The following is a 57671-nucleotide window of genomic DNA, read 5'->3' on the forward strand; positions in this document are numbered from 1 at the left end:
TACACTAGGCTAGTCTTCGGCAACGTCAGATTGGGATAAGTGAAAGATATGAAACTAACCAATGATTCTTCAGTTTCATACTTAAGTAGCAGGTATTACAAGATTATCAATGTTATTTTCAGTCGCTGATAAATTTGTTTTCTTATTATATCTTCGTGATATACCTTGCATCGACTTATGAAAATAGTGTCAACACTTGCTTATCAGTGTGATCTGAAATGATCCAATTTAAACTGGATCATCTGTTGCAATGAGTTTGTTGTTAAGTACAATGACAACCACCTAAAGCGAAGTAAGGAATGAATCGTTGTTAAAATGACTTAACAATGGTTTTTTGTACTTTCTTTGACGTAGAGGCGCGATAGGAATGAGTAACTTTTGCTGGGGTGATACCAATGAGCAGAAGTGAAAGGTTTTGTCGCCGAAGTGAGTGTGTATATTAAAACTACTCGCTGGGGTTGTATTCGAATAGGAACAACACTGCCATAGTCTATTATTTTGTTAAACTATGGAGCGCTACTGTAGGGTTGGGTGAAGTGTTCGCTTCCCTTTCGCTTAGTTCAACATTAATTGCGTTGAAATGATTTCTCGTAATTTGTCTGCAGTAGATCTCTGACCATTTACTTACTGGTTTTTGAAGATCATGAATTTAATCGATTTTGCATCATCTCCCTTATCGCTATTACCGCCATTAGTGGCGTTGAGTTTAGCCGTTATTACCCGCCGTGTTCTGGTGTCGCTTGGTGTCGGCATTTTGCTAGGCGCGTTACTACTCACCAATTACTCGGTAGTCGATGGTAGCAGCTACGTTGTAACTAAAGTAGCTAGTGTGTTTGTGGAAGATGGTGGTCTCAATACTTGGAATATGAGTATTGTCGGATTTTTACTCTTATTAGGCATGATGACAGCGTTGTTGACATTGTCTGGTGGTACCCGTGCCTTCGCTGGATGGGCGCAGGTACGAGTCAAAAGCAAACGCGGTTCAAAATTGCTTGCTGCATTTTTGGGTGTGTTTATTTTCGTTGACGACTATTTTAATAGCTTGGCAGTAGGCTCAATTTCTCGCCCTGTTACTGACCGTTTTTATGTTTCTCGTGCCAAGCTTGCTTATATTCTAGATTCAACTGCAGCACCGATGTGCGTTGTGATGCCAGCTTCGAGTTGGGGTGCTTATATCATGACTATCATTGGTGGCATTCTTGTTTCTCATGGTATCACTGAATATTCAGCGCTGGGTGCATACATTCGTCTAGTGCCAATGAATTTTTACGCTATTTTCGCTTTGCTGATGGTGTTTGCTGTGGTTTGGTTCCAGTTGGATGTTGGCCAAATGCGCAAACACGAAATGGAAGCTTCTCAAGGTCGTGGCTTTGATGATGATAATGATAGCCAACAAGCTCATGATTTAAATGAAGAGCTAGACATCAAAGAAAGCGAACACGGCAAAGTATCTGACCTTATTTTGCCAATTGTACTTCTTATTATTGCCACTATTTCAGCGATGTTATACACAGGTGGTCAATCATTGGCTGCCGATGGCAAAGCCTTTGACTTGTTTGGTGCATTTGAAAATACAGATGTAGGCACTTCGCTTATTTATGGCGGTCTAGTCGGCTTGGCAATGGCACTCTTTACGGTATTTAAGCAACAGTTACCAATGATTGATGTTGTGAAAACATTGTGGATTGGTGCTAAGTCTATGTTTGGTGCCATTCTAATTTTGGTTTTCGCTTGGACGATCGGTTCTGTCATTGGCGATATGAAGACTGGCGCTTACATGTCTTCACTTGTTCAAGGCAACATCAATCCTCACTGGTTGCCTGTTATTTTGTTTTTGCTTTCCGGTCTGATGGCATTCTCTACAGGTACCTCATGGGGTACGTTTGGGATTATGTTACCGATAGCGGGTGACATGGCGGGAGCTACAGACATTGCGCTTATGCTACCTATGCTAAGTGCTGTACTTGCGGGTTCTGTGTTTGGTGACCACTGTTCACCGATTTCTGACACCACAATTTTGTCATCCACAGGTGCTCGTTGTAATCATATTGACCATGTATCCACACAGCTTCCTTACGCTTTAGCAACTGCCTTGGTTTCTTGTGTCGGTTTTGTCGTGTTAGGTATGACGGCGTCGGTACTGATCTCCTTTAGTGCCGCTTCGGTTGCCTTTGTGATTGTATGTTTAGTGCTTGCATCTTTATCTCGTTCAAAAATTACGAATTATGAAAATGCATAGTTTTTAATATGAAAAATTAATATAGGGGAAGGTAAAACTTCCCTTTTTTAATGTGTTAACTAGTATTTTTACGAAAGATGAAAAAAAACTAAATTTTTGGTTGAAAAAACAGACTGGCTTAGTTAGTGTGGATGCAAGACAGTAAGCCAATCAAGGGCTCATAAGTATGCGTAATTTTGTAATGAACATTCATCACCATCATCACCCTAAATAATCTTTCGGGGAGGTGTACGCATACCCGGGAGGCAGGAAACTCTCGGTGGTTAAGTCAAAGCATTTAGATTAAAACCCTCGGGAGACCACAAATCTCCCGAGGGTTTTTTCATTTTCGGCTTAATTAAAATTCAAATAAATTCAATAAATTGTACATAGGGAAATCGTCATGCAAACACAACGCTTAAGAATCGCAATCCAGAAAAAAGGTCGCTTGAGTAAAGAGTGCCAAGACTTACTGAAAAAATGTGGTGTCAAATTTAACATCATGGGTGAGCGTTTAGTGGTTCACTCAATGAATATGCCAATTGATTTGTTACTTGTACGTGATGACGATATTCCAGGATTGGTAATGGACGGTGTCGTTGATCTGGGTTTTATCGGTGAAAACGAATTAGAAGAGGTTCGTTTAGAGCGTCTATCACAAAACAAGCCAAGCGAATTTGTACCACTACGTCGCCTTGATTTTGGTGGTTGTCGTTTATCTATTGCGATTAATAAAGATGAGCAATATAACGGCCCTCAAGATTTAGCCGGCAAACGCATTGCCACGACTTACCCACAACTTCTGAAAGCCTATATGGACAAACAGGGCATTGATTTCAGTACCTGTGTGCTAACAGGCTCAGTTGAAGTCGCTCCTCGCGCTGGCTTAGCTGACGCGATTGCAGACTTGGTTTCAACTGGTGCGACATTAGAAGCTAATGGTCTTAAAGAAGCCGAGGTAATTTTCCAATCCAAAGCGACACTTATTCAACGTCAAGGTGAATTTACGGAAGACAAACAAGCACTGATCGCGCGTTTACTGACGCGTATGCAAGGTGTGATTCAAGCCAAAGAATCGAAATACATCATGCTACATGCTCCTGTTGATCAATTAGAAGCAATCAAAGATCTTCTTCCTGGCGCTGAGGACCCGACGGTTCTTCCTCTGTCTGCTGAGAAAAACCGCGTGGCAGTTCATGTCGTGAGCACTGAGAATTTATTTTGGGAAACGATGGAGCGTCTTAAAGCGCTAGGTGCAAGCTCCATTCTAGTGCTACCTATCGATAAGATGATGGAGTAACCACGATGAGAACAGTTGTTTGGCAATCATTGAGTGAAACTCAACAAGATTCGATTTTGGAGCGTCCAGCCATTGCCGAAGGTGTAAACATTACCGCTGCAGTCAATGAGGTGATCGCTAAAGTGAAAGCCGACGGTGATGCGGCATTATTGGAGCTAACAGAGAAGTTTGACCGTGTAAAACCGAGCTCAATTCGAGTGTCGAGCGAAGAGATAGATGCCGCTTCAGAGCGCTTGTCTGACAAAATGAAGCAAGCATTAGAGCAAGCCTATGCCAATATTGCTAAGTTTCACAAAGCGCAGCGCCCACAGCCAATCAAAGTCGAAACGCAACCAGGTGTCGTCTGCGAGCAAGTAACGCGTCCTATCAATACTGTCGGATTATACATTCCAGGTGGCAGCGCACCACTTCCTTCTACGGTTTTGATGCTGGGCGTTCCTGCTCAAATCGCAGGTTGTCGAAAAGTCGTGCTTTGTTCACCGCCACCGATTGCAGATGAGATCCTCTATGTTGCTAAGTTATGCAATATCGATGAAGTGTATAACGTTGGTGGCGGTCAAGCGATTGCAGCAATGGCATATGGAACAGAGTCGGTCTCTAAAGTAGACAAAATATTCGGCCCCGGTAATGCCTACGTAACAGAAGCAAAGCGCCAAGTGAGTAATGATTTTCGTGGTGCAGCCATTGATATGCCAGCGGGTCCTTCAGAAGTGCTTGTAATTGCTGATGAAACGGCCGATGCCGATTTTATTGCCGCAGACTTACTTAGCCAAGCCGAGCATGGTCCCGACTCTCAAGTGGTACTGGTAACACCATCGCCAGTAATCGCAGACCAAGTCACCGATGCGGTACAAAAGCAACTAAAAGAGTTGTCACGTGCTGCTATCGCAGAAAAGGCGCTTGCTTCAAGTTTGATCATAATTGCCGAATCATTAACTCAAGCGGTTTCTATCTCTAACTATTACGGTCCTGAGCACTTAATTGTTCAAACACGTAACCCGCGTGAGTTGTTGCCATTACTTGATAATGCCGGCTCAATTTTCTTAGGTGATTGGTCGCCAGAATCGGCAGGTGATTACGCCTCAGGTACAAACCATGTGCTGCCAACCTACGGCTATACACGCACTTATTCTAGCCTTGGTCTGGCCGACTTTAGTAAGCGAATGACAGTGCAAGAACTTAGCGCTGATGGGCTTCAACTGCTTGCACCAACGGTTGTAACGATGGCTGAAGCTGAAGGTTTGGATGCCCATAAACGTGCGGTAACCATTCGAGTCGAAAAATTGCAGAAGGTGAAATGATCATGGAAAAACTGGCTCGTAAACAGATTCAGGCATTAAAACCTTACCTGTCAGCTCGCCGTATTGGTGGCACAGGAGATGTTTGGCTTAACGCTAATGAATCTCCATTCAATAATGAATACAAAACAGACTTCGCACGCTTGAATCGTTATAGCGATTGCCAACCTAAAGCAATGATTGACGCTTATGCGGCTTATGCGGGAGTAAAACCTGAACAAGTACTCACTTCACGTGGTGCTGATGAAGGTATCGAGCTGTTGATCCGCGCTTTTTGTGAACCTAACGAAGACGCGATTTTATACTGTCCACCGACTTACGGTATGTATGCGATTAGCGCAGAGACCATTGGCGTCGAGCGTAAAGTTGTCCCTTTGACAGACGAGTGGCAGCTTGACTTGGATGCGATTACTGCCAATTTGGATAATGTGAAGCTCGTTTTTGTTTGTAGTCCAAATAACCCAACTGGTAATTTGGTTGAGCGTAACGACATCATTTCGCTATTGGAGATGACAAAAGATCGCGCCATTGTGGTGATGGATGAAGCATATATTGATTTTTGTCCAGAGGCATCGACCGTTGATTTATTAGCGAAATATCCGAATTTGGCAATTTTGCGCACCTTATCTAAAGCATTTGCACTGGCTGGATTGCGTTGTGGTTTTACCTTAGCCAATAAAGAATTGATCGACGTATTACAAAAAGTGATTGCTCCTTACCCTGTGCCAGTTCCTGTCGCTGAAATAGCGATTCAGGCACTGTCTGAAGCTGGTCTTGCTCGCGCTAAATTCCAAGTATTGGATCTCAATGCGAACCGTGCATATCTACAGGCTGGTTTATATATGGTGCCTAATTTGACCGTCTATGAAGGTTGGGGCAACTATTTACTGGTGAAATTCCCAGATGGTGATGCGCTATTTAAAGCCGCCTGGGGGCACGGGATTATCTTGCGAAATTCGCCGATCCAAGACTGCGTCAGAATCAGTGTGGGTAATCGAGAAGAGTGTGAAAAAACGCTCGCGTTTATTCGTAATTATTACCAATAACCTATTGGGTATAACTAGTCGCCACTTTGTATAAAAACACGTTGCGGCAGAGAAATAATAAACAATAAGCCTATGACGATGAATAAAACGTTATAGGTCAATAGAAAAGGATATTCCCGTGAGCAAGCAGCAAAAAATTCTCTTCATTGATCGAGATGGCACCTTAATTGTTGAGCCGCCGGTCGACTTTCAAGTGGATCGCTTAGACAAACTCAAATTCGAACCTTATGTCATCCCAAGTCTACTGGCTCTGCAAGAGGCAGGGTATAGACTGGTAATGGTGACAAACCAAGACGGGTTAGGTACCGATAGCTACCCGCAGGATGATTTTGATGCACCACATAATATGATGATGGATGTGTTTGAATCACAAGGCGTTAAATTTGATGATGTGTTGATCTGTCCACATTTCGAAAAAGATAACTGCACTTGTCGTAAGCCTAAATTGGGTATGGTGAAAGAATACCTGCAAGCGGGTAAGGTAGATTTTCAACAATCAGTTGTGATTGGCGACCGCACCACGGATCTTCAACTTGCTGAAAATATGGCGATTCGTGGCATTCAATATCACCCGCAAACCATGGGCTGGCGTGAGATTCTAAAAGCGTTAACGGTCAACGCTCGCACTGCGGAAGTAGTACGTACTACCAAGGAAACTGACATTAAGGTCGCGGTGAATTTGGATGAAAGTGGTAACAACAAAATTGAAACCGGATTGGGCTTTTTTGACCATATGCTTGATCAAATAGCAACTCACGGTGGCTTCCAACTTAAGTTGAGTGTTAATGGTGATCTACACATCGATGATCACCACACGGTTGAAGATACCGCTTTGGCGCTAGGACAAGCCTTAAAAGATGCGCTAGGTGACAAACGTGGAATTGGTCGTTTTGGTTTCTCATTACCGATGGATGAATGTTTGGCACAGTGTGCGCTCGATCTGTCAGGGCGTCCTTACCTTAAATTTGATGCAACATTCAGTCGTGAACAAGTCGGGGACCTATCTACAGAAATGGTGTATCACTTTTTCCGCTCACTGACGGACACTTTAGCGTGCACGCTGCATCTCTCTTCAACTGGTGAGAATGATCACCACATTATTGAAAGCTTGTTTAAAGCCTTTGGCCGTACGTTACGCCAAGCGATTAGAGTAGAAGGCAATGAACTTCCTAGCAGTAAAGGGGTGCTTTAATGTCGTTAGCCAGTGAAAAACAAAAAGTTGTTATCATCGATACGGGATGCGCCAATGTCTCTTCGGTTAAGTTTGCTATTGAACGTTTAGGTTACCCTGTCACCACATCAAAGCAACCAAGTGTAGTGCTAGCCGCAGATAAACTCTTTTTGCCAGGGGTGGGAACAGCAAGCGAAGCGATGAAAAACTTGCAAGAGCGAGACTTGATCGCTTTGGTTAAGCAAGTTGAAAAGCCGTTACTCGGCATCTGTTTGGGGATGCAATTATTAGGCAAATTATCCGAAGAAAAAGGCCAAAAAGCCAATGAGATAGTGGAATGCTTAGGCTTGTGTGATGGTGAAGTTCGCTTAATGGATACCGGAGATTTACCGCTGCCGCATATGGGGTGGAATACGGTCAGCGCCAAAGCTGGGCACCCGCTGTTTAAAGGTATCGAAGAGGATGAGTATTTCTACTTCGTACACAGTTTTGCTATGCCAGTTGGTGAGTACACCATTGCAGCATGTGAATACGGCAAACCTTTTACCGCCGCGCTGCAAAGCGGTAACTATTATGGCGTACAATTTCATCCAGAGCGCTCATCAAAAGCAGGTTCAACGTTGATTAAGAACTTCTTGGAATTATAAAGGGAATTACACATGATTATTCCAGCATTAGATTTAATTGAAGGCCAAGTCGTTCGCTTGTTTCAAGGCGATTATGGCCAAGTCACCGAATATAAGGTCGACCCCGCAGAGCAATTTAACCTCTACCACCAAGCCGGAGCCAACTGGCTGCACCTTGTCGATTTGACTGGAGCAAAAGACACGTCAGCACGTCAGCTTGATCTGATTGCCAAACTACTTGCAAGCACTCCTGCCAATATCCAAATTGGTGGCGGAGTAAGAAATGAGCAAGATGTGGTTGATTTATTAGCCGCGGGAGCGCAACGCGTCGTGGTTGGTTCCACTGCAGTAAAACAACCTGAATTGGTCAAAGGTTGGATGGAAAAATATGGCGCAGAAAAAATTGTGCTAGCGCTTGATATCAACATTGATCAAAACGGTACACGTAAAGTGGCCATTTCAGGTTGGCAAGAAGATTCAGGTGTAACGATTGAAGCCCTGATCGATGATTATCTGACGGTGGGTTTGACACACGTATTGTGTACCGATATCTCCCGTGATGGCACGTTAACTGGCTCAAATGTTGAGTTGTATGTAGATTTGTGCAAGCAATACCCACAAGTGCAATTCCAATCATCGGGTGGTATCGGCAGTTTGGCCGATATTGAAGCGCTAAAAGGTAGCGGCGTTGCTGGTGTGATCGTCGGTAGAGCCTTACTCGATGGCAAGTTCACCGCAGAGGAGGCATTCGCATGTTGGCAAAACGCATAATCCCTTGTTTGGATGTTCGTGATGGACAAGTGGTGAAAGGGGTTCAGTTTCGCAACCACGAAATTATTGGTGATATCGTACCGCTAGCTAAACGGTATGCCGAAGAAGGCGCAGACGAGTTGGTGTTTTATGATATTACCGCCTCAAGTGATGGTCGAGTCGTTGATAAAAGTTGGGTTGCACGCGTTGCTGAAGTGATTGATATTCCATTTTGTGTGGCTGGTGGTATTAAGTCGGCTGAAGATGCCGCTCGTATTTTAGAGTTTGGTGCTGATAAGGTTTCCATCAATTCCCCAGCATTAGCTAACCCACAGCTGATCACCGATTTAGCTGATAAATTTGGCGTGCAGTGCATCGTAGTTGGCATCGATTCTTACTTCGATAAAGAAACTGGTAAATACCAAGTTTACCAATTTACTGGCGATGAAGCTCGCACCAAAGCAACAAAGTGGGAAACCCGAGATTGGGTACAAGAAGTACAAAACCGTGGTGCAGGTGAAATCGTGTTGAACATGATGAACCAAGATGGTGTGCGTAATGGCTATGATTTAGAGCAATTACAGATGGTGCGTGAAGTGTGTCGCGTACCTTTGATAGCATCGGGTGGTGCTGGTGCAATGGAGCATTTTGCGCAAGCTTATCAGCAAACCAATGTCGACGGTGCGCTCGCGGCATCAGTATTCCATAAGCAGATCATCAACATTGGTGAATTGAAGCAGTATTTGAAAGCAGAAGGTGTAGAGGTAAGACGATGAGTTTTGAAGTATCGAGTGCAGCAGCACTTTCTGAACGTATTGATTGGGACAAAGTCGAAGGCTTAGTACCGGCTATAGTGCAAGACTTTCAGTCTAGCCAAGTATTGATGATGGGTTACATGAACCAGGAGGCGCTGCAAAAAACCGCACAAACAGGGCAGGTGACCTTCTTCTCACGAACTAAACAGCGCCTTTGGACCAAAGGTGAAACTTCAGGCAATGTATTACAACTGAAGAATATGGCTCTTGATTGCGATAACGATACGCTGCTGGTGAAAGTGGATCCTATTGGGCCAACGTGCCACACCGGTACGACAACCTGCTGGGATGCGGACACACAAGAAGAGTCACAAATGGTGTGGCTTCATCAACTTGAGCAGCTATTGGCTGCCCGCAAGAGTGCCGACCCAGACTCCTCTTATACTGCCAGCCTTTACGCTCGGGGAACCAAGCGTATTTCGCAGAAAGTGGGCGAAGAAGGTGTTGAAGTTGCGCTTGCGGCGACGTCGGGCGATAAGGCGGAATTAGTGTGTGAATCAGCAGATTTGCTCTATCACTTGTTAGTACTGCTGCAAGACCAAGGATTATCGCTCAGTGATGTGATAAATAAGCTTAAAGAACGCCATAAATAACGAATTAAAGCCTCTTATGACAAGAGGCTTCATTTTTTGTTTGAAAAGATTTATAGAGTAATTTCTTTCCATTCGCCGGGCTGTAAATCGCCCAAGGTCATTTCTCCCAATGAATAGCGAATGAGCCGTAAAGTCGGAAAGCCAATATTGGCGGTCATTCGCCTTACTTGACGGTTTCTGCCTTCGATTATGGTGATAGCAAGCCATGTAGTAGGGATATTAGCGCGAAAACGAACTGGAGGATTACGCTCCCAAAGCTGCGGCTGTTCTATGATTTCCACAACGGCGGGGAGGGTCATCCCATCTTTTAGCTCTACACCATTACGCAGTTTATCTAAGTCAGCTTGCAGAGGCTCTCCTTCCACTTGTACCCAGTATGTCTTTGGCGATTTCGATTGCGGCTGGGTTAATTTAGCCTGCAAGATCCCATCATTGGTTAAAACCATTAATCCCTCGCTGTCTCTATCTAATCGCCCTGCGGCATAGACATCTTTAACCGGGATGAAATCAGCGAGTGTTTTGCGACCTTCGCCATCGGTAAACTGGCTCAAGGTATCGTAAGGTTTGTTGAAGATAATGATTTTGCGTTCGGAAATTGAAACACGTTTTTTAGTGTTATCTGAGGGTGCTTTTGCCGCCGCCGGACGCCTTTTTTGCTGGCCACGCTGTTTTAAATTAGAAGAACGAGAAGATCGAGATGAAGAGGAGAAATCACTGCGCAAGCGGGATGACATGTTAACTACCTTGCAAAAATGTAAATGAACTGTGTTTGAAAGTTTTCTGAACTTTGGATTTAGGCTATCATTTGCGCGCCAAAAAAGCGGATTGATGCACAAGATAATAGACTATTATCTCCGTTTTGTTTAATTATACTGAAGTCACTCGATTTTCATTTGGTTATTATTGTCAATGAGTGAAGCGGAGACTTTCACTCAGCGAGCAAAATCGAATCATGCTCAACGAAATTCGATGCAATATTCAAAAGAGTAACACGATCGTGATCTAGCTATGTGGATGCACTACCAGTTAGACGCAGACATTCATACAGCGTTATTTTATCCAGTAACGCTGTGAGTAAAAAATAGGGAAATTTCATGCCTACAGAAAAGCCTACAATTATCTATACCATTACTGACGAAGCACCAGCATTAGCAACGTATTCATTATTGCCGATTATTCAATCTTTTACCGCATCGTCAGGCATCAACGTTGATACTCGAGATATCTCACTGGCAGGGCGTATCATTGCTAGCTTCCCTGAGCATTTAAAAGAAGAACAGCGTATTGGCGATGCATTGGCTGAGCTAGGCGAACTGGCGACCAAGCCAGAAGCAAATATTATTAAGTTGCCAAACATTTCAGCATCAGTACCTCAACTCAAAGCGGCGATTAAAGAACTGCAGGCGAAAGGGTACGCTCTGCCAAATTATCCTGAAGAGCCAAGTACTTACGAAGAAGAAGCCATTAAAGCAACTTACGATAAAATTAAAGGCAGTGCAGTAAACCCAGTGTTGCGTGAAGGCAACTCAGACCGTCGTGCGCCACTTTCAGTAAAAAATTACGCTAAGAAAAACCCACATTCAATGGGAGCTTGGTCTGCGCAATCTAAGTCGCATGTTTCAAGCATGGAAGAAAAAGATTTCTTTGGTACAGAGAAGTCGGTCACCATCAACGGTGATACGCAAGTTAAGATCGAGTTTGTTGGTAATGATGGTACAACTAAAGTTCTAAAGAAAGACTTTGCACTGTTAGATAAAGAAATTATTGATGCTTCAGTGTTAAGCAAAACCGCCTTGGTTGAGTTTTTTGAGAAAGAAATTGCAACAGCTAAACAGCAAGATGTGTTGCTTTCTTTACATATGAAAGCAACCATGATGAAAGTGTCTGATCCGGTTATTTTTGGTCATGCGGTTAAAGTTTACTACCAAGACGTATTTGCAAAATATGGTGATCTTTTTGACAGCTTAGGTGTGGATGTAAACAATGGTTTAGGTGATGTTTACGCGAAAATCCAATCCCTTCCTCAAGCACAGAAAGAAGAAATTGAAGCGGCAATTGAGGCCGTTTACGCAACACAGCCACCGCTTGCGATGGTAGATTCTGATCGTGGTATTACCAACTTGCACGTACCAAGCGATATTATTGTCGATGCTTCTATGCCTGCTATGTTGCGTTCTTCAGGTCAAATGTGGGGACCAGACGGTAAGCAAAAAGATACTAAAGCGATGATTCCAGACCGCTGCTATGCAGGTGTTTATCAAACCGTTATTGATTTTTGTAAGCAGCATGGCGCGTTTGATCCAACGACCATGGGCAGTGTGCCAAACGTTGGTTTGATGGCTCAAAAAGCAGAAGAATACGGTTCTCATGATAAGACCTTTATTCTTGATGCCGCAGGTTCTGTACGCGTAGTGGATACTTCAGGTAAGGTTTTACTTGAACAAAGTGTAGAAGAGGGTGATATCTTCCGCATGTGTCAGGTTAAAGATGCACCGATTCAAGATTGGGTGAAATTGGCAGTGACTCGTGCCCGTGCGACGGGAGTTCCAGCTATTTTCTGGCTTGATGAGCAGCGTGCACACGATCGTGAGCTAATTAAAAAAGTAAAACTTTACCTAGCTGACCACGATACATCAGGCTTAGATATTCAAATTTTGTCACCTGTAGAAGCAACACAGTTTACGCTTGTGCGCCTTAAAGAGGGCAAGGATACCATCTCTGTAACCGGTAATGTGTTGCGCGATTACTTAACGGATCTTTTCCCGATTCTAGAGTTAGGAACATCAGCAAAAATGTTGTCTATCGTTCCTTTAATGAACGGTGGTGGCTTATTTGAAACAGGCGCTGGTGGTTCTGCTCCAAAACACGTACAGCAAGTGGAAAAAGAGAACCATTTACGCTGGGATTCTTTGGGTGAGTTTTTAGCATTAGCGGCTTCTCTAGAGCATTTGAGTATCGTAACTGGTAATGCAAAAGCAAAAGTTCTTGCTGACGCTCTAGATAAAGCGACAGGTAAATTTCTAGATATGAATAAGTCGCCTTCTCGCAGAGTGCGCGAGTTAGATAACCGCGGTAGTCACTATTATTTGGCGACTTACTGGGCGGAGGCTTTGGCTCAGCAAAGCGATGATGCTGAATTAGCAGCAGAATTTGCTCCAGTTGCGGAGAAACTGGTGGCAAACGAACAAGCGATTATTGCTGAGCTAAACGAAGCTCAGGGTATCGCGGGTGACCTTGGTGGTTATTATTTGCCAGTGTTTGAAAAAGCGTCGGCCTTAATGCGTCCAAGTAAAACGTTGAATGACATTATTGGTGCATAACGCGAATCCACAATCAACAAAACCCGCCAGTTGGCGGGTTTTTTAATCAAATACACGTATTGGCAGCGATTATTTTGCGAGTTGACCTTCAATGGGAACAACAGCGCTAGCGTGATATCCTTTAGGGCCTTCTTCAACTTCATAAGAAACTTGTTGCCCCGCTTTAAGCGTGCGATAGCCTTCCATTTGAATTGTTGAGTAATGAGCAAAAATATCGGAATCTTCACCTTCTGGGCAGATAAACCCAAATCCTTTTGCGTTGTTAAACCATTTAACTGTACCTGTAGCCATGCTTTACATCCTTAATTGCATTTTAGTTACTGATGTTATTGACGAGACACCTATCCAAAAAATGTGACTCTATCAGTGAATATCAATTCAGACGCTGCCAAATTTTTAGTCACTAATTGACCAATGTAGCCAATGATTTCGCTCAGTCAATAGGCAAAATGTATAATATTCGACATATTTGCAAACAAATCACTTTTAAGCATTACATTTCCGTAACGAACAAAAGCAGGGTAAGTCCATAAATTTTTAATATAGATGCTGTATTTCTGCTGTAATTTTAGCCAATTACATCTAGGCTCGATCTGAATAGCAATGTTTTATTTGCAGCGATACAATTGCTGCATTAGTCTTTAACTAAGGGTTGTTTTTCAACTGTGTCGAAAACATTTACTGATGTGAACGGCAAAACAGTTACTGAGAGGCACAACAGTTACACTATGCAGAGAACACTCTAAGTAGAGAAACACTCTAAATGCGGTCATCATGAGTAAAAATTTTGAATGGGTGACTCCAGACTCAGATCTTCTGGAGCGTGAGAAGACAGCCATTAAGCCACCGGCAATGTACAACGTAATCCTTAACAATGACGATTACACGCCAATGGACTTTGTGATTGAAATCCTTGAGCGATTCTTCTCACTAGATATTGAAAAAGCAACGCAAGTCATGCTCAAGGTACATTATGAAGGGAAAGCAGTTTGTGGCACATACAGTGCTGAAATTGCAGAGACCAAGGTAGCGCAAGTTACTTTGTACTCAAAGGAAAATGAGCATCCACTACTTTGTACTATGGAGCAAGCTTAATCATTTGCTTGCACGACAAAGTAGATCCTTAAGGAGGTACTTATGCTTAATAAAGAACTAGAGTCGAGTCTAAACGGCGCGTTCGCTCGAGCGCGAGACAAAAGACATGAATTCATGACCGTCGAGCACCTCCTACTCGCATTATTAGAAAATGATGCAGCCAGAGAGGCATTATTAGCCTGTCAAGCGGATTTGGATGCGTTGCGCCAAGAGCTTGATATTTTTATCGATCAAACGACTCCTCTTATTCCCGAAAGCGACGAAAGTCGAGAAACTCAACCAACACTCAGTTTTCAACGTGTTCTTCAGCGAGCTGTGTTTCATGTCCAATCATCTGGTCGCAATGAAGTCACCGGAGCGAATGTATTAGTCGCGATTTTTAGCGAGCAAGAATCTCACGCTGCTTACCTATTGAAGAAAAACGATATCAGCCGGTTAGATATTGTGAATTACATTTCACATGGCATTACAAAAACGTCTGGTGCCAATGGTGAAGATTCGGCATCTTCAGAATCATTTGGCAGTGAAGCTGCTGAAGAGGTTGGTTCTGATGAACGTTTAGAAAGTTTTGCCAGCAATTTAAACCAGCTTGCAAAACAGGGTTTGATTGACCCACTGATTGGTCGTGATAAAGAACTTGAACGTACCATTCAAGTGCTTTGTCGTCGTCGCAAAAATAACCCATTGCTAGTGGGTGAAGCCGGTGTCGGTAAAACGGCGATTGCTGAAGGTCTTGCTTGGAGAATAGTTGAAGGGCAGGTGCCTGAGATTATTCAAAATAGTATTATTTACTCTTTGGATATCGGTTCACTTTTAGCGGGAACAAAATATCGCGGTGATTTTGAAAAGCGTTTCAAAACCATATTAAAACAGCTTGAAAAAGAAGAGGATGCAATACTCTTTATCGATGAAATCCACACGATTATTGGTGCGGGGGCTGCTTCTGGTGGCCAAGTTGATGCGGCTAACTTAATTAAACCATTACTCAGTAGTGGCAAGTTGCGCTGTATTGGTTCAACGACGTATCAGGAGTACAACAATATTTTTGAGAAAGAACGTGCTTTGTCTCGTCGATTCCAAAAAATTGATGTGGTGGAACCATCACTGGACGATACCACTAAAATTTTGATGGGCTTGAAGCCCAAATACGAAGCACACCATGAAGTTCGTTATACCAATAAAGCATTACGCGCAGCGGTAGAGCTCTCGGCTAAATACATTAATGAACGTCATTTACCAGATAAGGCGATTGACGTTATTGATGAAGCGGGTGCACGTTCCAGACTGGCTCCTGCAAGTCGTCGTAAGAAAACGGTCGGTGTCGCAGACATCGAGGCCATGGTGGCGAGAATGGCGCGTATTCCAGAGAAATCCGTATCCTCTTCTGATAAAGATACTCTGCAAAACCTTGATCAAAAAATGAAAATGCTGGTTTTTGGTCAAGATCCTGCTATTGATGTTTTGAGCGAAGCGATCAAGCTATCCCGTGCAGGTCTTGGAGCCGAGAACAAACCGGTTGGTTCGTTTCTGTTTGCAGGCCCGACTGGAGTTGGTAAAACAGAAGTGACGGTTCAGTTGTCTAAATTGTTGGGTATCGAACTACTGCGTTTTGATATGTCTGAATATGGTGAACGCCATTCAGTTAGCCGATTGATTGGCGCACCTCCGGGTTACGTTGGCTATGACCAAGGCGGACTGTTAACGGATGCGGTGATTAAACATCCTCATTCAGTGGTGTTGTTGGATGAGATTGAAAAAGCGCACCCAGATATCTTTAACTTGTTATTACAAGTAATGGATAATGGCACGCTGACAGATAACAATGGACGCAAAGCAGATTTTCGTAATGTTATTTTAGTGATGACGACCAACGCTGGTGTAGCGGAAACGGTGAAAAAATCCATTGGCTTGATTCAGCAAGACAACAGTTTTGATGCCATGGCTGAAATTAAGAAAGTCTTCACCCCAGAATTCCGTAACCGTCTAGATAACATCATCTGGTTTAATAGCTTAGATGAGCGTGTGATTCACCAGGTGGTTGATAAGTTTATTGTTGAGCTGCAAAGCACAACTCGATGCGAGAGGCGTCTCCTTAGAGGTTTCAGAAGATGCTCGTCATTGGTTAGCAACCTTGGGTTACGACAAGGAGATGGGTGCTCGTCCGATGGGGCGTGTGATTCAAGATAAATTGAAAAAACCTCTAGCTAATGAGCTGTTGTTTGGCTCATTGGTTGAAGGTGGTACCGTTAAAGTCGACTTGGAGGGTGATGAACTCAAGTTTAAATACATTGGTTCACGTGAGGAAGCGGTGCACTAATGCGGCATAGTCTTTAGGAAAGTAGCAATGCTTTCCTATTGATAGACAACAAAAAACGGAGCAATTAGCTCCGTTTTTTGTTGTGTTCGAAAATCAGCGATTAACGAGCACGGAAGACGATGCGGCCTTTAGATAGGTCGTATGGAGTCATCTCAACAGTTACTTTGTCACCAGTAAGAATACGAATGTAGTTCTTACGCATTTTACCAGAGATGTGAGCTGTAACTACGTGACCGTTTTCTAGCTCAACACGGAACATTGTGTTTGGAAGAGTATCAAGGACAGTGCCTTGCATCTCAATTACGTCTTCTTTAGCCATTTAATCCTCTTTAGAAACTTGGCGATTTTTAACGGACGCATTCTGCCGTTAAAATATAAATATGTAAAGTTGGGCGGTATTCTACCCTTGCCAACGTTGATTTACTAGCTTTTGATGGCGTTGAAAGCGCACTTTGTAGTTCATCGCCGGACATTCATCAATTTGATAACCCAGATATAACCACTGCTTACCGGTTGATTGACAATATTGAAGTTGAAATAGAACGCCTAGTGTACCTAAGGATATATCCGCGTCTGGGTCGTAAAAGGTATAAAAAGCGCTGGCACTGTGCCTGAGAATATCAGTCACTGCAATAGCTACTAATTTATTTTCTTGGTAGATATGCAGATATTGAGTATTGAGCCACTCACAACTCGAAAACTGTTGAAATTCGGCGTCTTTAGGTGGAAACATGCTGCCATCACGATGCCTTGCTTCAATATAACGAGCATAAAGGTTGAACCAGCCTTCATCCATTTCTGTTTTGAGTTGCCATCGATAAGAGTACGCTTTTTTCAACAGGCGTTTTTGGCTATTTGAAACACTAAATTCGTTAACCGATACACGCAATGCCTGACATGAATTGCAGCTTTCACAATGAGGCTTATAAATGGTATCACCACTGCGACGAAAGCCATTAGCCAATAAAACTTCATAATTATCTGGAGATTGCATACTTGGGTCGAGTGCCACGGCCACTCGTTCTTGTCGATCTTTTAAATAACTACAAGGGTGGTTGTTGGTTAAACCAATACGTATTTGGTGTAGTTCCGAACTCATGGTTATCCCTCACTTGATAAGGTAAGCCATTGGGGAATAAAGCAGCATTTGTCCAAAGACTCATCTCTAAAAGATAGCAAGGATTTAAGAAAGTCGTCGCGTTGTAATTCGACAGCCCCCAAAGAAAGTAAGTGGGGATTCATGACTTGGCAATCTATCAATTGACCACCATGTAACTGAAAATGTTGGCAAAAATACCAAAGTGCAATTTTCGATGCGTTTGTTTTGATACTAAACATCGACTCGCCACAAAATAGTCGCCCCACTTGTATTCCATACAAACCGCCGATTAATTCTGAGTCATCCCATACCTCAACCGAATGACAGAGTCCTAATTTCGACAGCTCAAGATACGATTTTCTCATGTCTGAATTTAACCATGTTTGATCTGCGGGTCTCAGCTTGGCACATTGGGTGATGACGTCTTGCGTTGCGTGATTGATGCTGATTTTATAGTTATGTTTTTTCTGGAATTTTTTTACGCTTCTTGCTGGCGTAAAGGATTTTGGGTCAAACACTGCACGGGGTGAAGGGCTCCACCAAAGAATGGGTTCTCCCGGTCCATACCAAGGGAAAATACCTTGTCGATATGCACTGTATATACGTTGTGGTTGTAAGTCACCACCAAATGCGAGTAGGCCGTTTGGTTCTTGCAAGGCTTCATAAGGTGAGGGAAACGAGAAGTCATCAAGTTCCAGTTGAGGAAGATAAATGGTCATGCTAAATCCGACACCTGTTAAGGGAAGTAAAATGGGGATGTTTAGTCAGAATAGTATTGATTTTTTGATAGTTTGCCAATGGTTGCCGGTGGGGGGAGATTTTGTGATGGTTTTAGCCTCAACGTCAAATTGCCGTTTGGCCAATTAATCATTGGCAGTTAGCTTTAACTGCTGAGCTTATTCATGAGTTTGATTGGTCCACTTATCGTGAGTGATCAGAAGGTCGAAAAGAGCATATTTATGCTGGAGTTCACTTTTATTTTTAGATAGGCTGCAAGTACGAAGAATTTTCATCGTCTCAAAGTGCGCAGGAAGACTTTGGGGGATGCAAGGAAACACAACATTAATGGAAAGCCTTACCTTAAAACCAATTAAAAAAATGAATGGGGAAGTCAACTTACCCGGTTCTAAAAGTGTATCAAACCGAGCGCTCTTGCTAGCCGCTCTTGCCAAAGGCACCACCACGCTAACGAATTTGCTCGATAGTGATGATATTCGACATATGCTAAACGCTTTGACCAAATTAGGGGTGGTTTATCGATTATCTGAGGATAAAACCGTCTGTGAAGTGGAAGGCCTAGGTAAGCCATTTAGCGTTTCTCAGTTAACCGAACTATTTTTAGGCAATGCGGGAACGGCAATGCGTCCTTTAGCGGCCGCACTATGCTTAGGACAAGGTGAGTTTGTTTTAACGGGCGAGCCGCGTATGAAAGAGCGTCCAATTGGTCATTTAGTCGATGCCTTACGGGAAGCCGGCGCACAAATAGAGTATTTAGAGAACGAGCACTTTCCTCCACTTAAAATCACCGCTACTGGTCTAAAGGCGGGTAGCGTGGCTATCGATGGCTCTATTTCTAGCCAGTTTTTGACCGCGTTTTTGATGTCAGCACCACTTGCCGAAGGTGACGTCACCATTAATATCGTAGGTGAGCTAGTATCAAAACCATATATCGATATCACACTGCATATCATGGCGCAATTTGGTGTTAAAGTTGTCAATAATAACTACCAACAGTTTGTCATTCCTGCCGGACAAACGTATCAATCTCCAGGGCAATTTTTGGTGGAAGGTGATGCTTCTTCGGCTTCTTATTTTCTTGCCGCAGCTGCGATTCGAGGCGGTGAAATCAAGGTGACGGGTATTGGTAAAAACAGTATTCAAGGCGATATTCAATTCGCTGATGCCTTAGAAAAAATGGGAGCGGAGATCGAGTGGGGAGACGATTATGTAATTGCGCGTCGCGGCCAATTAAACGCCGTTGATTTGGATTTTAACCATATTCCTGACGCAGCAATGACTATTGCGACAACGGCACTCTTTGCTCAAGGTACAACCGCTATTCGTAATGTGTACAACTGGCGTGTTAAAGAGACGGATCGCCTTGCTGCTATGGCCACTGAATTACGTAAGGTTGGTGCAGAAGTTGAAGAGGGTGAGGACTACATCATTATCACACCACCAACGTTGTTAACGCATGCTGCGATTGATACTTATGATGACCACCGCATGGCAATGTGTTTTTCGTTGGTCGCTCTGAGCGATACGCCAGTGACGATTAACGATCCTAAGTGTACGTCTAAAACCTTCCCTGATTACTTTGATAAATTTTCGGGTTTAAGTCACTAAATGTATTTTCCACAAAGCCTCTTTTGAGGCTTTGTATTTATTTTTTATGGTCTAGCTTATTTAGCCAGTGTAAATTCTTTCGATAGATTCAGCGCTAGGTACTTAAACATATTAAACACCGCCGTTGTATTGGCAGTAGGCAGCCCGTTGTTATCTAAAAAATAATTACCTTTAAATACCAGTACCCCATCTTTCTCTTCTACACTTTCAGCTCTCATTCCCTCAATGTAACTATCATGTTGTTGAATGATCTGATTGGCGATAAGTAGTAAATCAAATTCGGTGATAGATTGTTTGTCGCTCATGTTGAATGCCTTATGAGTGGATTTGCAACGGGATAGTGCCGCAAAAAGCGAGTTAATTTCAATGATCTTAAATAGAAAATCGTGGAAAAATATCAGTATTACTACTTGCTTAAAGCGCTCGCGTAGTAATCGTTTTTTCTCAAAACATGAGAATTTGTGATTTATTGCATATTTCGTCAGTTTAATTTCGCGAACCCGCAGCACTCACTTTAGTATGTGCGCGCAATCTGTAGCATGAAATCTTGAACTAGCTATACCCTTCCTATTTGAAGTTGCAGCGGTGTTGGCTACATTCGCTCACCCCAATCACATAGTTTATCTATGCTCATGGGGATGAACTCACTTGCCGCCTACCTGCAACTTCAAGTTGTTTGGGTATAAACAATGCAATAGCCATGGTAAGTAAGCCTGAATTATTTAGGTTTGTTTCACAGCTTTGCATTTGGATGAGTAGGCGGTAATAGCTCAACGCCAGCACACAAATGGTGAACGCGTTTTGGTGAATTGTCGAACAGTTGAGTTTTATTTTTTCAAAAACATGTTGATCTTCTTGTTAACTGGCTCGATAGTAAAAAAAGAAGCAATATTTTAGAACGTCATGCGATTTACTGGTCGCATAGTGATTAAGGACATTTGAGTCAATTATGGGTAAATCACTCGTTATAGTGGAGTCGCCAGCTAAGGCTAAGACGATCAACAAATATCTTGGTAAAGATTTTGTTGTTAAATCGAGCGTTGGACATGTCCGTGATCTTCCTACTGCCGGTCAAAGTACCGCAAAGAAAGCAGCACCTACCTCTACTAAGAATTTGAGTGCTGAAGAAAAAGCACGTTTAAAAAGCGAAAAAGATCGTAATTCTCTGATTAAGAAGATGGGTATCGATCCCTACAATGGTTGGGAAGCTAATTATCAAATTTTGCCAGGGAAAGAAAAAGTTGTCTCTGAGCTGCAAAAATTAGCCAAAGATGCTGATTACGTTTATCTCGCAACCGATTTGGACCGCGAAGGAGAAGCCATCGCTTGGCACCTTCGTGAGATCATCGGTGGCGATGAACAGCGATATAAACGAGTGGTGTTTAACGAAATCACGAAAAATGCTATCCAGCAAGCATTTGAGACTCCAGGTGAGTTGAATATGGATGGTGTCAACGCACAACAAGCTCGACGATTTTTGGACCGCGTTGTGGGTTTTATGGTGTCTCCGTTGTTGTGGAAAAAGGTCGCTCGTGGTTTGTCGGCAGGTCGAGTTCAGTCCGTTGCAGTAAAACTACTGGTTGAACGTGAACGCGAAATTAATGCTTTTATCCCTGAAGAATTTTGGGATATTCACGCTGACACAAAGACACAAGACAAAACAGATTTTCGCTTAATTGTTGCCCAGAAAGATGGTGTTGCTTTCAAACCTGTTAACGAAGCGGAAACCAAAGCGGCTGTCGCTATCTTAGAAAAAGCGGCTTACGAGGTTTGTAAGCGTGAAGATCGTCCAACAAGCAGTAAACCTTCAGCTCCCTTTATCACTTCGACACTCCAGCAGGCGGCGAGCACGCGCTTAGGTTATGGTGTTAAGAAAACCATGATGCTAGCGCAGCGACTGTATGAAGGGGGTTATATTACCTACATGCGTACCGATTCGACGAATTTGAGTGGTGAAGCGGTAGAGGCTGTGCGTAGTTATATTGGCAATGAATTTGGACAAGCTTATCTGCCAGAAAATCCACTGGTTTACGGAAGCAAACAAGGCGCTCAAGAGGCGCACGAAGCGATTCGCCCGTCCAGTGTGGATGTCAAAACTGATGATCTACAAGGCATGGAAGCGGATGCTCATAAATTATACGCCTTGATTTGGAATCAGTTTGTGGCTTGTCAGATGACGCCAGCACAATATGATTCAACCACGGTCAGTGTTAAGGCTGCTGATTTTACGCTTAAAGCGAAAGGACGCATTCTTAAGTTTGATGGTTGGACGCGTGTTCAACGTCCAATGGGTAAGAATGAAGACCAGATCTTACCACCAGTGAAGGTCGGGGATACACTAGCATTGCAAGTGCTCGATCCAAAACAACATTTCACTAAACCACCGGCACGTTACACGGAAGCTGCGTTGGTTAAAGAACTTGAGAAACGTGGTATTGGTCGACCATCGACTTATGCATCGATCATTTCAACAATTCAAGATCGTGGCTATGTGAAAGTAGAACAGCGCCGTTTCTATGCAGAGAAGATGGGAGAGATTGTCACCGACCGTCTTGATGCCAGCTTTAATGATTTGATGAACTATGATTTTACCGCCCGCATGGAAGAAAAACTTGACCAAGTAGCGGTAGGTTCAGCAAATTGGAAAGATGTACTTGATAACTTCTTTAATGATTTCACCACTGACTTAGAAGCTGCAGAGTTAGATGAAGAGCAAGGTGGTATGCGACCTAACCATATCGTGATGACGGATATTCAGTGTCCAACATGTTCACGACCAATGGGGATTCGTACCGCTTCGACAGGTGTATTCTTGGGTTGCTCAGGTTATGCATTACCACCAAAAGAGCGCTGTAAGACAACCATTAACCTTGGTGACGAAGATGGTGTTATCAACGTTCTGGAAGAAGACGTTGAAACAGCAGCGCTACGTGCTAAGAAACGTTGCCCAATCTGTGAAACGGCGATGGACGCCTACTTAATTGACGATAAGCGGAAAATGCACGTTTGTGGTAATAACCCGAATTGTGAAGGCTATATCGTTGAGTATGGTGAATTCAAAGTAAAAGGTTATGATGGCCCCGTAGTTGAGTGTGACAAGTGTGGCTCTGACATGGTGCTCAAAAATGGTCGTTTCGGTAAGTATATGGATTGTACTAGCGAAGACTGTAAGAATACGCGCAAGATCTTAAAAAGCGGTGAAGTGGCACCACCGAAAGAAGACCCAGTTCATTTCCCTGAGCTTGCTTGTGAAAATTCAGATGCTTATTTTGTATTGCGTGATGGTGCTGCGGGTTTGTTCTTTGCTGCCAGTAATTTCCCTAAATCTCGCGAAACTCGTGCGCCATTAGTTGAAGAGTTAGTTCGATTTAAAGATCGCATAACAGATAAGTATCAATATCTGACCACAGCTCCAACCCATGACCCGGATGGTCTTCCAGCCGTTGTGCGCTTTAGTCGTAAGTCTAAAGAGCACTATGTACGTACTGAGACTGATGGTAAGCCATCGGGTTGGACTGCATTGTATGAAAATGGGCAGTGGGAAGTGACAGATAAGAGAAAAAACTCAAAGAAATAGAGTGATGGTGTCAACCGTTACCAAAATAAGGCAGCTTTCGAGCTGCCTTATTTATTTGCCTTGATTATTTGATCTGTTTCAATTATTAAAAATATTAATTAAAAAATGTAGTCATTTTTTTGACATTCTGATGCCAAATGGTTATTGATAGGTTGAAAATTAATCAGATTGGCCAGAAATGATTATTAGAAGAAAGTTCTTAGTGGTTTTTTCTTTGATTGCATTACTACTTATTGTGGTAGGGTGGAGTTTGGTTAAAACACATTTGCAAGCGTTTTCAATTGGCCTACTGCATCAATACTCCCAAGTCGTTAATCATTACCGTTCAAACAACACGCTAGACCCTATCATTAGAGAGGTCGAACTGGTTCGTCAGGTTTCTTTGCATCCCAATATCATTACATGGGCGGAAAATGCCGAAGATTCAGTCTATATTGACGTAGCTACAGATACATTAGAACAGTTTCGCTGGCAGTTGCTCAGCAAAAATTTTTTCGTTGCTCTGGATTCAAATTTAGCTTACTACTTTAATTCAACGGAGAATATACGCGAGTCAGCGAGTTTGCTGCGTTATCATTTGAATCCAGAGCAAGCTGAAGATCAGTGGTATTTTAAGCATAAACAGCGAGCAGCACCATTTGGTGTCAACATCAATCACGATCATCATTTAGGCATAACTAAATTATGGATCAACCAGTCAATCATTAAAAATGGTCAGTTTCTCGGCATTGTGGGTACCGGTTTGTCATTAGAACCATTTATGGACGGGCTCTTCCGTGAGAATGCGATTGGGGTTGATACATTGTTTGTGGATGAGTTACTAAATGTACAGCTCATCAGAGATGCAAATATTCAATTTTCTGACGATTTCAAAAGCAAAGTTCAAGGTAAACCACTGTCGGCTTTTATCCAAGATCCTAATGATTATGTTCACGTTGTGCAGGCTATCAAAGCCCAAAAAAATGGAGCAGAGCCAAACGCACTACTGGTTGACTACAATGACAGTAATTCCTTGGTTTCAATCAACTACATTAAGCCACTGAATTGGTTTGAGGTTACCTTTATTAATATGGATAGCTTGTTGGCATCGACGAATGTCACGTTACTTTGTTGTGTTTTACTCTTAACGCTTGTTGGATTTTTGCTCACTATTTGGCTGGTCATTGAGCTAACCTTTCTACGTCCTTTCGCTCGCCTTGTTAAGGCAGCACAGCAGTACCGCACTCAAGACTACCCCATTCAATTTACTTATAAACCACATTCTGAAATCGGGGAGGTGATGCGCTTTATCGAAAAACTAACCAAGGGAATCCTTCATGGACAAGCTAATATTGACCGATTAGTGGCAATAAGAACCTCTGCTCTCGATCACCTCTCTACCATTGATCCTTTGACTCAACTACTCAATAAAAAAGGGATGGAAGCTGAGATTAAAAGTGAATTAGCCAGAGTAAAACGAGAAAATAGTCATTTTGGATTACTTTGGATAGATATTGGAAAATATGGCACGACTGCTCAGAATGATAAGTGTGTCATCACTGACTCACAACTCATACAGGTTACCGACAACATAAATTTGGCAATAAGAGAATATGATTCTGCTGGCCGCTGGGCCGATAATGAATTTCTTATCGTAGTCAGAAGTGATAGCTATAACAGTCTGTTAGCACTATCGAAACGTTTAACTGAGCTTTCATCAAATAGCGTGGGCGCAGAAAATTCAACATCAATTGACTTATCGATTGGTGGGGCACTGATAAACGGAGGGTGTTCTATCACAGAGGCTCTGGCTAAAGCTGACACCGCACTTTATATGGCAAAGCAGTCTAAAGAATGCCAAGTCTATATCTGGCAAGAAGGAAGTCATGTGGCTTAGCCAGACATATTGGGATTTGTATCGAACGAAATTTAACCTAAAAAACCTTAAACTGACGCTGTTGTATCAGGTGTCTAGAGGTTTTAACTGGATGTCATAAATGTGTTTTATTATTGATTTTCATAGCGTGTATATGAGATGAAAAAACGATACAAAAAACGGATATTAACGTTTGGTTAATGCATTGTTGTATTTATATTTTATGGGGCATTGAAATGTGAGCTAGGTTAGGAGTTGGCAATCTAACGGATTAATAGTCGACAGAACAGCGTATTTAAAATTGAATTCTTCTAGCAATTCGATAACGTATAGGCATCCGTTTTTGAGTGAAAGGTATTTTACAAAATCTCGGATTTTACAAGAGCGTTATATAAAGGAAAAGCATCCATACTCCCCCTCAATACTAATAAGTATGGAATGCGAATATAAAAATGAAAAAATATGGAGAATTATTATGGCTGGTGTTTTAGGTATGATCCTTGCTGGTGGTGAAGGCTCTCGCTTGATGCCCTTGACTGCATCTCGTAGTAAACCTGCGGTTCCATTTGGTGGTAGCTATCGCTTAATCGACTTTGCACTTAACAACTTTGTTAACGCAGATCTTATGCGTATTTATGTATTGACACAGTTCAAATCACAGTCCCTTTATCTACATATGAAGAAAGGATGGAATTTGACGAGTATCACGGACCGCTTTATTGACTCGATTCCAGCACAGATGCGTGATGGTAAGCGTTGGTACGAGGGGACGGCAGATGCTATCTACCAAAATATTAGTTTTATCGAGCTATCAGCACCTGATCAAGTGTGTATCTTCGGTTCTGACCATATTTATAAAATGGATATACGTCAGATGCTTGACTTCCACAAGCGCGTTGATGCGAAATTGACTGTATCGGCTTTAAGAATGCCACTCTCTGAGGCTTCTCAATTTGGTGTTATTGAAGTTGATGAGCATGGCAAAATGATCGGCTTTGAAGAAAAGCCTAGTAATCCTAAGTCTATCCCTGGACACCCTGATCTTGCTCTTGTTTCTATGGGTAACTATATTTTTGACGCAAACACATTATGCGAAGAGTTACGCTTAGACGCTGAGAATAAAGAATCTAGTCATGATTTCGGTAAAGATATCATTCCTAAACTCTTCCCTGAAGGTGGGGTTTATGTCTATGATTTTTCTACGAATGTTATCAAGGGTGAAAAAGAAGCCACTTATTGGCGCGATGTGGGTACGATTGATGCCTACTGGTCTGCTCATATGGACTTACTTGAGCACGATGCCGATTTCTCACTCTATAACCGTAGTTGGCCATTGCACACTTATTATCCGCCATTACCGCCAGCAACCTTTGTAGATTCACATGATCGTAAAGTACAAATTACAGATAGCTTGATCTCTGGTGGTAGCTATATTCAAGGTGCAAAGATATACAAATCAGTGCTAGGCTATCGCAGTAATATTGCCGCAAATACTTTAATTAGTGAGTCAGTGATTTTAGGTGATGTCAAAATCGGTGAAGGCTGTAGTATTAAACGCACAATTATTGATAAAAATGTTGAGATTGCACCAGGTACCATCATTGGTGAAGATCTAGAGCTTGATAGACAACGCTTCCACGTGTCAGATGAGGGGATCGTTGTTATTGCAAAAGGAACGAAAGTTGGATTCTAAAAGGGAAAAAATCGAGGTTTGGTTTACCGTTTCAGAAGCACAGGGATTGATTAAAAGTGGTGGTTTGGCGGATGTCGCCAAGGCGCTACCGAAAGCACTTCAAGAGTTAGATCATCAGGTAGCCATTGTGCTACCTGCTTATCGCTCTATACCGGGGCTAAATGAAGCTCCAGTTGTGTTAGAGACTGAGCTTACTCATTGGCCTCACACCCAATATCGAGTGCGTGAAATGCAGCTTGATGGTGTACCAGTCTATTTGATCGACTGCCCACATTATTTTGACCGTCCAGAAATGTATGGTGAGAATAACCAAGCCTATTCAGATAACGGTGAACGTTTTGGCTTTTTTTCAGCAGCGAGTCTGGATGTGTTGCCGAAATTAGGCAAAAAACCGCAAGTTATTCACGCTAATGATTGGCATACAGGATTAGTTCCTTTCTTGCTTAGAACTCGTTATCAGCACGACCCATACTTTTCTGAGATGAAGAGTGTCTTGACGGTGCATAATGCTATCTTCAAGGGGATCTTCTCTTATCATCAATTAGAAATTATTCCTGAATTAAATTTATCTGGTATGGAGTTTCTGCAATATGGGCATGATCACGTTAGCATGCTGCGTGCAGGTATTGCCTTTGCCGATAAAATTAATGCAGTCAGTCCTAATTATGCATCTGAATTGCTGACGCCTTTGGGCTCTCATGGACTGGTTGATGATTTTGTACACAGAGCAAGGGATCTTCACGGTATTGTCAATGGCTGTGATTACAGTGAATGGAATCCACAACAGGATGAATATCTTCCTCTTGGCTATTCAGATGAGGCGGAATCGCTGCATGCGGGTAAATTAGCAAGCAAACAGATACTGCAAGAAGAGCTGCAATTACCTAAACGTTCATTACCACTGTTTGGTATGGTTTGTCGTTTAACTCACCAAAAAGGGTTTCATTACATTCTACCCATCCTCGAGCAGTTTTTACGTAATGATGTTCAAGTGATTATTGTTGGGACGGGTGAACCTGAAGTTGCCACTCGTTTGCAGAAAATCGCTTCGTTGTATCCACATAAATTTGCCTTTGTTGAAGCTTATAGCAATCGTTTCGCGCACTTGGTTGAAGCCGGTTCAGATTTCTTTCTTATGCCGTCAGAATTTGAGGCGTGTGGCTTGAACCAGATCTATAGCATGGCTTACGGCACATTGCCTATTGTGCGTGAAGTCGGTGGCCTGAAAGATACGGTTCGTGATTACGATAAGTACCCTGATGAAGCAACGGGTTTTGGTTTCCATGAACCGTCTGCTGAGGCTTTGCTGATTACTATGCAACGGGCGATGCTATTTTATCTTCAGCATCCAGATAAAATGTTAGAAGTACAGCAACGCGCTATGCGCCAAGATTTTAGTTGGCAAGATTCAGCGAAAGAATACATCAAAATGTATCAAGACGCGGTATTTAGTTAATAACAAATGAAAAGGCGCTTCGGCGCCTTTGTCTCATGCTATAGAGCCGATAAACCAAACATAATTTTACATCCTGCTACCAATAGTATTGGTATTTTGTGGTAGTCTTAATACTCATTGATTGCGAACAAATATCTCAATATGTCTCAGAGTTTACTTTTCCATAAAACTTACCATCATCCGACCAGTGATGAATGGGTTGTCTTTGTCCATGGGGCAGGGGGAAGCTCATCTATCTGGTTTAAGCAGATAAAAGCATACAGAGAACATTTTAATTTATTGTTAATTGACCTCCGTGGTCACGGCAAATCCAATCAGTTACTTAAAGAATTAATGGCCAATCGCTATACTTTTAAATCAGTTACACAAGATATTCTCAAAGTGTTGGATCATCTGAAAATCCAATCTGCCCATTTTGTTGGTATGTCACTAGGAACAATTATTGTCAGAAACCTTGCTGAATTAGCGTCTAGTCGTGTTAGAACGATGGTGTTAGGTGGTGCGGTGACGCGTTTTGACGTTCGTTCGCAGGTGCTAGTTAAGGTAGGCAATTTAAGTAAGCATATCATTCCTTATATGTGGCTATATCGATTGTTCGCTTATATTGTTATGCCACAACGTACTCAAAAAGAGTCTCGACATCTGTTCATACGAGAAGCAAGAAAACTGTGCCAAAAAGAGTTTAAACGCTGGTTTATGCTGACTTCGGAAGTTAACCCTTTAATGAAGTACTTTAAAGAGAAAGAACTACCAATCCCGACTCTTTATCTGATGGGCGAGAGAGACTATATGTTCATTAAACCCGTCAAGGACATGGTGGCACACCACAAAAAGAGTATTCTGTTAGAAATACCCAATTGTGGACATGTTTGTAATGTTGAACAGCCGGAGATGTTTAATCGACACTCTATTGAATTCATTCAACAGAATATGTCTCGCTAATTTCGATACGAGTAGACGGTCAATGGGAGCTACTGAACTGAACTGCAATGCCAGCAGGCAGAAAACTGCGGTTCGTTCTCTTCTCCGCATTTTTGGCAGTACCAGTTGGACACATTTTGTTCATGGTTATCGCGGTAAGTTTCTATAACTGCAAGAGCTTCACGTTCTTTATGAGCATCGAGTAGCCATACATAAGGGTTAGTTTCTTCTCCAAAAGGCAATTCACCTTGTAAACCAAACAGGCCTTCTCCCCTGACTTCACACTGAATTTTTTCTTGCTGCAAGAGATGACTGACGATATGTGCTTCTAATAATAAGTTCGAGACGAATATCTTCATGTTGATTGGCTCTAAGTCGTTTTGGTCATATTGTTGAATTTAGATAGACCCCATTTCGCTATCATGGGAAACAATCCAAGCAGTGCAAATGAAAGCAAGACGGACGGTGAAATAATACCAGATAGACTATCTATTTCAGATAACTGTGTGCCTGCATTCAAATAGACAGCAGTGCCTGGCAACATCCCCAACTGGCTAACTAAATAAAAGCGAACAGTGGAAAGTGGTGTTAAGCCCATTAACAAATTGATCAAGAAAAATGGAAAGACAGGTATCAAGCGCAGAGAAAATAGATAGAAAGCGCCATCACTTTCCACACCTTGGTTTATCGCTTTCAGTTTTGAGCCAAATTTGTCTTGCACCCATTCACGCAGTAAAAAGCGGCTGCTTAAAAAAGCTAGTGTTGCCCCGATAGTACTGGCAAAGGAGACTAAAAGTAGGCTAGTCCAAAAGCCGAATAGCGCCGCGCCTAATAAAGTGACCACTGCCGCCCCAGGTATCGAAAATGCCGTGACTAAAATATAGAGCGAGAAATAGAGTGCAGCTGCGCTCACAAAGTTTTGTTCAATATGCTCATTGAGCAGTAATTGCTGTGCTTTGGCGTTTTCTAAGGTTAGATACTGGCCAAAATTCATCGCTAGTAGAATGATGGTAATTAATAGGATTAGACCCAAGACAATTTTTTTATTCATGCTTTTTCTCACCGCGTTTTTACACTAGATATAGTGAATAGGACATGGAAAGTCGAACTTTTATTTCAAAATGGAATAAAAAAGCGCCCGCAATGAAGTGCGAGCGCTTTTTGAAAGGTTGTGGTTAACGTTTATAGATTATTGGCGAGTTCATCACGACGAGATTGCGAAATAACAGACCAGTGTTTTCCTTCAATCGCGCCTTCTAAAGCCCAAAGCAATTCTAAACTGACAGTCGAAGAGTGGGTTTGCTGAATGGCTTTGTACGCTTCTAAAGCACCTTTCGCTTGTAAATCATTAACCGATTCAATACCTGCTTTTTTGAGCATTCTTTCCGTTGCAAGACGCAAATTGGGCAGATCTTTCAAGCGATCTGGCTTTGCCTGAGCTTGAACTTCACGTTCTTGCTTGGCAATTTCAAGTGCGACAGATGCGTCTCTCAAGATTTGTTGCGGGTTGTTCCAGCAATTATCAGGTAATGCAAAATATTTAGTGACGACAGGAAAGCCGCGCTTTTTATATACATAAGGCTCATAGCCCTGCTGTACAAAGCGTTTTGTAGACACATCATCAGCGCGAATGTGAAGTTTATCGTTTACGACCAAAGCAAACATAGTGTCATCGACGAAAATACCGAAACCGCCAAACATTGAACGAGATTTTACTTGTCCAAACTGTTCGAATAGTCGCATTGAATCTTTAAGTACTGGTTTATCCATGTTGTAAATTCTCGGTGTATAGGTAATACGCCACCAAAATCAGGTCCGAGAGGTTAGCAACTCTATGCAGAAAGTGTGTCAGTAAGGAGTAAACTTAATGCTAGTATCATTGCCATCGGCAACCCCGCTACCTACCAATGTTTTGGTTTAGGCCGGAGGCTTTGCGTCCCATTCTTTCAAATGGTTTGCCCTGTGCGTGACTTCTAAGAATTAGAATAAATAAAAAATTGGACAAACATCACATTTGTATCTCTTATATGTGATGCCCATCTCAAAAGTTTCATGATTGAAAGTCAAATGTAATCCTAATTTTAAGAATATGGGCAGTTTTGACTTTCGAACGATTAACGAGCAAAAATTTGATTTATTTTTTTATATTTTTAACTGTTTTACGCTCAACAATCTCTGGGTGCATTTCAAAAATACGTCTTTCATGCTCTTTGTCTTTAATGCGTTCTAACAAAATTTCAAATGCATTTTTTCCCACACGGCGCTTAGGTTGGTGAATGGTGGTTAGCGGTGGTGAAAAGTATTCAGCGAGCTCAATGTTGTCATAGCCAATCACTGACATGTCATCAGGGACACGGATACCTTTTTGTTGTAGGCGACTCATTAAACCTAAAGCCATAGTATCGTTAAAACAGAATACAGCCGTTGGACGTTTATCCATTGCTGCGATTTTATCTGCGGCTAATACGGCAGTGTCACACTCGAAGTTACCTTCCAGTATCCAGTTTTCATTCACAGTTAGGTTCGCTTCTGCAAGTGCGCGTTTGAAGCCTTGAATTCGCTCTTGGCAGGCTGCCTTTTCGAAGTGACCACTTAGACATGCAATTTCAGTGTGACCATGATCGATAAGGTATTTGGTCGCTAGATAACCACCTTCTTCAGAATTATCGATGATTTTATCAGCTTGAGAGCTTTCTGGACCCCAGTCCATTATCACTTTAGGGATATCGGCATGGCGATCGAGCATTTCCAGAAGCTCTTCAGTGAGGTCTGAGCACATGACTAACATACCATCAACGCGTTTTTCCGCTAGCATGCGAATATAATCACGTTGTTTCTCATAGATACCGCCCGTGTTACACAAAATGAGCGTATAGCCTTGGCGATAGCAGTAGCTTTCCACGCCATCAATAACTTCGGAGAAAAACAAGTTAGTGGATTGGGTAACTAACATACCGATCGTACGGGTGGTATTACATTTCAAGCTACGAGCCACAGCACTTGGCGCATAGTTGAGTTCCGCTACTGCTTCCATCACTTTTTCTTGTGTAGCTTCAGCAACAAAGCGAGTTTTGTTAATCACGTGCGATACCGTGGTGGTTGATACGCCAGCGAGGCGAGCAACGTCTTTAATCGTAGCCATAAATTCGTTCCTGTCGATAATTGCAGAACGGTTGAATCAGCTTACCATTCAGCAGAGTTAGGCTTATTACCTTGTTAAGATTGAAGCCTAAAAGTAATAAAAACACAAAAACCGCCGGAAACAGCGGTTTGCATCTTAAAAATAATTTTTTATCGTTTTCAGTCAAGATTTTAGTCTGCAAACGTCAATCAGGCAATGAAAAATCTGCTTAATAAATCAGTCAATTGTCACAGTTGACTGATTTATTGTGTATCTATGTAAAGACGCACTAATCGTTAGACAAATACTTGCAGTCCAATTGAAGAAATGCCACTAGCAGTTCGGTTAATGCGCTATAGAACCCGAACTGATCAATTTGTTGGCATCGAAGGCTAAACTGAGGCACCCATGAGAGGATATGCTGTTGGATAAACTCATACTGTTCGACAAAGGCTTGATCTAAATGTTGTTCCTGTTCTAGCTCATTGGATCGAATGATCAAATTCCCCAGAAAATCTAATTCAATAGCAATGTGATCAGCTAGCTCATTCAGCGATGTGCTTACCGCAATGTTATGTGATGCCATTAATTCGGTCATCGCTTTTGCTGGTTCAGCATTGAGAAGACCGGATTGACCAATATAAATAGAGGCATATGGCAGAGCAGAATCTTTATTTGATTTTAGAAAAACATCACAGAAATCAGCGGCAAGCTCTAGTTGAGCATCTTCCCTATCCATGAGTCGATTTAATGCATCGACTAGTTTGTCAATTGCAGGTTTAAGGGTTTGGTTGTCACCTAAGCCAGTAAGAAACGAGCGAATGGCCTGAGTATGGTATTGTTCTAGTTCCTGCTCAGTTAGCTCTTTGACAAATAAGCTCGAAAGCCACCAGTAAATCTCGGCACGCTTTTCATTAAAGGCTTTAGTTTCTTGCATCGTCTTGCTCCAAAAATAATTACTCTGCTAAGTTTAGCGAATAAAAATGAATAGCTATCACTATATAAATGAAAAAATATGACAGAAATTGTTATTTAATTAATACCGTCTTGGAAGGTTGTTTTGAATCAATAAACCAGCATTTTTCTCTATTTTTAGCCTGCGATTGATAGAATTATGACGATTTATGAATAGAATAAATTTGTACATAGTCTCATACTGAGACTTAGGCATTTCCATATAAATAAGTGGTGTACATGAGCTATCACGTATTAGTTATTGAAGATGACGCAGTAACTCGCAGTAAACTGGCCGGGTACTTTCAAAATGAAGGTTATACCGTTACAGAGGCGGAGAACGGTACTCAAATGCGAGAGGCGCTTCAGAACAACGTTATTGATTTGATTATGTTAGATATCAACCTTCCGGGAGAGGATGGTTTGATGTTAACGCGTGAACTACGTAGTCAATCTGATATTGGAATCATCCTGGTTACAGGTCGCACGGATAGCATCGATAAAATTGTTGGTCTCGAAATGGGGGCTGATGACTATGTCACCAAACCATTTGAATTACGTGAACTGTTAGTTCGTGTAAAAAATCTTTTATGGCGGATATCGACAGCCAATAATCAATCGACTGTTGGCGATACTTCTCAAAATGGTAATCTCGTTCGATTTGGTGAATGGTCATTTGATATTCAACGCCGTGCACTTAGTCGAAGTGGTGAGCCGGTAAAATTGACAAAAGCTGAGTATGAGTTGTTGGTTGCATTATCTTCTTATCCTAACCAAGTACTGAGCCGAGAACGTATTTTGAATATGATCAGCCATCGTGTTGATGCGCCTAATGATCGTACGATTGATGTCTTGATTAGACGGATGAGAGCGAAGATGGAATTTGACCCTAAAAACCCACAAATTTTTGTGACGGTGCATGGGGAAGGGTATATGTTTGCCGGAGATTAGTCGTTTATTTTCGATAAAACACGTATCTCGTTGGGTTATTTGAGATGCCAGAAAATAAAAAACCGAAGTAGAGACTTCGGTTTTTTATGTATCTTACAAATTGCTTTCTTGTTGTGGAGCGTTTTCTAAAGCCGTTTCCTCGTAGCCGGATGCCCAATCACGTAGGTTTTGCCACAATAGCCCCAAGGTCTCATACCAATAGCGCTCCGTTTGTTCTAAGTAGCGAGCTCGAGGTGTGTATTTTTCCCAAGCCTGAGCGATATTGTTTTGTGCTAGATAATTGGTTGGCGCGGGAATAGGGGCGAGTCCTGCCGAGTAAAATTCGTTTAATGCGCGTTGCATATGGCTCGCTGAAGTGACGAGTACTAACTTGCGCTGTTGAACAAAGGCAGCTGCTTGTCTTGCTTCTTCCCATGTATCTTTCGCGGTTTCAAGCAAAATAATATCGGATTTACTCACTCCGAGTGCGAGCGCTACGGTTGCTAACATGCGAGCGTGACTAAATTCGGAGCCGCCAGAGTAACCAGACAAGATTAATTTTGAACCGGGATACATGCGCATCACTCGAATGCCTTCACTAAGGCGCATCAGTGCGGTTCGGCTGAGTTCAGACGTGGGGGGAATTTGATCGTCAACCACATGCCCACTACCAAGTACCATGACATAATCAATCGCTCCTTCGCTAGGAAGGAATGCAGAATACTGTCTTTCTAACGGCATCAGAACGCGAGTAGCGAAAGGTTGGAAAGAGATCAGGAATAGAGTCGTCAAAGATAACAAGACAATCATACAGCCAGTTTTACGTTTGGCTGTGAACATAATAAGCATTAAACCTACAAAACCGAGGATAAGCATCGCCGGGAGAGGCATTAATAATGAGGAAATAATTTTTTTCAGCTCAAACATAAACAAAATAGTCCGAAAAAACACCACTTGAATATAAAAAGGCATAAAGCCTCTTTATTCCTGCCATTCCTATGACAGAATAGCAGCACGATTCGTTATCATACCCCAAGCGACTGTGACTGAAGACCGGAATTTCGACGATATTGCCCACAAATTTGCAAAAAACATATATGGCTCTGACAAAGGTGAGATACGCCAAGTCATTGTTTGGGAAGATATCGAGCAATTACTCGCCATGTTTGGCACCAACCCCCAACCCTTGCACATTTTGGATGCGGGTGGTGGACTGGCACAAATGTCCCAAAAATTGGCCAAGCTAGGGCATCAAATTACATTATGTGATCTATCTTGGGAAATGCTGCTGTTAGCTGAGCAGGATATTGCAAAAAATAGCTTGCTTGAGCAGTATCGGCTGATTCACTCACCTGTGCAATCAATACAAGAGCATTTAACCGCTTCTGTCGATATGGTGATGTTTCATGCTGTGATGGAATGGTTAGCAGAACCGAAAGCGGCATTGCAAAACTTGTTAGAACAAGTCAGGCCGGGTGGAATGGCTTCCGTGATGTTCTACAACCATCATGGTCTGGTATATAAAAATGTGGTGTGCGGTAATATTCCTCATGTGCTGAATGGGATGCCACATCGCAAAAGATTTAAACTCCAACCACAAAAAGGTTTAAGGCCCGAAGACGTCTATCAATGGATCGAAGATGCGGGGTTTGAGATTTGTGGTAAATCGGGAATTCGTTCATTCAGTGACTACATCGGAAACGTAGCAAGTATGGGCGACTACCAATATGAAGACGTACTGGCACTAGAAAAACAATTGTGTAGACAAGAGCCGTACCTCTCACTAGGTCGATACATTCATGTGTGGGCGCAGAAAAAAATAGAGCAGGAATAACAATGAGTGAGATAACTCAAAGCGCTGCAGAGCAACCAATCGATGAATTGGTTAGCTGGGTAAAGCAGCACGATTTCTCATTGAACCTGACGACAGAGCGGCTTGCGTTCCTTATCGCTATCGCAGTACTGAGCAATGAAAGGTTTGATGAAGAATTAGGTGAGGGGGAGTTACATGACGCGTTCTCCATCGTCACTCGTATGTTTGAAGAGACAGGTGAAGCTTCGGCTTTTCGTGCTAATAACGCGATCAATGAACTGGTTAAGCAGCGATTGGTGAGCCGATTTACCAGTGAAGTAACCGAAGGTGTCAGCATCTACCGTTTATCGCCACTGGCGATTGGTATCACCGATTATTATGTTCGCCACCGCGAATTTTCGAAACTGAAACTCTCCATCCAGCTCTCCATGGTGGCGGATGAAATGGCAAAAGCCATAGAGGCGGCGCAAAAAGGCGGCACACCTGGACACTGGAAAAAGAATGTATACGGGGTGTTGAAGTATTCCGTCGGTGAAATATTTGACCGAATCGACCTTAACCAACGAGTAATGGATGAGCAGCAGCAGTCCGTTAAGCAGCAGATAGCCGAGCTCTTGAACAAAGATTGGCGTGAAGCGATCAACAATTGTGAGTCATTACTTTCTGAAACCTCCTCCACATTGCGTGAACTGCAAGATACATTGCAAGCCGCGGGAGACGAGCTTCAAACGCAGATCCTCGATATCCAAGAAATCGTTTATGGTTCTTCTGAACTTGAGTTTATCGAAGAAACCTTATTTGGTTTACAGATGAAGCTTGATCGCATTACAAGTTGGGGTCAACAAGCTATTGACCTGTGGATTGGTTATGACCGTCACGTGCATAAATTTATCCGTACCGCGATAGATATGGATCAAAACCGAGCATTCAGCCAGCGCTTACGTCAATCAGTGAATGACTATTTTGATACGCCTTGGCATCTCACTTATGCTGATGCTGAACGCTTGACGGATCTTCGTGATGAAGCTTTGGTCTTAAGAGACGATGAAGTGATGGGGCAAGTGCCGCTTGAAGTGGAATATGAAGAATTCAAACAGGTCAATGATCAGCTTTCAGAGCGTATCGGCCAGATGCTAAAAGGTCATAAAGACCAAGGCATGCCGATAGACCTAGGATTGGTGTTGAGAGATTACTTAGCCGCTCATCCTCATACTCATCATTTTGATTTAGCAAGAATTGTTGTCGACCAAGCGGTACGACTCGGTTATTCCGAACATGATTACCGAGCGATTCAACCCGACTGGCAAGCGATCAACGATTTTGGCGCAAAGGTACAAGCAAATGTTATCAACAGATATTAATGAATACATGCCAGAAAACTTGGCAAAAGCAATTACGAATCCCCTTTTCCCTGCATTAGATAGCCAGCTTCGTGCCGGTCGCCATGTTTCTAGTGACGATTTAGATAATCACGCATTCCTATCGGACTTTGAGCCTGATTTAGCGTTGTTTTATCAACGTTATAATACTGAATTAGTAAAAGCGCCCGAAGGTTTCTTTTATTTGCGTCCTCGTTCAACGGCATTGATTAACCGAAGTGTGTTATCTGAGTTAGATATGCTCGTCGGAAAAGTACTGTGCTTCCTTTATTTGAGCCCAGAGCGTTTAGCGCATGAAGGCATATTCACCAATCAAGAATTGTATGAAGAGCTGCTATCACTTGCTGATGAGAAAAAGCTAATGAAGCTCGTGACCAACCGAGCAAGCGGCTCTGACTTAGACAAAGAAAAGCTGTTTGAAAAAGTGCGTACATCTCTGCGTCGCTTGCGACGTTTAGGCATGATCATCAATTTAGGTGATACCAATAAATTCCGTATCAGCGAAGCGGTATTTCGCTTTGGTGCTGACGTGCGCGTTGGTGATGACATGCGTGAAGCACAATTGCGTTTGATTCGTGATGGTGAAGCTGTGGTGCACAGCCAGGAACCAAACCAACGCAGCTTATTAGATAATGAACAAGAAATAGAAGAACAAGATGTTAACGAGCAAACAGAGTGGGAAGGTGAAGAATGATTGAACGAGGTAAGTATCAATCACTAACCATGATCAATTGGAACGGCTTCTTTGCTCGTACTTTTGATATTGATGGTTTGGTTACCACATTATCTGGCGGTAACGGTGCGGGTAAATCGACTACCATGGCAGCCTTTATTACTACGTTAATTCCAGACCAAAGTTTGCTCCACTTCAGAAACACAACCGAAGCCGGTAGCTCACAAGCTTCTCGTGACAAAGGTTTATACGGCAAGCTGCAAGCCGGAGCTTGTTATGCGGCGTTAGATGTTGTCAACTCGCGCAAGCAGCGCCTTTTGTTTGCGGTGAAACTGCAACAAGTGGCGGGGCGTGATAAAAAAGTTGATATCAAACCTTTTGTTATTCAAGGTTTACCGAGCCATATCAAACCGACCGATGTGCTAATCGAAAGTGTTTCCGACAACCATGCGCGCGTGCGTCAAATCAACGAAGTTAAAGATATTGTGGCAAAAATTGAGGGGGCGCATTTTAAAGCGTTCAATTCAATTGTTGACTACCATGCACAGATGTTTGAATTCGGTGTTGTGCCGAAAAAACTGCGTAACAGTAGCGACCGTTCAAAATTCTATCGTTTGATTGAAGCGTCATTATACGGTGGTATTTCGAGTGCAATTACGCGTTCATTGCGTGACTACCTATTGCCACAAAACGGCGGCGTTAAAAAAGCATTCCAAGATATGGAATCGGCTTTACGTGAAAACCGCATGACGTTGGAAGCCATCAAAACCACGCAAGCTGATCGTGATCTCTTCAAGCATTTAATTACAGAATCAACCAATTACGTGGCGGCTGATTATATGCGTCACGCTAACGAACGCCACAAGAAACTAGGGCAAACTTTAGCGTTACGCAGTGAACTGTTTGGTTCGCGTCATACTTTGATTGAACAAAACAATCTGCTCAATCGCGTACAGGAAGAGTTAGAGTTATTGGTTGAACAAGAATCCGCGTTAGAGCAAGACTACCAAGCGGCTTCTGATCACTTACAACTGGTGCAAAATGCACTGCGTCAGCAAGAAAAAATTGAGCGCTACCAAGAAGATTTAGAAGAGCTCAGTATTCGTCTTGAAGAACAGATGATGGTGGTAGAGGAAGCGCGGGAGCGCGTTTTAATGGCCGAAGAACAAGCCACCATTTCTGAAGATGAAGTGGATAGCTTGAAAAGCCAGCTTGCTGATTACCAACAAGCGTTGGATGTGCAGCAAACTCGTGCGCTGCAATACCAGCAAGCCGTTCAGGCATTAGATAAAGCTATGCAGCTTTTAGGCGATGACAATTTAACGCCAGACAACGCATCCGCATTGGTGAATGAACTTAAGCAGCAGCAAGATAGCAATACCACGACCTTGCTTGCATTAAAGCATAAGTTGGATATGTCTTCCGCAGCCGTTGAGCAGTTTGATCATGCGTTGAAATTGGTGCAAGGTATTGTTGGTGTTATTCCACGTAGTGATGCTGCTGCACAAGCAAAATTGGTTATCCAGCAAGCACGTGATGCCGAACAGATTTGCCAAAATGAACAGCAATGGTATGCGCAGCAACGAGACTTAGAGCGTCGCTTGAATCAACAGCAAACAGCGCGTGAGCTCGTAGCCGGTTACCAAAAGCAGCACCAAGTTGAATTACTTGATGAGCAAATGCTGGAACAAGAGCACGAACGCCACGCTGCGTTGATCGAGTCATTAGAATATGCTCAAGAAGAACTTCGTGAACAGCGCAGTGAACAGCGCCGTTTAGAGCAAGATAAACAGGCTGAAATTCAACGTTTAGAGTCGATTGCACCAACGTGGATTGCAGCAAACGATGCACTTGAAACATTGCGTGAACAAAGCGGTGCCGAGCTACAAGATAGCCAGTCGGTTATGGCACACATGCAGCAAGTACTTGAGCTCGAAAAAGCGCAGTCCATCGCCAAAGATAAACTGGCCGAGCGTCGAGCTCAATTGGATAGTGAAATTGAAAGGTTAGCATCACCAGGTGGTTCAAACGACCCGCGTTTAAAAGGGTTGGCTGATACTTTAGGTGGGGTCTTACTTTCAGAAATTTATGATGACATCACCCTCAGTGATGCGCCGTATTTCAGCGCCATGTATGGTCCAGCTCGGCACGCGATTGTTGTGTCTGATCTTTCTGGCATCAAAGAGAAGCTGATTGAGTTAGATGATTGCCCAGAAGATCTTTACATCATAGAAGGCGATATCGATGCATTTGATGACAGCTCATTTAATGCCGATGAATTGGAAGGTGCGGTTTGTGTTCAGCTAAATGATCGCCAGATGCGTTATTCTCGCTTCCCTGAAATCCCATTATTTGGTCGAGCAGCGCGAGATCAGCGTTTGGAATTGCTGCGTAACGAGCGCGAAGATGTACTAGAAGCGCATGCAAAAGCAGCGTTTGATTCACAAAAACTGCAACGTCTTTACCAAAGCTTTAATGACTTTGTGGCGAAACATATTCAGGTAGCCTTCAATGCCGACCCTGAGCAAGCACTACAAATCGCGCGTGAACAACGAAATCAAGTAGCCCGTGTTTTGGCTGACTTAGAAGCAAAAGAGCAGCAGCAACGTAGCCAACTGCAGCACAGTAAACAAGCGTTAACTCTGCTTGATAAACTTGCTCCAAGTATGTTGCTGATTGAAGATGACGCCCTGCAAGCGCGTTTTGATGAATTGGAAGAAAAGATCAGCCATTTGTCTGCCGCCAAAGCATTTTTAAGTGCTCACCGCAAAACGATAGCTGAGCTAGAAAACATTGCTTCTTCTTTAGATACTGATCCTGAACAGTTTGAAGAACTGACCGTTCAATATCAACAAGCGGATCAAGCGCTGCAAACGTTAAAAGTGCAGATTTTTGCATTGTCAGATGTGGTTGAGCGTCGTCATTACTTTAGTTACTCCGATTCTGTTGACCTTCTTAGCAAGAGCAGTGAATTGAGTGAGCAGCTTAAAGCTAAGCTGGTTGATGCTGAAAATGCTCGAACTCGTACTCGTGATGAGCTAAAACAATCGCAAAGCCAAATGAACCAATATAATCAAGTATTGGCTTCGTTAAAAAGTTCACATCAAGCCAAGCTTGAAACGGTTCAAGAGTTCAAACAAGAGCTGCAAGAGTTCGGTGTACATGCCGATGAAGGTGCGCAAGAGCGCGCACAACGTCGCCGCGATGAATTACAAGAACGTTTGCATAGTTCTCGTTCACGTAAGAGCGAATACGAACGCACTATTACCTCAACCGATCTTGAGATGAAAGCGTTAGTTAAGCGTTTAAAGAAAGTACAAAAAGAGTACCAAGACCTACGTACTTTTGTAGTCAATGCAAAAGCAGGGTGGTGCAGTGTACTGCGTTTAGCGCGTGAAAATGATGTAGAGCGTCGCTTGCATAAGCGCGAGCTAGCCTATTTATCAGCCGACGAGCTGCGTTCTATGTCTGATAAATCATTAGGTGCACTGCGTTTAGCCGTGGCGAATAATGAAGATTTACGTGATGCCCTTCGCTTGTCTGAAGATAACGCGCACCCAGAGCGTAAAGTCTTGTTCTATATTGCGGTCTACCAACATCTACGTGAACGTATCCGCCAAGATATCATCCGAACGGATGATCCTGTCGAAGCGATTGAAGAGATGGAAGTGGAGCTTGCCCGCTTAACGGAAGAGCTGACTCAGCGTGAAAACCGATTGGCAATCAGCTCTGAATCCGTGGCGAGTATTATTAAGAAAACTATCCAACGTGAACAAAACCGTATTCGCATGTTGAACCAAGGTTTATCGAACATTAACTTTGGTCAAGTGAATGGAGTTCGCCTCAATGTAAAAGTGCGTGAGAGTCATGAAATTTTACTAGCAGGCTTAGCCGAGCAGCAAAATCAGCACAAAGATCTGTTTGAGAGTGCGCGTTATACATTCTCGGAAGCAATGGCTAAATTGTTCCAGCGTGTTAATCCACACATTGATATGGGGCAGCGTTCACCACAAGTATTGGGTGAAGAACTGTTAGATTATCGTAATTACTTAGAACTGAGTGTTGAAGTTAACCGTGGATCTGACGGTTGGTTACAAGCTGAATCAGGTGCACTTTCAACTGGTGAAGCTATTGGTACTGGCCAGTCGATTTTGCTGATGGTTGTCCAAAGTTGGGAAGAAGAATCACGACGTCTACGTAGTAAAGACATTGTGCCTTGTCGTTTATTATTCTTAGATGAAGCAGCCCGTCTGGACACTAAGTCTATTTCGACCTTGTTTGAACTGTGCGACCGCTTAGACATGCAATTGTTGATAGCCGCGCCAGAAAATATCAGCCCAGAAAAAGGCACAACCTACAAATTAGTACGTAAAGTGTTTAAAGATCACGAGCACGTGCATGTGGTTGGTTTACGTGGTTTTGGACAAACGGAAAAGCCTAAGTCAGAAGCGCAACAGATGGCTGAAATGCTGTAACTTACTGCGGTAGAAATTGCTAATCATCAAAACCCAATGTATGTCTATGCATTGGGTTTTTTATTGATGGTTATATCTGGCTTGGTAAGATTTGTGAGAGATTATGACAACATGATTTATTGTGAATCGATGTCACGCTTTTCAATCTTAAGCAATAAAGCTAATCAATTCACTCATTTCTTCACGTATGATCGACGCAATTTTTGATACATCGGGTGGTTGTAATGTTTAAGAAAACCTTATTAGTGACGTCGATAGCGGCGACTTCTTTTATTAGCTCTTTCGCTATAGCGGCAGAAAATGTGGATTTGCTCATTACCAATGCAACGGTATTGACGATGGATAACGATAAGAAAGTTTATCCAAACGGGTTGGTTGCTGTTAAAGAAAATCAAATCGTTGCGGTGAGTGATGGTCGCGATATTGACCAATACAAAGCGCTGCAAACCATTGATGCCGAGGGTGATATCGTAATGCCCGGTCTAATCAATACGCATACTCATGTCTCGATGACGGTGTTCCGCTCTCTTGCAGACGATGTGCCGGATCGTTTGCATCGATATATATTCCCACTCGAAGAAAAACTGGTATCACCGGATATGGTGCGTATTGGCGCTCAGCTCGGCAATGTAGAAATGCTCAAAGGTGGTGTGACTACTTATGCTGATATGTATTACTTTGAAGATGAAGTGGCCAAGACGGTCGATAAAATTGGTATGCGAGCGGTGTTAGGTCAGACGGTCATCCAATTCCCCGTAGCTGATGCGCGTAATGCCGAAGAGGGCATTCAATATGCACTTAACTTTATTGAACAATATAAAGATCACCCGCGAATTACGCCTGCCTTTGCTCCGCATGCACCGTATACCAATACCACTGAAATCTTACAGAAAATCACTCAGTTATCGCTCAAACATCAAGTGCCCGTTCTGATTCATCTTGCTGAGTCTGATCGCGAAGACCAAGTGATTGCTGAGCGTAGTGGTGGCAAAAGCCCTGTGGCTTATATGGCTGATATTGGAGCATTAACCCCTAACTTAGTGGGGGCGCATGTTATTAATGTCTCAGACAGTGATATTGAATTGCTGAAGAAACATGATGTAGGTATTGCCCACAACATGAGTGCCAATATCAAATCTGCGAAAGGGGTATCACCTGCACTAAAAATGTTTGATGATGGATTACGTATCGGGCTAGGGACCGATGGACCAATGTCAGGCAACACATTAAGTACAATGGATGAACTGAACCAAGTGGCGAAAGTGCATAAACTAGCGAATAAAGATCGCGCAGCAATGCCGCCAATTAAAGTGGTTGAGATGGCAACAATTGGTGCGGCGCGAGCTCTACACATGGAAGATAAAATTGGTTCGCTTGAAGTTGGTAAGCAGGCCGATATTATCGTCATTGATACTAAAGCGCCGAACATGGTGCCTGTATATAACCCTTATTCTGCCTTAGTTTATTCTGCGTACGCGACCAATGTTAAGCACTCCATTGTTGATGGTAAGCTATTGATGAAAGATAGAGAAGTATTGACGGTTAACGAAGACGAGATTCGTCAGGAAGCGCTAACGTTTGCCGATAAGGTGCGTAAAACAGTCATCGAAAGTGGCAATGTGGTTCAATAACACTCCACTACTGTGGGCTTATTTATGAAAATGGGTGGTAATGTGAAAGATGCACATTACCACCCATAATTTTTCAGTTAAACAATCAATCCATGAGTGCTTATGTGAATGCCATCATGCACGAAGTGCTTGAGCATTAGTCGACCAACTCTCCAGTACCAAAATGTTTGGCTGCATAAATCACACGTTCTTCGGCACTTGGGTAAATAAGAGGTGAGCCCAAACCTTCAATATGTTGTAAGCGTGGAAGTAGGCCTGCACCATTTGCAATTTGTATCGCAAGACCTGGGCGTGCATTGAGCTCTAGAACCATAGGCCCTTCTTCTTTATCCAACACCATATCTGTACCCATATAGCCAAGGCCTGTCATTTCCCATGCACTGGATGCAAGTGTGAGTAGCTTTCTCCAATGAGGTACTTGCAATGTTGCTAGCTCTTTTCCGGTATCGGGATGTTCAGTAATAGGTAAGTTAAATTGCACTGCGCGCACAGCTTTGCCAGAGGCGATATCGATACCAACCCCAACAGCACCTTGGTGCAAGTTTGCTTTACCATCTGAAGCCGAAGTCGATAGGCGCATCATTGCCATTACGGGATAGCCTTTAAATACGATGATGCGAACATCAGGAACACCTTCGTAGCTAAAGCCGTCAAAGCAGTCATCAAACTTAATCAAGTTTTCGACAACCGCTACATCGTTCTTGCCACCCAAAGAAAACAGACCAGCTAAGGCATTACTAATATGACGCTCAACATCTTCTTCATTGATACTTGTACCCGATGGTTTGGTATAAACGCCATCTTTGTGTGAGGTGATTACTAAAATCCCTTTGCCGCCACTGCCTCGCGCAGGTTTTATAACAAAACCCGGCCAGCCTTTGACCATATTATGGATACGTTTTACATCGGCTTGATTGCTGATCACACCAATCAACTTAGGTACGGTACATCCCGCTCGTTCAGCAATCAATTTGGTTTGCAGTTTATCGTCAACCAGTGGATATTTTGAGCGATCATTGTATCGACCAATATAACTGTGGTTACGTTTATTCATACCCATAATGCCTTTACGGCGTAACTTAAGTGGCGAGGTGTATTCTGATAGTGAAAACATCCTTTAGTCCTCGGCTAGTGGTTTAAAGCGACGAAGTTCACTTAAGCGGTATCCTGTGTAAGTCCCTAGTAACAAAATAGCGGCCAACACGATAAGTTGTAATCCGATAAAGTTAAATGTTAAATGCTGCACGTATGAGTTAGTCATACCGAGGTAGATTAATACCGAAGTGAAAAGGGAGCCTCCGCCTTGTAAAAGAACCTCTTTTGCTCCTTCTTCTTCCCATAGAATCGACATACGTTCGATTGTCCAAGAAAGAATGATCATCGGGAAGAAGGTAATGGATAAACCCTCAGTTAAACCGATCTTAAAGGCCACTACCGTAAAGACGGAAATGATCATAATAACCGTAATGATTACGGCTGAAATCCTGGCCACTAACAGCAAGTTCAATTTCGATAAATAGCTGCGAATGATTAAACCAGTTCCGACAATCAACAAGAAACCGACGATACCGGTTAATAGCTGAGTTTGGACAAAAGAAACGGCGATCAGTACCGGCATAAAGGTACCTGATGTTTTCAAGCCAATAATTACGCGTAAAAAGACAACAATAAGCGCACCAATGGGGATCAGCATGATAGTTTTAAACATCGCTTGCTCTTCAAGGGGCAAGCTGTGAATGGAGAAGTTTAAAAGCTTGTCGGCTTCAATTTTGTTATTGGTTGCCGTTTGTGATGACACTTCTTGCGAGAGCATTGTGAAGTGAACTTGGCTATTTTGACCGCCGATGACATCAAGTAGAGATACGTTCGACTCGTCCCAAACCAATAGGTTTGGATGGGTTGGCTGAGTTCCTGTTTCAGGGTTAAATAACAGCCACTGTTTGCCATTCCATATTTGATTCATGTGTTGAATCATTTGGCGTCGACGACCATCCTCCAAAGTAATAACACCAACGACTTTGTTTGGAATCTGAGCATAAGAAAGCAATTTTTCCGTCGCCTCAACTTTGGTCATTGTATTCAAAAGCAATGATGAGTTTTGGCTATCAGTATCGTTGAGTGCTTTGATTAATTCTCTGGTGAAAGTGATATCGTCTGCCGAACGTCGGTTTGCTTGCTCAATTAAGGCTAGCGCTGCGGCTTCTTCTGGACCATTAAAGGTCGGTTTAACCACCGCTTCATCCGTAGGAGGAATTGAGTCGCTATCAGCTTGCGGATCCACCAAAAATTGAGCTTTGTAATAAATAGTTTGTGGACCTTCAGCTTTACGAATCGACCATTCTGCGCGTCGGCCTGTGTCAGTTGTAATGTAGGATACGCCGTAACCCGGGGATGATGAGGACTCATTAATTAAGGTGTAGCCGTCCTGTGTATGAGGTACAGCTAACGAAACTTTCGCCTCTTTATCCATGGCGGTAAATTCGACTCTAGCTTCAATATCCCAAACTTGGCGAGTTTCTCCGGGTGTCCATGGCACCCCATAGGTCTGATGGCGAAATACACTGAGTGTGATGCCTGCCGCTATCAATAAGAATACTGATAGGTAAAATGGAACTCGTGATGTCATAAGTTACCCTAGTTTTATTTAGTTTCCGAGTGGATGTATTGGCGACTGACATCGACCAACGCGATATCTCGAATAAATTCACGACCTAGCAAGATAGGATGACTCATTTGAGAGCGATCAGCTAAAGTGAATTGTGCCTTTTCGTGAATGCTGCCTAGTTTTACCCATAGCTCCACCACCGCACGACGCTCAGTTTCACTATTAGTTGACTGACGAATTTTCACGAAACGAATAATAGGGGACTCGATCCAATTACTATCATCGGTGGGTTTGACACCGTCTGAAAGGTGAAAGCGAACCCAGTTTTTGCCATTGCGTTCAAATTCTTCAATATCAATAGCATTGAGTGATGAAGTTGCTGCTCCCGTATCGACACGAGCATCGAAAGATTGTTTTATCGAGTCTATGGTGACTTTTTCAACCTCACCCAGCACCACGTCAAAGCGAGACTTTTGAATTGATTGAGTTTTGAGATTCGGTGCTGATTTTTGTGAGACGGATACTGAATCGTTTTGCTGAGTTGACGCGCTGAGCGTTTTTATCTTCGCGATTTTTTGGTCGAGTTTCGAGATTTGTTCCTCGAGGTTCTCGATATAATCGTTCTGGTTACTTAACTGAAGTTCCAGATTGCCCATCGTATTGTTGAGGTTAGATTCAGACGTTTGAATCGCTGCTAGGGTAGCTTGATGGTATTGTTCGCCATTGGTCAGTGCGCAGCCTGACAGTAAAGCAATCGCAGCAACGGGTGCTATTCGCTTAAACATTTGCGACCTTATTTTGTTTGGTGGATAAGTGCTTGTAAACCCAAGTTTAGCCCATAAAAAAGGATGCGTGAAGCACCCTTAGGCAAGGTTAGTGTTATACATACCACAAAGCGTTAAAACTGTGTCAATTATGGCTTTTTAGCGACAAGAATGGCACGTCTTGGCGCAGGGTAACCTTCAACCGTTTTTGTTGGATCGTTAGGGTCAAGATAATCCGGCAGTGAATTATGTGTCATCCACTGCGTGGTTCGCTGCTCACCCACCGAGGTGACATTTTCATCGACGATACGAACATCCTCAAATCCACATTTTTCTAGCCACATTTTAAGCGCTTTAGCGGAAGGGAAGAAGTAGACGTTACGCATCTGTGCATAGCGGTCAACGGGAACTAAAACCGCATTTTCGTCACCTTCAATAACCAAGGTTTCAAGGATCAACTCTCCGCCAGAGACCAATTGGTTTTTTAATTGAATAAGATGATCTAATGGTGAACGTCGATGGTAAAGCACGCCCATGCTAAATACCGTATCGAACGCATTGAGCTCAGGCAATTGCTCTATCCCTAACGGCAGTAAATGTGCTCGTTGATCGTCGCCCAGTAACTTTCGCACCGCCTCAAACTGCACCAAGAAAAGGTGAGATGGGTCAATACCCACGCATAAACGAGCACCTTCGCCAAGCATGCGCCACATGTGATAACCGTTGCCACAGCCGACATCCAAAACGGAGCGATTATTAAGTGGTGAAATGTGCGGCAATACGCGATCCCACTTCCAATCAGAGCGCCACTCTGTATCAATATGGATATCATGCAGAGTGTATGGTCCTTTACGCCATGGGTGAAAAGTCTTAAGTAAGCTTTCCAGTTTTTTTTGCTCACCAATTTCAAGGGGTGAACTATTCGATAGAGTGACTGAATCTTTCAGATCAATATTATCGGGTATTCCCGCAGGGATCTTGTTGAGCGCTCGTACCCAGCGGTCAAAGTCACCATGTTCAGCGTTTTGCCAGTCCGTCAATTGCTGTGGCAAAATGTTCAGCCAAGGTTGAAGACGAGTATCTTGGGCGATCAGTTGATAAAAATTGGCAAAGTTAAACATTGTACAAGGTATTCCTAGCGTTGGGTAAAAGCCCTAAAGACGGCGTAGAGATGGATACTCACACCGTTAGAGAGAATGGGGTAAACATTAAGCTATTTAATGGCGAACATTGAGCCAAAATTGAAGCACTGAAACCAGACTTCGAAGCTTGAAAAACCAATTTGCTCAAAGCGTGTTTTGTGAGCGGTGATAGAGTCAGGACGCATCACATTTTCAATCGCACTGCGTTTTTGACTGATTTCAAGTTCGCTATAACCATTAGCACGCTTAAAATCATGGTGTAAATCTATCAAAAGTTCATGAGCCGTTTCGTCTTCAAACACATATTTCTCAGATAAAATCAGTATGCCACCGGGGCGAAGGCCCGCGTAGATCTTTTCAAGCAGCGCCAAACGATCTTCAGGCGACAAAAATTGCAGAGTGAAATTGAGCACAACAACAGAGGCATCGCTGATTTCAATTTCTCGAATATCGGCTTCGATTACCTCCACTGGCGTGTCAGAACGGTAGGCGTTGATGTGCAGTTTGCAGCGTTCAACCATTGCAGGAGAATTATCAACCGCAATAATTTTGCAACCTTCTTGCTTGATATGGCGACGCATTGAGAGTGTTGCTGCGCCTAGCGAACAACCCAGATCGTAGATCGTCGAATGAGGTTTTACAAAACGTTCAGCTAGCATCCCAATGGCAGAGATTATGTTGCTGTACCCCGGCACAGAGCGTTGGATCATGTCTGGGAATACTTCAGCAACACGTTCATCAAACGTGAAATCACCAATTTTATCGATCGGAGCAGAAAAGATGATGTCTTTATGGCTCATGGGTTTACCTCACGGCGGCTAGCAAAAGGGCAATGGTTATTCTAATACCCCAAAAAAGGCGCGTATTTTATGAGAAAACCATGCGTCTGTCATTAATCTCAAGCAGTAACTTTAAAACATGGTGATTTGGTGGTTATTTTTCTGTGCAGGAAATGAAGCCAGTTTGGGCAGCGTAATCTGCTGTTGAAGTTGTTGGTAGAGCTTTAAGGCAAGCTGCGGAGCTTCGACATTATCTGGCGTATGTATCATTAAGTAAGGCTGCTTACCTTGTGCAATCCATTGTGGCAACTTAGCCATCCAAGGGGTAAAAAAGGGCAGGTTAGCCTCTAATTCAGGGTGGCCAATAAAGCGAACCATTGGTTTATCCGCAGTGCTAATCGCATGGACCGGTATTTTTGGTTTCTTTTTGTGGGCATCAATAATGGCTTCTGTCGTCGGTTTTGCCGCAAAAACAGGGCGACTATCCATAATGATCCGATTGGCGTTGGTTTCCAATAACCATTGATTCAATTGTTTCTCAGCTTCCCCTTTGGCAAAAAATTCAAGGTGTCGTACTTCAATGCCCAAAGGGAAATTGGCAGGGAAATAGGTGCAGAACCTTTTTAAACTAGCGATATGTTGCGGGCCGAAAGCTGCGGGTAATTGAATAGTCCAAAGGCCGACGCGATGATGTAATGGCTCCATTAACGTCATGAACGTTTTGAGTTGATCCTGACAACCATTCAGCATGTATTGGTGAGTAATGGCCTTTGGCAATTTAAAAGTAAAACGAAAGTGATCACTGGTTGCGGCTTTCCAGTTTTGCACCGTATTGGCAGAGGGTGATGCATAGAAGGTGGTATTGCCTTCGACGGTATGAAATACGCTGGCATACTTTTCTAGCCGTTGTGCTGCTTGGGTGCCAGAACCATAGAATCCGCTTTGCCATCTAGGGTGCGACCAAAGAGTGAGCCCCAGTCGTAGTGGTAAATCTGCCATAACTACCTTTTATTCACTTTTAAAAGAATTACTCTACGAGAGTTTTGATGATTTGGATATTTTAACGCTATAATCAGCTCCAATTTTTCGGTTGTATGACTATTTTGGTTGATTATTGGCCTAAAAAGCAGCAACGCTTGATAAAACACAACAAATTGTATTCTGGAAGGTCGATTTTGCGCATCTTTCAGCGTATAAATGGAACTTTGCGCTGCCGAGACATTGAAGCTCAGTAGCTTAGAATTGATAACTAATTAGAGATTGGGAAATTCATTATGCGTAGCCATTATTGTGGTCACCTGAACAAGTCCCTCGCAGGACAAACTGTAGAGTTGTGCGGCTGGGTTAATCGCCGTCGTGATTTAGGCGGTCTTATTTTTGTTGATATGCGAGATCGTGAAGGCATCGTTCAGGTGGTGGTTGATCCGGATATGGCCGATGTATTTGAAGTTGCCAACCAACTGCGTAATGAGTTCTGCATTAAGTTGACTGGTGAGGTTCGCGCTCGTCCTGAAAGCCAAATCAATAAAGATATGGCAACGGGTGAAGTTGAAATTCTAGCAACGGGTCTTGAAATCATTAACCGTTCAGATGTACTGCCTCTCGATTTCAACCAAAAGAACTCTGAAGAGCAGCGTTTAAAATATCGCTATCTTGACCTACGTCGTCCAGAAATGAGTGATCGCATTAAACTGCGTGCTAAAGCATCAAGCTTCGTTCGTCGTTTCTTAGATGAAAATGGCTTCCTTGATATTGAAACACCTGTGCTTACCAAAGCGACACCAGAAGGTGCGCGTGATTACTTAGTGCCAAGTCGTGTTCACAAAGGCAGCTTCTATGCATTGCCACAATCTCCTCAGTTGTTTAAGCAATTGCTGATGATGTCTGGTTTTGACCGTTACTACCAAATCGTAAAATGCTTCCGTGACGAAGATTTACGTGCTGATCGCCAACCAGAATTTACTCAAATCGATATTGAAACGTCATTTATGAGCGCCGATCAAGTGCGTGAAGTGACGGAAAAAATGGTTCGTAACATGTGGCTTGAGCTACTAAATGTAGACTTAGGTGATTTCCCTGTGATGCCGTATAGCGAAGCGATGCGTCGTTTTGGTAGCGACAAACCGGATCTACGTAACCCATTAGAGCTTGTCGATGTTGCAGATCTAGTTAAAGATGTTGATTTTAAAGTATTCTCAGGCCCTGCAAACGATGAAAAAGGCCGCGTAGCGGTTATCCGTGTTCCTGGTGGCGCTGCATTGACTCGTAAGCAAATTGATAGCTATGCTGAGTTTGTTGGTATTTATGGTGCGAAAGGTTTGGCATGGATGAAGGTCAACGACCGCGCTGCAGGTATGGAAGGTGTTCAATCTCCAGTCGCGAAATTCCTTTCTGAGGACGTGGTAAACGGTATTTTAGATCGCACACAAGCAGAGTCTGGCGACATCATTCTATTTGGCGCGGACAAGGCAAACGTTGTTTCTGAAGCATTGGGTGCACTACGTTTGAAGTTGGGTAAAGACCTAGAGATCACCAATGACAAAGCATGGGCACCGTTATGGGTTGTTGATTTCCCAATGTTTGAGGAAGATGACGAAGGCAACCTACATGCTATGCACCACCCGTTCACATCGCCATTGAATTTAACGGCTGAAGAGCTGAAAGCTAACCCTGCGGTTGCTAACTCTAATGCTTATGACATGGTTCTAAACGGTTATGAAGTTGGCGGCGGTTCGGTACGTATTCACAATGCAGAAATGCAATCAACCGTTTTCGATATCCTTGGTATCGATGAAGCTGAGCAAAAACTGAAATTTGGTTTCCTTCTAGACGCACTGAAATTCGGTACGCCACCGCATGCAGGTCTTGCCTTTGGCCTTGACCGTCTTGTGATGTTGTTGTGTGGGACCGAGAATATTCGTGATGTGATCGCCTTCCCTAAAACGACCGCTGCAGCGTGTCTGCTAACAGATGCTCCAAGCCTAGCGAACCCAGCTTCGCTGCAAGAGTTGGCTATCGCTGTTACCGCAGCCAAAGAAAAAGCTGAATAAAAATAGTGAGTAGGGTGGCGAAAGTCACCCTCTTTATTTTTGGTTGGTTATAAAGCAACCTCGTAATTTGAGTGAGCATGTCTCTCTCGCCAATTGACTTAGTGACAGGAACCTTTCTTTTGGCTCAAATGTATTTCTACTACTCTGCGATGAATGCAGGGAAATCCACAACACTTCTGCAATCTTCATTTAATTATCAAGAACGTGGCATGACGCCGGTCATTTTCACGGCGGCGATCGACGATCGTTTTGGTGTTGGAAAAGTAAGCTCACGTATTGGTTTAGAATCTGATGCTCAATTATTTCATGCTGAAAGTAATCTTTATCAAGAAATTGAAGCATTGAATAAACAGCAAAAGCGCCACTGTATCTTGGTCGATGAGTGCCAATTCTTATCCAAAGAGCAGGTGTATCAATTAACTGAAGTGGTCGATAAACTACACATTCCCGTACTTTGCTACGGCTTACGCACGGATTTCCTTGGTGAGTTGTTTGAAGGCAGCAAGTATTTGCTTTCTTGGGCCGATAAGCTGGTGGAATTGAAAACGATTTGTCATTGTGGCCGTAAAGCCAATATGGTGATCCGAACGGACGAGCATGGTGTCGCGATCGCAGAAGGTGATCAAGTGGCTATTGGCGGTAACGATAAATATGTTTCAGTTTGCCGCGAGCACTATAAAGAAGCGTTAGGCAAATAGCCCTCCTCCTTGAAGCTGTAGTATATCCGTTGGCCCCAACCGCAGTCTTATACAAAGGGAGGTTAGCCTCCCTTTGTATATTTTGGTCAAAGGTTTAATCTCAATAAAGCGTGATACGCTTGCTCGACCTCATCTGGAATAATTTGCTTCGTTTGAAAGCCTTGCTCGGGGTAGGTTTTTATCCTCGAAAAATCTTCAAGTAGGGCAGTTAATGCCACATCTAAAGTGAATTCCTCGTTGAGGTAATCGAAAAACGATTCGCCAGTCGAGGTCACAACCAGTGATTGGTAATGCTCAGGCCATTGTTTTTCGAAAGTCGCAAAGGCTCGGCGTTCCATAAATGGTTTTTGAACCAAAATAATACGCTGTGTTTGTATCGATTTTTGCTGAAGTAGCTCGTGAGTTAATAGCACGTTCTCACCTGAATTTGTGGCGTGAGTTTCGAGTAGAATATGTTCACTCGGTACGCCTGCATCTTTAGCAATAGCGGCGAATGTCTCCGCTTCGCTTTTGTCAAAAAGTCCTTCAGTAAAACGACCCTGGCCACCTGAAAACATTAGGTAAGGTGCCAGTTTTTGATGATATAGAGAGGCCGCATATTCAGCAACACGAATATCATTGCTGCAAAAAACAAGGATAATATCAGCCGGACTGAGTTGTTGCCCCATTTGCATGTATTGCCAGAGCGTTTCGATATGTTGGTATAGATGTTTACTCATGGATCGCGAGTGCCTCTAACGTGTTGCCATAGTGGAATTGATAACCTAATTGTTCGATTTTGTTACTCATTATGCGTTTATCTGCAATGTCGACAATGGGAGGGAGAGGTGAGTTTAATTGTGCGGCATTCAGCGCTGCTTGATAAAACTCGGCTTTACTGACAGTTTGTGGTGTCGTGGCATTCACAATTTGATTCGACAATTTTTCCGCAGCAAAAGTCACCACTCCGACAGCATCCTCCAGATGCAACATATTTGCCGGTGCCAATCGACTGACTTGCGGCAGGCGCGCCGCAAAGCGTGAGGGATGACGATTCGGGCCAATTAACCCACTACAGCGCACGATAACGTAATTAAGATCAGAATCGATCACATATTGTTCGGCTTGGAGCATAATTCGTGCACCATCACTGAAGGCTTCATTTTGTTGTGCCAACAATAATGAGGCATCTTGTTCTAGCATTTCCTTTGCTACGTTAGGGTACACCGATGTAGAACTGACCATAATTATTTTTTTCACATTGGCGAGTTTGGCTTGCTCAACCAAATATTGCCACTGCATGGGGTAGTCTTGCCCTTTTCCTTTTCGTAAGCCCGGCGGAAAACAGCCAATAACAATGTCACTGTGTTGCTGAATAAGGTGTTGGGATAAACTGTGATCGCGCTGAGTTAGATCGCAGCGAAAAGCGTGTAACCTTTTGTCTGTCAGCTCGTCAACACCAGAAAGGGTGGTTCGGCTAGCATAAACATTGTGCGCTTTCGTAGACAGAGTTTGCGCTAAGGGAAGACCTAGCCAGCCTGTACCGATAATCGTTATTGTACTCATGAAACAAGTTCTCCCTAAGTTGTTACATCATTAAATAGAGCTTCTACCTTGACCAACGAGTGGTCGTTTTCTTAAGAAAATGCCAATGGACGAAGTGTCCGAAGAAGTTGCCGCGCGGCTTTGTGAATAGGGTCAGAACTCAATTTTTGATGTTGAATCACGTCGATATTCGTAAACCAAGCTAATTGTTCAAACTCCACCGGAACGCGAACCAGTTTACCACGGGCATGTTCACTTTCCGCGAGGTGAGTTGGCAGTAAGCACCAACCAAGACCATCAATCGCCATCTCTAGCAATAAATAATAATTATCGGCATACCAAATGTCGGGGCTGAGTGCTTGATTGACGCTACTGAACTTATGGTTACGTGAGCGAATAATTAATTGTCGATGAAGCCTAAGCATATCAATATGTGCCGCCTTGTTACGAGCCAGTTCATGTCCAGCAGCGACGTAGACATCAAATTTTATCGAGCCAACACTTTCGAAATCTAAATTGCTGGGTAACACAAATTCACTAAATACGATCCCACAGGTGGCTCTTCCTTGTTCCACCATCTCGATGACGTCAGAACTTGAAGCGCTCAGACACTCTATTTCAATCATCGGAAACTGCAAAGATAACTCGCTAAATAGACGCGGAATACCTTGCAGCGGAATACCTTCGTCCATGGCCAATGAAAATTGTTGATTCGGTGTAGAAGCGAGCAACTTGGCATGGTGGGTTAGGCGTCGATGTTGTTGCAAGGTCGCTTCAGCATAAGGTAACAGCTTTTTACCTTCGGTCGTGAGCTGTGGGTATCGACCGGAACGGTTAAATAAAGTGACGCCACAATCAATCTCAAGGTTCATTATGTGTTGGCTAATCACCGATTGTGCCTTGCCGAGTTGCCGAGCAGCACCTGAAAACGACCCTGAAGTGATCGTTGCAACATAAGCTTCTAATTGTTCAATGCTCAACATATCTATTTAACCGATACTATCTAATTTTTAAGTATCTATAATATAGATGAAAATGACGGCATCAAAAATATCTCAATCAAAAATAAGAGAGATTCTATGTCGGCCAAAGAACGAATTTTCCATGCTGTTGTTTTTGAACTTACCGCACTAGCAATTTTAATTCCTCTTTCAACCTTGATTACTGGGCAGGGTAGTGGTGACTTGGCTATGGTGGGGGCAGGATTAAGCTTACTTGCCGTAGTTTGGAACTATCAATACAACATTCTATTTGATCGATTATTTGGCAGTGATAGATCTGGCCGAAGCGCGAAAATACGGCTCTTACATACCACTGGTTTTGAAGGTGGGCTGGTTTTTGTGTCTATCCCTGCTATTGCTTGGATTTTAGAGATCACGCTTTGGCAAGCACTGATATTGGATATTGGATTCCTAGTGTTTTTCTTTATTTATACGATGGTCTTTAACTGGTGCTATGATAAATGGCAACCGTATAAACTTTTGTCTTTAAGATCAGAGGCTCAAAAGAGTGATGAGCTAAAATAGTTAAGTAACTGAGTAGTGAGGAGATTTCAGGGCGTGAAGTTTAGGATATTACTCATATTACTAGTTGCCTTTAATGTGAATGCTGAACGGTAGACGGTTTACCTCACTTCATTGGAGTGGCCGCCTTATTCTGGCGTTAGTTTGATAGAAAATGGTTTTTCTGTGGCAGTTGCACGAGCCGCATTCGATATCATGGGTTATGAGCTCGAGGTCGATTTTAACCCATGGTCACGCACGGTCGCATCGGTCGCTAAGAAAGATCTCTATATTGGTTACTTCCCTGAATATTTTTTTGAAACGGACAGTTTTGTATTTTCTGAGCCAATAGGGACTGGGCCTCTTGGTTTTGTTGAGGCGATAGTAAAACCCATTTTATGGCAGTCTTTACAGGACTTGACCGATTACCGTCTTGGAGTTGTGCAAGGCTATAAAAATACTGCTGAGTTGGATGAGCTAATTGAAAAAGGTGAGGTTGATTGGGAGGCTGAAATTGATGACAGGCATAATATTTACAAAGTGGCCAAAGGGAGGCTTGATCTTGCGGTGATTGATGTCAACGTGTTTGAATATTTAGTTGCTACAGACGCAAGAGCAGATATCCTTAAATCACGAGTCAAAATGAATGAAAGGTTATTGTTGGATGCTGAATTGTTTGTTGCATTTAAGAATACAGAACAAGGTAGGAGATGGAGAGGAGTATTTAATGAAGGGCTAAAGCAAGTGGATATTGATGCTATAGCCCAACGTCTGAATCACAAATAAACGCTATTGGTTAAGAGCATAGCACTCGTAAGACTCGCTCTGCATGTTCAGCCACTTCAATGCCTTCATCGGTCAAGTAGCCACCGTCAGGCAGAGTACATAGATTTTTATTAAACAAGCTTTTCACTGCAGATTGTATCTCTTCAGATGCATCATTGTGCACTTTAATGCCTGTCGCAGCACTGCTTAAGTCAAATTGAAGCAGCAGATTTAGCTCGGCGATATGTTGTTGAGTAAATTTCATCTCGGCACCTATATAGTGAATGATTTTTTCTCACCATAAATTGCTCTTGATGTTGCTGCAATCAGTTGTTGTAAGAAGTGTTAGCTGCAACCAAATTGGGGATAT

The 57671-nt window shown here is 43.0% G+C and carries 48 protein-coding genes, 3 pseudogenes, 2 riboswitches and 1 other annotated feature; of the genes and pseudogenes, 28 read left to right on the forward strand and 23 right to left on the reverse strand.

What is annotated here, in order from left to right; translation table 11 throughout:
- Window positions 1–343: 343 nt before the first annotated feature.
- A riboswitch (Lysine riboswitch) is annotated at window positions 344–527 on the forward strand.
- A 116-nt stretch (window positions 528–643) separates the two neighbouring features.
- The 9 genes from HGG78_RS03820 (at window position 644) to hisIE (ending at window position 9817) form a co-directional block, all read left to right on the forward strand.
- Window positions 644–2239, forward strand: a complete 1596-nt coding sequence (locus tag HGG78_RS03820; RefSeq protein WP_172532133.1) for a Na+/H+ antiporter NhaC family protein — start codon at window positions 644–646, stop codon at window positions 2237–2239.
- Window positions 2240–2428: 189 nt separating this feature from the next.
- Window positions 2429–2565, forward strand: a sequence feature (His leader region).
- Between the two features lie 56 nt (window positions 2566–2621).
- Window positions 2622–3518, forward strand: a complete 897-nt coding sequence (gene hisG, locus HGG78_RS03825) for an ATP phosphoribosyltransferase (protein WP_053310000.1) — start codon at window positions 2622–2624, stop codon at window positions 3516–3518.
- A 5-nt stretch (window positions 3519–3523) separates the two neighbouring features.
- Complete coding sequence (gene hisD / locus HGG78_RS03830; RefSeq protein ID WP_053309999.1) at window positions 3524–4819, forward strand: histidinol dehydrogenase; 1296 nt, start codon at window positions 3524–3526, stop codon at window positions 4817–4819.
- A gap of 2 nt (window positions 4820–4821) precedes the next feature.
- Window positions 4822–5862: a histidinol-phosphate transaminase gene (gene hisC / locus HGG78_RS03835; protein ID WP_172532134.1), complete on the forward strand. Its 1041-nt coding sequence runs from the start codon at window positions 4822–4824 to the stop codon at window positions 5860–5862.
- Window positions 5863–5980: 118 nt separating this feature from the next.
- On the forward strand, window positions 5981–7054 hold the full coding sequence (gene hisB, locus HGG78_RS03840; protein WP_053309997.1) for a bifunctional histidinol-phosphatase/imidazoleglycerol-phosphate dehydratase HisB: 1074 nt from the start codon (window positions 5981–5983) through the stop codon (window positions 7052–7054).
- On the forward strand, window positions 7054–7680 hold the full coding sequence (hisH, locus tag HGG78_RS03845) for an imidazole glycerol phosphate synthase subunit HisH (protein ID WP_172532135.1): 627 nt from the start codon (window positions 7054–7056) through the stop codon (window positions 7678–7680). Before hisB ends, hisH begins: the two co-directional genes overlap by 1 nt.
- A gap of 12 nt (window positions 7681–7692) precedes the next feature.
- Window positions 7693–8430: a 1-(5-phosphoribosyl)-5-[(5-phosphoribosylamino)methylideneamino]imidazole-4-carboxamide isomerase gene (gene hisA / locus HGG78_RS03850; RefSeq protein ID WP_168780609.1), complete on the forward strand. Its 738-nt coding sequence runs from the start codon at window positions 7693–7695 to the stop codon at window positions 8428–8430.
- A complete protein-coding gene (gene hisF / locus HGG78_RS03855) occupies window positions 8412–9185 on the forward strand; it encodes an imidazole glycerol phosphate synthase subunit HisF (protein ID WP_053309994.1) in 774 nt (257 codons plus the stop codon). The genes hisA and hisF overlap by 19 nt, the downstream gene beginning before the upstream one ends.
- Window positions 9182–9817, forward strand: coding sequence for a bifunctional phosphoribosyl-AMP cyclohydrolase/phosphoribosyl-ATP diphosphatase HisIE (gene hisIE / locus HGG78_RS03860; protein ID WP_172532136.1), 636 nt, complete (start codon window positions 9182–9184; stop codon window positions 9815–9817). The genes hisF and hisIE overlap by 4 nt, the downstream gene beginning before the upstream one ends.
- A gap of 50 nt (window positions 9818–9867) precedes the next feature.
- Here the strand turns inward: hisIE and HGG78_RS03865 are convergent, their stop codons facing one another.
- A complete protein-coding gene (locus HGG78_RS03865; protein WP_172532137.1) occupies window positions 9868–10551 on the reverse strand; it encodes a pseudouridine synthase in 684 nt (227 codons plus the stop codon).
- 360 nt (window positions 10552–10911) lie between these two features.
- Here HGG78_RS03865 and HGG78_RS03870 point away from each other — a divergent pair, with 360 nt between their 5' ends.
- Window positions 10912–13137, forward strand: a complete 2226-nt coding sequence (locus tag HGG78_RS03870) for an NADP-dependent isocitrate dehydrogenase (RefSeq protein WP_172532138.1) — start codon at window positions 10912–10914, stop codon at window positions 13135–13137.
- A gap of 69 nt (window positions 13138–13206) precedes the next feature.
- Here HGG78_RS03870 and cspD read toward each other — a convergent pair whose 3' ends face one another.
- A complete protein-coding gene (gene cspD, locus HGG78_RS03875) occupies window positions 13207–13428 on the reverse strand; it encodes a cold shock domain-containing protein CspD (protein WP_053309990.1) in 222 nt (73 codons plus the stop codon).
- Window positions 13429–13911: 483 nt separating this feature from the next.
- Here cspD and clpS point away from each other — a divergent pair, with 483 nt between their 5' ends.
- Complete coding sequence (gene clpS, locus HGG78_RS03880) at window positions 13912–14232, forward strand: ATP-dependent Clp protease adapter ClpS (RefSeq protein ID WP_053309989.1); 321 nt, start codon at window positions 13912–13914, stop codon at window positions 14230–14232.
- Window positions 14233–14274: 42 nt separating this feature from the next.
- A pseudogene (clpA, locus tag HGG78_RS03885) lies at window positions 14275–16549 on the forward strand (ATP-dependent Clp protease ATP-binding subunit ClpA).
- A 100-nt stretch (window positions 16550–16649) separates the two neighbouring features.
- On the opposite strand, the gene infA reads toward clpA, so the two are convergent.
- From infA to aat, 3 genes are all read right to left on the reverse strand, one after another.
- Window positions 16650–16868, reverse strand: coding sequence for a translation initiation factor IF-1 (gene infA / locus HGG78_RS03890; RefSeq protein WP_001040192.1), 219 nt, complete (start codon window positions 16866–16868; stop codon window positions 16650–16652).
- Window positions 16869–16949: 81 nt separating this feature from the next.
- On the reverse strand, window positions 16950–17648 hold the full coding sequence (locus tag HGG78_RS03895) for an arginyltransferase (protein ID WP_168522451.1): 699 nt from the start codon (window positions 17646–17648) through the stop codon (window positions 16950–16952).
- A gap of 2 nt (window positions 17649–17650) precedes the next feature.
- Complete coding sequence (aat, locus tag HGG78_RS03900) at window positions 17651–18367, reverse strand: leucyl/phenylalanyl-tRNA--protein transferase (RefSeq protein WP_172532139.1); 717 nt, start codon at window positions 18365–18367, stop codon at window positions 17651–17653.
- Between the two features lie 346 nt (window positions 18368–18713).
- Here aat and aroA point away from each other — a divergent pair, with 346 nt between their 5' ends.
- The gene (gene aroA, locus HGG78_RS03905; RefSeq protein WP_053309985.1) at window positions 18714–19994 is read left to right on the forward strand and encodes a 3-phosphoshikimate 1-carboxyvinyltransferase; all 1281 of its coding nucleotides are present in this window, start codon (window positions 18714–18716) and stop codon (window positions 19992–19994) included.
- 56 nt (window positions 19995–20050) lie between these two features.
- Here aroA and HGG78_RS03910 read toward each other — a convergent pair whose 3' ends face one another.
- Window positions 20051–20299 (reverse strand): YciN family protein, encoded by a 249-nt coding sequence (locus HGG78_RS03910; protein ID WP_053309984.1) that lies wholly within the window; start codon window positions 20297–20299, stop codon window positions 20051–20053.
- Window positions 20300–20943: 644 nt separating this feature from the next.
- Here HGG78_RS03910 and topA point away from each other — a divergent pair.
- The 5 genes from topA to HGG78_RS03935 all read left to right on the forward strand — a co-directional run bounded on the left by topA (window position 20944) and on the right by HGG78_RS03935 (window position 29517).
- Window positions 20944–23571 carry a type I DNA topoisomerase gene (topA, locus tag HGG78_RS03915; protein WP_053309983.1) on the forward strand — a complete coding sequence of 876 codons (2628 nt, stop codon included), beginning with the start codon at window positions 20944–20946 and terminating at the stop codon, window positions 23569–23571.
- 178 nt (window positions 23572–23749) lie between these two features.
- A complete protein-coding gene (locus HGG78_RS03920; protein WP_172532140.1) occupies window positions 23750–25447 on the forward strand; it encodes a GGDEF domain-containing protein in 1698 nt (565 codons plus the stop codon).
- Between the two features lie 412 nt (window positions 25448–25859).
- The gene (glgC, locus tag HGG78_RS03925; protein ID WP_080996319.1) at window positions 25860–27119 is read left to right on the forward strand and encodes a glucose-1-phosphate adenylyltransferase; all 1260 of its coding nucleotides are present in this window, start codon (window positions 25860–25862) and stop codon (window positions 27117–27119) included.
- A complete protein-coding gene (glgA, locus tag HGG78_RS03930) occupies window positions 27109–28575 on the forward strand; it encodes a glycogen synthase GlgA (protein ID WP_241772854.1) in 1467 nt (488 codons plus the stop codon). The genes glgC and glgA overlap by 11 nt, the downstream gene beginning before the upstream one ends.
- 141 nt (window positions 28576–28716) lie before the next feature.
- A complete protein-coding gene (locus HGG78_RS03935; RefSeq protein WP_053309979.1) occupies window positions 28717–29517 on the forward strand; it encodes an alpha/beta fold hydrolase in 801 nt (266 codons plus the stop codon).
- Between the two features lie 29 nt (window positions 29518–29546).
- On the opposite strand, the gene HGG78_RS03940 is transcribed toward HGG78_RS03935, so the two are convergent.
- From HGG78_RS03940 to torD, 5 genes are all read right to left on the reverse strand, one after another.
- Entirely contained in the window at window positions 29547–29855 is a 309-nt protein-coding gene (locus tag HGG78_RS03940) for a putative signal transducing protein (protein WP_053309978.1), read from the reverse strand.
- 11 nt (window positions 29856–29866) lie between these two features.
- On the reverse strand, window positions 29867–30559 hold the full coding sequence (locus tag HGG78_RS03945; protein WP_241772853.1) for a TVP38/TMEM64 family protein: 693 nt from the start codon (window positions 30557–30559) through the stop codon (window positions 29867–29869).
- A gap of 119 nt (window positions 30560–30678) precedes the next feature.
- Window positions 30679–31266 carry a TfoX/Sxy family DNA transformation protein gene (locus HGG78_RS03950; RefSeq protein ID WP_053309976.1) on the reverse strand — a complete coding sequence of 196 codons (588 nt, stop codon included), beginning with the start codon at window positions 31264–31266 and terminating at the stop codon, window positions 30679–30681.
- A 114-nt stretch (window positions 31267–31380) separates the two neighbouring features.
- Window positions 31381–31466, reverse strand: a riboswitch (cyclic di-GMP riboswitch).
- A 164-nt stretch (window positions 31467–31630) separates the two neighbouring features.
- The gene (purR, locus tag HGG78_RS03955; RefSeq protein WP_053309975.1) at window positions 31631–32638 is read right to left on the reverse strand and encodes an HTH-type transcriptional repressor PurR; all 1008 of its coding nucleotides are present in this window, start codon (window positions 32636–32638) and stop codon (window positions 31631–31633) included.
- 268 nt (window positions 32639–32906) lie between these two features.
- A complete protein-coding gene (gene torD / locus HGG78_RS03960; RefSeq protein WP_172532141.1) occupies window positions 32907–33554 on the reverse strand; it encodes a molecular chaperone TorD in 648 nt (215 codons plus the stop codon).
- A gap of 257 nt (window positions 33555–33811) precedes the next feature.
- Here torD and torR point away from each other — a divergent pair, with 257 nt between their 5' ends.
- Window positions 33812–34522, forward strand: coding sequence for a two-component system response regulator TorR (gene torR / locus HGG78_RS03965; protein WP_172532142.1), 711 nt, complete (start codon window positions 33812–33814; stop codon window positions 34520–34522).
- Window positions 34523–34615: 93 nt separating this feature from the next.
- Here torR and elyC read toward each other — a convergent pair whose 3' ends face one another.
- Window positions 34616–35428, reverse strand: coding sequence for an envelope biogenesis factor ElyC (gene elyC / locus HGG78_RS03970; RefSeq protein WP_053310444.1), 813 nt, complete (start codon window positions 35426–35428; stop codon window positions 34616–34618).
- Window positions 35429–35543: 115 nt separating this feature from the next.
- On the opposite strand from elyC, the gene cmoM reads away from it, so the two are divergent.
- The 5 genes from cmoM to HGG78_RS03995 all read left to right on the forward strand — a co-directional run bounded on the left by cmoM (window position 35544) and on the right by HGG78_RS03995 (window position 44472).
- Complete coding sequence (gene cmoM / locus HGG78_RS03975; RefSeq protein ID WP_172532143.1) at window positions 35544–36335, forward strand: tRNA uridine 5-oxyacetic acid(34) methyltransferase CmoM; 792 nt, start codon at window positions 35544–35546, stop codon at window positions 36333–36335.
- A 2-nt stretch (window positions 36336–36337) separates the two neighbouring features.
- Window positions 36338–37675, forward strand: a complete 1338-nt coding sequence (gene mukF / locus HGG78_RS03980; protein ID WP_053309971.1) for a chromosome partition protein MukF — start codon at window positions 36338–36340, stop codon at window positions 37673–37675.
- The gene (gene mukE / locus HGG78_RS03985) at window positions 37656–38387 is read left to right on the forward strand and encodes a chromosome partition protein MukE (RefSeq protein ID WP_171980030.1); all 732 of its coding nucleotides are present in this window, start codon (window positions 37656–37658) and stop codon (window positions 38385–38387) included. Before mukF ends, mukE begins: the two co-directional genes overlap by 20 nt.
- Window positions 38384–42841 (forward strand): chromosome partition protein MukB, encoded by a 4458-nt coding sequence (gene mukB / locus HGG78_RS03990; RefSeq protein ID WP_172532144.1) that lies wholly within the window; start codon window positions 38384–38386, stop codon window positions 42839–42841. Before mukE ends, mukB begins: the two co-directional genes overlap by 4 nt.
- Window positions 42842–43065: 224 nt before the next feature.
- Window positions 43066–44472, forward strand: a complete 1407-nt coding sequence (locus HGG78_RS03995; protein WP_172532145.1) for an amidohydrolase — start codon at window positions 43066–43068, stop codon at window positions 44470–44472.
- A gap of 136 nt (window positions 44473–44608) precedes the next feature.
- Here HGG78_RS03995 and HGG78_RS04000 read toward each other — a convergent pair whose 3' ends face one another.
- From HGG78_RS04000 to HGG78_RS04025, 7 genes and pseudogenes are all read right to left on the reverse strand, one after another.
- The gene (locus HGG78_RS04000; RefSeq protein ID WP_053309967.1) at window positions 44609–45586 is read right to left on the reverse strand and encodes an alpha-L-glutamate ligase-like protein; all 978 of its coding nucleotides are present in this window, start codon (window positions 45584–45586) and stop codon (window positions 44609–44611) included.
- A gap of 3 nt (window positions 45587–45589) precedes the next feature.
- Window positions 45590–47098, reverse strand: coding sequence for an inactive transglutaminase family protein (locus tag HGG78_RS04005; RefSeq protein WP_053309966.1), 1509 nt, complete (start codon window positions 47096–47098; stop codon window positions 45590–45592).
- A 14-nt stretch (window positions 47099–47112) separates the two neighbouring features.
- Window positions 47113–47550 (reverse strand): annotated as a pseudogene (locus HGG78_RS19275) (ATP-dependent zinc protease family protein); the annotation flags it as partial.
- 107 nt (window positions 47551–47657) lie between these two features.
- Window positions 47658–47862, reverse strand: a pseudogene (locus HGG78_RS19280) (ATP-dependent Zn protease); the annotation flags it as partial.
- Window positions 47863–47990: 128 nt separating this feature from the next.
- On the reverse strand, window positions 47991–48962 hold the full coding sequence (cmoB, locus tag HGG78_RS04015; RefSeq protein WP_053309964.1) for a tRNA 5-methoxyuridine(34)/uridine 5-oxyacetic acid(34) synthase CmoB: 972 nt from the start codon (window positions 48960–48962) through the stop codon (window positions 47991–47993).
- A gap of 92 nt (window positions 48963–49054) precedes the next feature.
- Complete coding sequence (gene cmoA / locus HGG78_RS04020) at window positions 49055–49783, reverse strand: carboxy-S-adenosyl-L-methionine synthase CmoA (protein WP_172532146.1); 729 nt, start codon at window positions 49781–49783, stop codon at window positions 49055–49057.
- Between the two features lie 111 nt (window positions 49784–49894).
- A complete protein-coding gene (locus HGG78_RS04025; protein ID WP_172532147.1) occupies window positions 49895–50761 on the reverse strand; it encodes a DUF72 domain-containing protein in 867 nt (288 codons plus the stop codon).
- 275 nt (window positions 50762–51036) lie between these two features.
- Between HGG78_RS04025 and aspS the strand changes: the two genes are divergently transcribed.
- Both aspS and HGG78_RS04035 read left to right on the forward strand, forming a co-directional pair.
- Entirely contained in the window at window positions 51037–52812 is a 1776-nt protein-coding gene (aspS, locus tag HGG78_RS04030; RefSeq protein WP_053309961.1) for an aspartate--tRNA ligase, read from the forward strand.
- Window positions 52813–52931: 119 nt separating this feature from the next.
- Window positions 52932–53510 carry a thymidine kinase gene (locus tag HGG78_RS04035; RefSeq protein WP_053310443.1) on the forward strand — a complete coding sequence of 193 codons (579 nt, stop codon included), beginning with the start codon at window positions 52932–52934 and terminating at the stop codon, window positions 53508–53510.
- Window positions 53511–53596: 86 nt separating this feature from the next.
- Here HGG78_RS04035 and HGG78_RS04040 read toward each other — a convergent pair whose 3' ends face one another.
- The 3 genes from HGG78_RS04040 to HGG78_RS04050 form a co-directional block, all read right to left on the reverse strand.
- Window positions 53597–54229 (reverse strand): YdcF family protein, encoded by a 633-nt coding sequence (locus HGG78_RS04040; RefSeq protein ID WP_172532148.1) that lies wholly within the window; start codon window positions 54227–54229, stop codon window positions 53597–53599.
- Window positions 54222–55055, reverse strand: a complete 834-nt coding sequence (locus tag HGG78_RS04045; RefSeq protein ID WP_053309959.1) for an NAD(P)H-binding protein — start codon at window positions 55053–55055, stop codon at window positions 54222–54224. The genes HGG78_RS04040 and HGG78_RS04045 overlap by 8 nt, the downstream gene beginning before the upstream one ends.
- A gap of 71 nt (window positions 55056–55126) precedes the next feature.
- Window positions 55127–56017: a LysR family transcriptional regulator gene (locus tag HGG78_RS04050; RefSeq protein ID WP_053309958.1), complete on the reverse strand. Its 891-nt coding sequence runs from the start codon at window positions 56015–56017 to the stop codon at window positions 55127–55129.
- Window positions 56018–56113: 96 nt separating this feature from the next.
- On the opposite strand from HGG78_RS04050, the gene HGG78_RS04055 reads away from it, so the two are divergent.
- Both HGG78_RS04055 and HGG78_RS04060 read left to right on the forward strand, forming a co-directional pair.
- On the forward strand, window positions 56114–56560 hold the full coding sequence (locus tag HGG78_RS04055; RefSeq protein WP_172532149.1) for a PACE efflux transporter: 447 nt from the start codon (window positions 56114–56116) through the stop codon (window positions 56558–56560).
- Window positions 56561–56722: 162 nt separating this feature from the next.
- Window positions 56723–57322 carry a substrate-binding periplasmic protein gene (locus tag HGG78_RS04060; RefSeq protein ID WP_422108876.1) on the forward strand — a complete coding sequence of 200 codons (600 nt, stop codon included), beginning with the start codon at window positions 56723–56725 and terminating at the stop codon, window positions 57320–57322.
- Between the two features lie 10 nt (window positions 57323–57332).
- Here HGG78_RS04060 and HGG78_RS04065 read toward each other — a convergent pair whose 3' ends face one another.
- A complete protein-coding gene (locus HGG78_RS04065; protein WP_168522400.1) occupies window positions 57333–57566 on the reverse strand; it encodes a TIGR02647 family protein in 234 nt (77 codons plus the stop codon).
- Window positions 57567–57671: the final 105 nt, after the last annotated feature.

Source organism: Vibrio aestuarianus (assembly GCF_012395185.1).
Taxonomy (GTDB): Bacteria; Pseudomonadota; Gammaproteobacteria; order Enterobacterales; family Vibrionaceae; genus Vibrio; species Vibrio aestuarianus.

What these genes read in the sequence shown, in the direction of transcription:
- topA (WP_053309983.1), top strand. Translation starts at nt 20,944, where the DNA reads ATGGGTAAATCACTCGTTATAGTGGAGTCGCCAGCTAAGGCTAAGACG.
- HGG78_RS04045 (WP_053309959.1), bottom strand. Translation starts at nt 55,055, where the DNA reads ATGAGTACAATAACGATTATCGGTACAGGCTGGCTAGGTCTTCCCTTA.
- hisH (WP_172532135.1), top strand. Translation starts at nt 7,054, where the DNA reads ATGTCGTTAGCCAGTGAAAAACAAAAAGTTGTTATCATCGATACGGGA.
- HGG78_RS03935 (WP_053309979.1), top strand. Translation starts at nt 28,717, where the DNA reads ATGTCTCAGAGTTTACTTTTCCATAAAACTTACCATCATCCGACCAGT.
- HGG78_RS03950 (WP_053309976.1), bottom strand. Translation starts at nt 31,266, where the DNA reads ATGGATAAACCAGTACTTAAAGATTCAATGCGACTATTCGAACAGTTT.
- HGG78_RS03995 (WP_172532145.1), top strand. Translation starts at nt 43,066, where the DNA reads ATGTTTAAGAAAACCTTATTAGTGACGTCGATAGCGGCGACTTCTTTT.
- mukB (WP_172532144.1), top strand. Translation starts at nt 38,384, where the DNA reads ATGATTGAACGAGGTAAGTATCAATCACTAACCATGATCAATTGGAAC.
- HGG78_RS03865 (WP_172532137.1), bottom strand. Translation starts at nt 10,551, where the DNA reads ATGTCATCCCGCTTGCGCAGTGATTTCTCCTCTTCATCTCGATCTTCT.
- cmoA (WP_172532146.1), bottom strand. Translation starts at nt 49,783, where the DNA reads ATGAGCCATAAAGACATCATCTTTTCTGCTCCGATCGATAAAATTGGT.
- mukF (WP_053309971.1), top strand. Translation starts at nt 36,338, where the DNA reads ATGAGTGAGATAACTCAAAGCGCTGCAGAGCAACCAATCGATGAATTG.
- elyC (WP_053310444.1), bottom strand. Translation starts at nt 35,428, where the DNA reads ATGTTTGAGCTGAAAAAAATTATTTCCTCATTATTAATGCCTCTCCCG.
- HGG78_RS03820 (WP_172532133.1), top strand. Translation starts at nt 644, where the DNA reads ATGAATTTAATCGATTTTGCATCATCTCCCTTATCGCTATTACCGCCA.
- cmoB (WP_053309964.1), bottom strand. Translation starts at nt 48,962, where the DNA reads ATGTTTAACTTTGCCAATTTTTATCAACTGATCGCCCAAGATACTCGT.
- HGG78_RS03870 (WP_172532138.1), top strand. Translation starts at nt 10,912, where the DNA reads ATGCCTACAGAAAAGCCTACAATTATCTATACCATTACTGACGAAGCA.
- HGG78_RS03895 (WP_168522451.1), bottom strand. Translation starts at nt 17,648, where the DNA reads ATGAGTTCGGAACTACACCAAATACGTATTGGTTTAACCAACAACCAC.
- HGG78_RS04005 (WP_053309966.1), bottom strand. Translation starts at nt 47,098, where the DNA reads ATGACATCACGAGTTCCATTTTACCTATCAGTATTCTTATTGATAGCG.
- HGG78_RS04040 (WP_172532148.1), bottom strand. Translation starts at nt 54,229, where the DNA reads ATGAGTAAACATCTATACCAACATATCGAAACGCTCTGGCAATACATG.
- glgC (WP_080996319.1), top strand. Translation starts at nt 25,860, where the DNA reads ATGGAATGCGAATATAAAAATGAAAAAATATGGAGAATTATTATGGCT.
- infA (WP_001040192.1), bottom strand. Translation starts at nt 16,868, where the DNA reads ATGGCTAAAGAAGACGTAATTGAGATGCAAGGCACTGTCCTTGATACT.
- torD (WP_172532141.1), bottom strand. Translation starts at nt 33,554, where the DNA reads ATGCAAGAAACTAAAGCCTTTAATGAAAAGCGTGCCGAGATTTACTGG.
- cspD (WP_053309990.1), bottom strand. Translation starts at nt 13,428, where the DNA reads ATGGCTACAGGTACAGTTAAATGGTTTAACAACGCAAAAGGATTTGGG.
- hisG (WP_053310000.1), top strand. Translation starts at nt 2,622, where the DNA reads ATGCAAACACAACGCTTAAGAATCGCAATCCAGAAAAAAGGTCGCTTG.
- HGG78_RS03940 (WP_053309978.1), bottom strand. Translation starts at nt 29,855, where the DNA reads ATGAAGATATTCGTCTCGAACTTATTATTAGAAGCACATATCGTCAGT.
- HGG78_RS03920 (WP_172532140.1), top strand. Translation starts at nt 23,750, where the DNA reads ATGATTATTAGAAGAAAGTTCTTAGTGGTTTTTTCTTTGATTGCATTA.
- clpS (WP_053309989.1), top strand. Translation starts at nt 13,912, where the DNA reads ATGAGTAAAAATTTTGAATGGGTGACTCCAGACTCAGATCTTCTGGAG.
- purR (WP_053309975.1), bottom strand. Translation starts at nt 32,638, where the DNA reads ATGGCTACGATTAAAGACGTTGCTCGCCTCGCTGGCGTATCAACCACC.
- aat (WP_172532139.1), bottom strand. Translation starts at nt 18,367, where the DNA reads ATGACCATTTATCTTCCTCAACTGGAACTTGATGACTTCTCGTTTCCC.
- HGG78_RS03910 (WP_053309984.1), bottom strand. Translation starts at nt 20,299, where the DNA reads ATGAGCGACAAACAATCTATCACCGAATTTGATTTACTACTTATCGCC.
- hisC (WP_172532134.1), top strand. Translation starts at nt 4,822, where the DNA reads ATGGAAAAACTGGCTCGTAAACAGATTCAGGCATTAAAACCTTACCTG.
- hisIE (WP_172532136.1), top strand. Translation starts at nt 9,182, where the DNA reads ATGAGTTTTGAAGTATCGAGTGCAGCAGCACTTTCTGAACGTATTGAT.
- HGG78_RS04025 (WP_172532147.1), bottom strand. Translation starts at nt 50,761, where the DNA reads ATGGCAGATTTACCACTACGACTGGGGCTCACTCTTTGGTCGCACCCT.
- hisA (WP_168780609.1), top strand. Translation starts at nt 7,693, where the DNA reads ATGATTATTCCAGCATTAGATTTAATTGAAGGCCAAGTCGTTCGCTTG.
- HGG78_RS04055 (WP_172532149.1), top strand. Translation starts at nt 56,114, where the DNA reads ATGTCGGCCAAAGAACGAATTTTCCATGCTGTTGTTTTTGAACTTACC.
- torR (WP_172532142.1), top strand. Translation starts at nt 33,812, where the DNA reads ATGAGCTATCACGTATTAGTTATTGAAGATGACGCAGTAACTCGCAGT.
- mukE (WP_171980030.1), top strand. Translation starts at nt 37,656, where the DNA reads ATGTTATCAACAGATATTAATGAATACATGCCAGAAAACTTGGCAAAA.
- aroA (WP_053309985.1), top strand. Translation starts at nt 18,714, where the DNA reads ATGGAAAGCCTTACCTTAAAACCAATTAAAAAAATGAATGGGGAAGTC.
- HGG78_RS04000 (WP_053309967.1), bottom strand. Translation starts at nt 45,586, where the DNA reads ATGTTTTCACTATCAGAATACACCTCGCCACTTAAGTTACGCCGTAAA.
- aspS (WP_053309961.1), top strand. Translation starts at nt 51,037, where the DNA reads ATGCGTAGCCATTATTGTGGTCACCTGAACAAGTCCCTCGCAGGACAA.
- hisD (WP_053309999.1), top strand. Translation starts at nt 3,524, where the DNA reads ATGAGAACAGTTGTTTGGCAATCATTGAGTGAAACTCAACAAGATTCG.
- HGG78_RS04050 (WP_053309958.1), bottom strand. Translation starts at nt 56,017, where the DNA reads ATGTTGAGCATTGAACAATTAGAAGCTTATGTTGCAACGATCACTTCA.
- hisF (WP_053309994.1), top strand. Translation starts at nt 8,412, where the DNA reads ATGTTGGCAAAACGCATAATCCCTTGTTTGGATGTTCGTGATGGACAA.
- HGG78_RS04065 (WP_168522400.1), bottom strand. Translation starts at nt 57,566, where the DNA reads ATGAAATTTACTCAACAACATATCGCCGAGCTAAATCTGCTGCTTCAA.